The organism is Leucobacter sp. USHLN153, from assembly GCF_037145615.1.
Lineage (GTDB): Bacteria > Actinomycetota > Actinomycetes > Actinomycetales > Microbacteriaceae > Leucobacter.
The window spans coordinates 344,470-402,140 of the sequence record NZ_JBBCXE010000004.1 but is presented as its reverse complement, the minus strand read 5'-3'; the positions used below and the strand labels follow the sequence as shown (position 1 = coordinate 402,140).

At 66.2% G+C, this 57,671-nt stretch carries 49 protein-coding genes, 1 tRNA gene and 1 pseudogene (1 of these 51 running past the window's edge); 27 read left to right on the top strand and 24 right to left on the bottom strand.

Features of this window, described 5'->3' with window-relative positions:
• On the top strand, positions 1-595 hold the 3' portion of the coding sequence (gene trhA / locus WFH00_RS09730; RefSeq protein WP_336660630.1) for a PAQR family membrane homeostasis protein TrhA. 191 nt of this gene lie to the left of the window's left edge; 595 of the gene's 786 nt are visible here — the last part of the coding sequence; its start codon lies beyond the left edge, outside the window; its stop codon occupies positions 593-595.
• A gap of 222 nt (positions 596-817) precedes the next feature.
• Here trhA and recQ read toward each other — a convergent pair whose 3' ends face one another.
• Genes recQ through mca form a run of 3 tightly spaced genes read right to left on the bottom strand, consistent with a single transcriptional unit; the run spans position 818 to position 4,084 of the window.
• Complete coding sequence (gene recQ / locus WFH00_RS09725) at positions 818-2,869, bottom strand: DNA helicase RecQ (protein ID WP_336660629.1); 2,052 nt, start codon at positions 2,867-2,869, stop codon at positions 818-820.
• A gap of 4 nt (positions 2,870-2,873) precedes the next feature.
• A complete protein-coding gene (locus tag WFH00_RS09720; protein WP_336660628.1) occupies positions 2,874-3,221 on the bottom strand; it encodes a hypothetical protein in 348 nt (115 codons plus the stop codon).
• Positions 3,218-4,084, bottom strand: coding sequence for a mycothiol conjugate amidase Mca (gene mca, locus WFH00_RS09715; RefSeq protein ID WP_336660627.1), 867 nt, complete (start codon positions 4,082-4,084; stop codon positions 3,218-3,220). Before mca ends, WFH00_RS09720 begins: the two co-directional genes overlap by 4 nt.
• 85 nt (positions 4,085-4,169) lie before the next feature.
• Here mca and WFH00_RS09710 point away from each other — a divergent pair, with 85 nt between their 5' ends.
• A complete protein-coding gene (locus WFH00_RS09710; RefSeq protein ID WP_336660626.1) occupies positions 4,170-4,697 on the top strand; it encodes a DUF4307 domain-containing protein in 528 nt (175 codons plus the stop codon).
• Positions 4,698-4,801: 104 nt separating this feature from the next.
• Positions 4,802-5,287 (top strand): transcription elongation factor GreA, encoded by a 486-nt coding sequence (greA, locus tag WFH00_RS09705; protein WP_336660625.1) that lies wholly within the window; start codon positions 4,802-4,804, stop codon positions 5,285-5,287.
• A 155-nt stretch (positions 5,288-5,442) separates the two neighbouring features.
• Here greA and WFH00_RS09700 read toward each other — a convergent pair whose 3' ends face one another.
• Together WFH00_RS09700 and WFH00_RS09695 are read right to left on the bottom strand one after the other, a co-directional pair.
• Entirely contained in the window at positions 5,443-6,855 is a 1,413-nt protein-coding gene (locus WFH00_RS09700; protein WP_336660624.1) for an APC family permease, read from the bottom strand.
• A gap of 50 nt (positions 6,856-6,905) precedes the next feature.
• Positions 6,906-8,627: an amidohydrolase gene (locus tag WFH00_RS09695; RefSeq protein ID WP_336660623.1), complete on the bottom strand. Its 1,722-nt coding sequence runs from the start codon at positions 8,625-8,627 to the stop codon at positions 6,906-6,908.
• A 123-nt stretch (positions 8,628-8,750) separates the two neighbouring features.
• On the opposite strand from WFH00_RS09695, the gene WFH00_RS09690 reads away from it, so the two are divergent.
• Positions 8,751-9,344: a TetR/AcrR family transcriptional regulator gene (locus tag WFH00_RS09690; RefSeq protein ID WP_336660622.1), complete on the top strand. Its 594-nt coding sequence runs from the start codon at positions 8,751-8,753 to the stop codon at positions 9,342-9,344.
• Here the strand turns inward: WFH00_RS09690 and ilvA are convergent.
• From ilvA to WFH00_RS09670, 4 genes are read right to left on the bottom strand one after another with little or no spacing between them, the layout of a single operon-like run.
• Positions 9,341-10,585 carry a threonine ammonia-lyase gene (ilvA, locus tag WFH00_RS09685; protein ID WP_336660621.1) on the bottom strand — a complete coding sequence of 415 codons (1,245 nt, stop codon included), beginning with the start codon at positions 10,583-10,585 and terminating at the stop codon, positions 9,341-9,343. The genes WFH00_RS09690 and ilvA overlap by 4 nt on opposite strands.
• Positions 10,582-11,802, bottom strand: a complete 1,221-nt coding sequence (locus WFH00_RS09680) for an AI-2E family transporter (protein WP_336660620.1) — start codon at positions 11,800-11,802, stop codon at positions 10,582-10,584. The genes ilvA and WFH00_RS09680 overlap by 4 nt, the downstream gene beginning before the upstream one ends.
• A gap of 44 nt (positions 11,803-11,846) precedes the next feature.
• On the bottom strand, positions 11,847-12,143 hold the full coding sequence (locus tag WFH00_RS09675; protein ID WP_336660619.1) for a hypothetical protein: 297 nt from the start codon (positions 12,141-12,143) through the stop codon (positions 11,847-11,849).
• Complete coding sequence (locus WFH00_RS09670) at positions 12,140-13,474, bottom strand: inorganic phosphate transporter (protein ID WP_336660618.1); 1,335 nt, start codon at positions 13,472-13,474, stop codon at positions 12,140-12,142. Before WFH00_RS09670 ends, WFH00_RS09675 begins: the two co-directional genes overlap by 4 nt.
• A 226-nt stretch (positions 13,475-13,700) precedes the next feature.
• Here WFH00_RS09670 and WFH00_RS09665 point away from each other — a divergent pair, with 226 nt between their 5' ends.
• A complete protein-coding gene (locus tag WFH00_RS09665; RefSeq protein ID WP_336660617.1) occupies positions 13,701-13,973 on the top strand; it encodes a mycoredoxin in 273 nt (90 codons plus the stop codon).
• A gap of 69 nt (positions 13,974-14,042) precedes the next feature.
• Here the strand turns inward: WFH00_RS09665 and WFH00_RS09660 are convergent, their stop codons facing one another.
• Complete coding sequence (locus WFH00_RS09660) at positions 14,043-15,080, bottom strand: 6-phosphofructokinase (RefSeq protein ID WP_336660616.1); 1,038 nt, start codon at positions 15,078-15,080, stop codon at positions 14,043-14,045.
• A 177-nt stretch (positions 15,081-15,257) separates the two neighbouring features.
• A complete protein-coding gene (locus WFH00_RS09655; protein WP_336660671.1) occupies positions 15,258-15,809 on the bottom strand; it encodes a C-terminal helicase domain-containing protein in 552 nt (183 codons plus the stop codon).
• Between WFH00_RS09655 and WFH00_RS09650 the strand changes: the two genes are divergently transcribed.
• Positions 15,768-15,883: transfer RNA gene (locus WFH00_RS09650), tRNA-OTHER, on the top strand. The two genes, WFH00_RS09655 and WFH00_RS09650, sit on opposite strands and share 42 nt — an antisense overlap.
• Before the next feature lie 181 nt (positions 15,884-16,064).
• Here the strand turns inward: WFH00_RS09650 and WFH00_RS11905 are convergent.
• From WFH00_RS11905 to manA, 4 genes and pseudogenes are all read right to left on the bottom strand, one after another.
• Positions 16,065-16,706, bottom strand: a pseudogene (locus tag WFH00_RS11905) (SNF2-related protein); the annotation flags it as partial.
• 1,044 nt (positions 16,707-17,750) lie between these two features.
• Positions 17,751-18,689: a bifunctional riboflavin kinase/FAD synthetase gene (locus tag WFH00_RS09640; RefSeq protein WP_336660614.1), complete on the bottom strand. Its 939-nt coding sequence runs from the start codon at positions 18,687-18,689 to the stop codon at positions 17,751-17,753.
• Positions 18,689-19,156 carry a hypothetical protein gene (locus WFH00_RS09635; protein WP_336660670.1) on the bottom strand — a complete coding sequence of 156 codons (468 nt, stop codon included), beginning with the start codon at positions 19,154-19,156 and terminating at the stop codon, positions 18,689-18,691. Before WFH00_RS09635 ends, WFH00_RS09640 begins: the two co-directional genes overlap by 1 nt.
• A 134-nt stretch (positions 19,157-19,290) precedes the next feature.
• On the bottom strand, positions 19,291-20,694 hold the full coding sequence (gene manA, locus WFH00_RS09630) for a mannose-6-phosphate isomerase, class I (protein ID WP_336660613.1): 1,404 nt from the start codon (positions 20,692-20,694) through the stop codon (positions 19,291-19,293).
• A 71-nt stretch (positions 20,695-20,765) separates the two neighbouring features.
• Here manA and WFH00_RS09625 point away from each other — a divergent pair, with 71 nt between their 5' ends.
• Positions 20,766-22,142: an O-antigen ligase family protein gene (locus tag WFH00_RS09625; protein ID WP_336660612.1), complete on the top strand. Its 1,377-nt coding sequence runs from the start codon at positions 20,766-20,768 to the stop codon at positions 22,140-22,142.
• A complete protein-coding gene (locus WFH00_RS09620; protein ID WP_336660611.1) occupies positions 22,139-22,504 on the top strand; it encodes a hypothetical protein in 366 nt (121 codons plus the stop codon). Before WFH00_RS09625 ends, WFH00_RS09620 begins: the two co-directional genes overlap by 4 nt.
• Before the next feature lie 26 nt (positions 22,505-22,530).
• Here the strand turns inward: WFH00_RS09620 and deoC are convergent, their stop codons facing one another.
• The gene (gene deoC / locus WFH00_RS09615) at positions 22,531-23,199 is read right to left on the bottom strand and encodes a deoxyribose-phosphate aldolase (RefSeq protein WP_336660669.1); all 669 of its coding nucleotides are present in this window, start codon (positions 23,197-23,199) and stop codon (positions 22,531-22,533) included.
• Between the two features lie 288 nt (positions 23,200-23,487).
• Between deoC and WFH00_RS09610 the strand changes: the two genes are divergently transcribed.
• Positions 23,488-25,389, top strand: coding sequence for a glycosyltransferase (locus WFH00_RS09610; RefSeq protein WP_336660610.1), 1,902 nt, complete (start codon positions 23,488-23,490; stop codon positions 25,387-25,389).
• 49 nt (positions 25,390-25,438) lie between these two features.
• Here the strand turns inward: WFH00_RS09610 and glf are convergent, their stop codons facing one another.
• Entirely contained in the window at positions 25,439-26,584 is a 1,146-nt protein-coding gene (gene glf / locus WFH00_RS09605) for a UDP-galactopyranose mutase (RefSeq protein ID WP_336660609.1), read from the bottom strand.
• Positions 26,585-26,668: 84 nt separating this feature from the next.
• On the opposite strand from glf, the gene WFH00_RS09600 reads away from it, so the two are divergent.
• Positions 26,669-28,342: a class I SAM-dependent methyltransferase gene (locus WFH00_RS09600; protein ID WP_336660608.1), complete on the top strand. Its 1,674-nt coding sequence runs from the start codon at positions 26,669-26,671 to the stop codon at positions 28,340-28,342.
• A complete protein-coding gene (locus WFH00_RS09595) occupies positions 28,339-28,554 on the top strand; it encodes a hypothetical protein (RefSeq protein WP_336660607.1) in 216 nt (71 codons plus the stop codon). Before WFH00_RS09600 ends, WFH00_RS09595 begins: the two co-directional genes overlap by 4 nt.
• A 19-nt stretch (positions 28,555-28,573) precedes the next feature.
• Here the strand turns inward: WFH00_RS09595 and WFH00_RS09590 are convergent, their stop codons facing one another.
• The 4 genes from WFH00_RS09590 to WFH00_RS09575 form a co-directional block, all read right to left on the bottom strand.
• Entirely contained in the window at positions 28,574-29,527 is a 954-nt protein-coding gene (locus WFH00_RS09590) for a Gfo/Idh/MocA family protein (protein ID WP_336660606.1), read from the bottom strand.
• A gap of 79 nt (positions 29,528-29,606) precedes the next feature.
• Positions 29,607-32,159, bottom strand: a complete 2,553-nt coding sequence (locus WFH00_RS09585) for a glycosyltransferase (protein WP_336660605.1) — start codon at positions 32,157-32,159, stop codon at positions 29,607-29,609.
• Positions 32,149-33,456, bottom strand: coding sequence for a hypothetical protein (locus tag WFH00_RS09580; RefSeq protein ID WP_336660604.1), 1,308 nt, complete (start codon positions 33,454-33,456; stop codon positions 32,149-32,151). Before WFH00_RS09580 ends, WFH00_RS09585 begins: the two co-directional genes overlap by 11 nt.
• Positions 33,453-34,829 carry a hypothetical protein gene (locus WFH00_RS09575; protein WP_336660603.1) on the bottom strand — a complete coding sequence of 459 codons (1,377 nt, stop codon included), beginning with the start codon at positions 34,827-34,829 and terminating at the stop codon, positions 33,453-33,455. Before WFH00_RS09575 ends, WFH00_RS09580 begins: the two co-directional genes overlap by 4 nt.
• Before the next feature lie 105 nt (positions 34,830-34,934).
• On the opposite strand from WFH00_RS09575, the gene WFH00_RS09570 reads away from it, so the two are divergent.
• A complete protein-coding gene (locus WFH00_RS09570) occupies positions 34,935-36,038 on the top strand; it encodes a glycosyltransferase (protein ID WP_336660602.1) in 1,104 nt (367 codons plus the stop codon).
• 111 nt (positions 36,039-36,149) lie between these two features.
• Here the strand turns inward: WFH00_RS09570 and map are convergent, their stop codons facing one another.
• The 3 genes from map to WFH00_RS09555 all read right to left on the bottom strand — a co-directional run bounded on the left by map (position 36,150) and on the right by WFH00_RS09555 (position 40,027).
• A complete protein-coding gene (gene map / locus WFH00_RS09565) occupies positions 36,150-36,923 on the bottom strand; it encodes a type I methionyl aminopeptidase (protein ID WP_336660601.1) in 774 nt (257 codons plus the stop codon).
• A gap of 158 nt (positions 36,924-37,081) precedes the next feature.
• Complete coding sequence (locus WFH00_RS09560; RefSeq protein ID WP_336660600.1) at positions 37,082-38,878, bottom strand: ABC transporter ATP-binding protein; 1,797 nt, start codon at positions 38,876-38,878, stop codon at positions 37,082-37,084.
• A 39-nt stretch (positions 38,879-38,917) separates the two neighbouring features.
• The gene (locus tag WFH00_RS09555) at positions 38,918-40,027 is read right to left on the bottom strand and encodes a DegT/DnrJ/EryC1/StrS family aminotransferase (protein WP_336660599.1); all 1,110 of its coding nucleotides are present in this window, start codon (positions 40,025-40,027) and stop codon (positions 38,918-38,920) included.
• 162 nt (positions 40,028-40,189) lie between these two features.
• Here WFH00_RS09555 and WFH00_RS09550 point away from each other — a divergent pair, with 162 nt between their 5' ends.
• The 15 genes from WFH00_RS09550 (at position 40,190) to WFH00_RS09480 (ending at position 57,631) form a co-directional block, all read left to right on the top strand.
• Positions 40,190-40,888, top strand: coding sequence for a glycosyltransferase family 2 protein (locus tag WFH00_RS09550; RefSeq protein ID WP_336660598.1), 699 nt, complete (start codon positions 40,190-40,192; stop codon positions 40,886-40,888).
• 6 nt (positions 40,889-40,894) lie between these two features.
• A complete protein-coding gene (locus WFH00_RS09545; protein WP_336660597.1) occupies positions 40,895-41,302 on the top strand; it encodes a DUF2304 domain-containing protein in 408 nt (135 codons plus the stop codon).
• Complete coding sequence (locus tag WFH00_RS09540) at positions 41,299-43,302, top strand: DUF6541 family protein (RefSeq protein ID WP_336660596.1); 2,004 nt, start codon at positions 41,299-41,301, stop codon at positions 43,300-43,302. The genes WFH00_RS09545 and WFH00_RS09540 overlap by 4 nt, the downstream gene beginning before the upstream one ends.
• A 43-nt stretch (positions 43,303-43,345) precedes the next feature.
• A complete protein-coding gene (locus tag WFH00_RS09535; RefSeq protein ID WP_336660595.1) occupies positions 43,346-44,074 on the top strand; it encodes a DapH/DapD/GlmU-related protein in 729 nt (242 codons plus the stop codon).
• Positions 44,075-44,141: 67 nt separating this feature from the next.
• Positions 44,142-46,418 (top strand): LGFP repeat-containing protein, encoded by a 2,277-nt coding sequence (locus tag WFH00_RS09530; RefSeq protein ID WP_336660594.1) that lies wholly within the window; start codon positions 44,142-44,144, stop codon positions 46,416-46,418.
• A gap of 90 nt (positions 46,419-46,508) precedes the next feature.
• Positions 46,509-47,375 (top strand): ABC transporter permease, encoded by an 867-nt coding sequence (locus tag WFH00_RS09525; RefSeq protein WP_336660593.1) that lies wholly within the window; start codon positions 46,509-46,511, stop codon positions 47,373-47,375.
• Positions 47,376-47,388: 13 nt separating this feature from the next.
• Positions 47,389-48,636 carry an ABC transporter ATP-binding protein gene (locus tag WFH00_RS09520; RefSeq protein WP_336660592.1) on the top strand — a complete coding sequence of 416 codons (1,248 nt, stop codon included), beginning with the start codon at positions 47,389-47,391 and terminating at the stop codon, positions 48,634-48,636.
• Positions 48,633-49,361 carry an IspD/TarI family cytidylyltransferase gene (locus WFH00_RS09515; protein WP_336660591.1) on the top strand — a complete coding sequence of 243 codons (729 nt, stop codon included), beginning with the start codon at positions 48,633-48,635 and terminating at the stop codon, positions 49,359-49,361. The genes WFH00_RS09520 and WFH00_RS09515 overlap by 4 nt, the downstream gene beginning before the upstream one ends.
• A gap of 5 nt (positions 49,362-49,366) precedes the next feature.
• Positions 49,367-50,425, top strand: a complete 1,059-nt coding sequence (locus WFH00_RS09510) for an NAD-dependent epimerase/dehydratase family protein (protein WP_336660590.1) — start codon at positions 49,367-49,369, stop codon at positions 50,423-50,425.
• Positions 50,426-50,431: 6 nt separating this feature from the next.
• Complete coding sequence (locus WFH00_RS09505) at positions 50,432-52,132, top strand: CDP-glycerol glycerophosphotransferase family protein (protein WP_336660589.1); 1,701 nt, start codon at positions 50,432-50,434, stop codon at positions 52,130-52,132.
• Between the two features lie 110 nt (positions 52,133-52,242).
• Positions 52,243-53,214, top strand: coding sequence for a LicD family protein (locus WFH00_RS09500; protein ID WP_336660588.1), 972 nt, complete (start codon positions 52,243-52,245; stop codon positions 53,212-53,214).
• Between the two features lie 30 nt (positions 53,215-53,244).
• The gene (locus WFH00_RS09495; protein WP_336660587.1) at positions 53,245-54,546 is read left to right on the top strand and encodes a polysaccharide pyruvyl transferase family protein; all 1,302 of its coding nucleotides are present in this window, start codon (positions 53,245-53,247) and stop codon (positions 54,544-54,546) included.
• Entirely contained in the window at positions 54,543-55,253 is a 711-nt protein-coding gene (locus tag WFH00_RS09490) for an IspD/TarI family cytidylyltransferase (protein WP_336660586.1), read from the top strand. Before WFH00_RS09495 ends, WFH00_RS09490 begins: the two co-directional genes overlap by 4 nt.
• Entirely contained in the window at positions 55,231-56,322 is a 1,092-nt protein-coding gene (locus WFH00_RS09485) for an NAD-dependent epimerase/dehydratase family protein (protein ID WP_336660585.1), read from the top strand. Before WFH00_RS09490 ends, WFH00_RS09485 begins: the two co-directional genes overlap by 23 nt.
• 130 nt (positions 56,323-56,452) lie before the next feature.
• A complete protein-coding gene (locus tag WFH00_RS09480; protein ID WP_336660584.1) occupies positions 56,453-57,631 on the top strand; it encodes an acyltransferase family protein in 1,179 nt (392 codons plus the stop codon).
• The last annotated feature ends 40 nt before the right edge of the window (positions 57,632-57,671 follow it).

Genomic DNA, 57,671 nt, shown 5'->3' with positions numbered 1-57,671 from the left:
CATCACCATTGCGGCGGGCATCGTGCTCATCACCCTGGCTCACGGCGCGGTCGCAAAGTGGGCTGCGGCGGTCTACATGCTCTCCAGCATGCTGCTCTTCGGCGTCTCGGCGCTCTACCACCGCTTCAACTGGAAGCCGACGACGAAGCAGGTGTTCCGCCGGCTCGATCACGCGAACATCTTCATCCTCATCGCGGGTACGTACACGCCGATCGCGCTGCTCGGGCTCCCGCCGTCGAAGGGCGTACTGCTGCTCGTGCTCGTGTGGGCTGGGGCGCTGCTCGGCATCGGCTTCCGCGTCTTCTGGACCGGTGCGCCGCGCTGGCTGTATGTGCCGCTCTACGTGCTGCTCGGCTGGGCGGCGGTCGCGTACCTCGCAGACATCGCGCGCGCGAGCTTCCCCGCGATGGTGCTCGTCGTGGTGGGCGGGCTCATGTACACCGTCGGCTCAGTGGTCTACGCGCTGAAGCGCCCGAACCCCGTGCCCGGCGTCTTCGGCTTCCACGAGATCTTCCACGCGCTCACCGTGCTCGCGTTCCTCTGCCACTGGACGGCGGCGCTGCTCCTCGCGCTCGATCCGGTGCTCCTGCGGTAGGCCCGCGGCCCGCGCTGAGCCGGCCTTCACGTGGAAGCTGCGCCCGTGGGAGCCGCGCCCGCGGAAGCGGCGTCCGTGGGAGTCGCGCCCGTCAGACAGTGGATCACCCGCCCTGCGGGCCCATGCCCGGCGTGTCGGCCCGCCTGACCAGCTATCCACTGTCTGACGGGCGAGCGCACGCGGTCAGCACGGACACGCGCACACCCGGTCAAATCCCCGGGCCTACACAGCGCTTCTGGAGCCCGCGAGCACCTCGAGCACCGCAGCGCCGTAGCGCTCGAGCTTGACCTGGCCGATGCCCGAGATCGCGAGCAGATCCTCGTCGCTCGAGGGTCGGTGCACCGCGAGCGCGGCGAGCGTGGCGTCGCCGAAGACGACATACCCTGGCACCCCCTGCTTGCGGGCCTCTCCCGCGCGCCACTCCCGCAGACGCTCGAAGACCTCCGCCTGCTCGGGAGCGAGGTCCGCGGCTGCGGCCGAGCGCTTCGCGGTTCCGGATCCCGAGTCGCCGCGCGTGCCGCGCCCGGAGCGGGCCGCCCGCGCAAAGACCTCTTCCCGCATCAGCACGGTCTCCTCGCCGCGCAGCACGGGCTTCGCAGCCTCCGTCGGGGCCAGCACGCCCCACTCGCCCCGCGCCTCCACAAGACCGGCGGCGAGGAGGTGCCGCACGACGCCCCGCCACTGCGCGACCGACCACTCCTTGCCGATGCCCCAGGTCGAGAGCTCGTCGAGCCGCATCTGCGTCGCTCGCTCAGACGCGACGCCCCGGAGCACGTCGATGTGCTGGCCTGCTGCGTAGGTGCGCCGGCGCTCCTTCTCGGTGCGGATCACGGTCGACAGCAGCATCTGGGCGGGGACCGTCGCGTCCCAGGTCTTCGGCGGGTTCAGGCAGACATCGCAGTTGCCGCAGGCGGCTCCCTCTTCCACGGGTTGTCCGAAATACCGCAGCAGAAACGCACGTCGGCATTCCACGCCCTCGCAGAGCGCGAGCATCGCGTTGAGGTGCCGGGTCTGGCTCGCGCGCGTCACGGCGTCGCCGTCGCCCGACTCGATCATCTGCCGCTGCTGCACGACGTCCTGCAGCCCGTATACGAGCCATGCCTCCGACGGGAGCCCGTCGCGCCCGGCGCGGCCCGTCTCCTGGTAGTAGCCCTCGACCGACTTCGGGAGGTCGATGTGCGCGACGAAGCGCACGTCTGGTTTGTCGATGCCCATGCCGAAGGCGATCGTCGCGACCACGACGACGCCGTCCTCGCGGAGGAACCGCGTCTGCGCCTCGAGCCGCTCGTGTGCCGGAAGGCCGGCGTGATACGCGACCGCGTCGACGCCCGCGTCCCGCAGTGCCGCGGCCGTCTGCTCCACTCGCTTTCGACTCAGGGCGTAGACGATGCCCGCCTCCCCCGCGTGCTCCCCACGCACGAACTGCGTCAGCTGCGCGCGAGCGTTCTGCTTCGACTCGATGCGGTAGCGAATGTTCGGGCGATCGAAGCTCGACACGAAGTGCCGCGCGCGGTCGAGGTGGAGGCGCTCGGTGATCTCGCGGTGCGTCTCGGGGGTGGCGGTCGCCGTGAGCGCGATGCGCGGCACGTCAGGCCAGCGCTCGGCGAGGGCGCCGAGGCGGAGGTAGTCGGGGCGGAAGTCGTGCCCCCACTGAGAAACACAGTGCGCCTCATCGATCGCGAACAGCGCGATGCGGCCCTGTGCCAGCAGCTCCACGGTGCCGTGCGCAGACAGGCGCTCGGGCGCGAGGTACAGCACGTCGAGCTGCCCACTGCGGTACGCCTGTTCGACGGCCCGGCGATCCTCGATCGACATCGCCGAGTTCAGCGCGGCCGCACGCACTCCGACGAGCTGCAGCGCCGCAACCTGATCGTGCATGAGCGCGACGAGCGGCGACAGCACCACGCCCGTTCCCTCGCGCACCAGCGCGGGGATCTGGTAGCAGATCGACTTGCCCCCGCCCGTGGGCATGAGCACGACGGCATCTCCCCCGCCGATCACGTGGCGGATGATCTCCTCTTGCTCGCCGCGGAACGCGTCGTAGCCGAACACCTCGGCGAGCACCTCCCGCGGGTCGCGGCCGACCTGGGGGCCCGCGGCAGGCGCGGCGGCGATGCCGGGCTCGCTCAGTTCAGCGGCGGATCGCCCCGACGCCGACTCGCCGCGCGCATCGGGCGGCGGCGCGCCCCAGGCCTCGCCGGGCCACCGCTCTTCACTGGAGAAGTCGAAGCTCGCCGAAGCCTCGTCGGGCCCGGCCTCCCAGCCGCCGCTCATACGCTCACACCCGCGGAGATCCCGGTGCGTCGTCGCCCGACGCTGCGCCCGGCTCGGGCCGCAGCTCGGAGGGCGCTCCCGGATCCTTCGCCTGCGTGCCCGTCACCCCGTTCTGCTCAGCAATCTCCTGCTCAGCGATTTCCTGCTCGATCTGCTCCCGCACCTCGGCGCGGTACGCGCTGCGACGCAGCCGCGAGACCAGCAGGAAGCCGAGCACGATGATGCCGGCCGCGAGAATCCCGGTGAAGATGAAGCCCTCGAAACCGGGCGTGACGATCGACGGATCGAACTCCGTGTCCTCTTCGGCCACACGCCATACGGCGGCGAGCGCCGCCCCGCTCACGACGCTCATGCGCTCTCCTCGATTCCCTCGAACAGGTCGGCCTCGAACTCAGCGGTCTCGACGCGCGACGCCGCGAGCCGGTAGTCCTCGAACGGCCACGCCTCGCGCTGCAGCTCGTTCGGCCAGAAGAAGAAGCTGCTGTCGGGCGACACCTGGCTCGCGTGCGCGCGCAGGGCGTCGTCGCGCTTGTCGAAGAAGCGGCCGACGTTGACGCTCGCGGTACCCGAGTAGGGGCGTCGGGTCATCCACTCGCGGATTTCGAGGAACTGCTCGATGATCGGCGAATTCGGGTCATTGTCCATGAGCCACTGATAGATCGTGTTGACGCGCTTCGCGTTGAAGATCTCTTCGTAGTACAGCTTCGAAATTTCCCAGGGTTCGCCCGCATCGGGGTAAGCCTCGGGGTCGCCCGAGAGCTCCCAGGCGCGGCGGCTGATCTCGTGGCAGCGGATGTGGTCGGGGTGCGGGTAGCCGCCCTGCTCGTTATACGTGATCATCACGTGCGGACGGAACTCGCGGACGACGCGCACGAGCACCTCGGCGGAGACGTCGACGGGGACGTTCGCGAACGACGTCTCGGTGACGCTCTCGCCCTCATCCGGAAGACCCGAATCCTGGTAGCCGAGCCAGGTGTGACGGAAGCCAACGATGTCGCGCGCGCGCTCCATCTCGTTGCGCCGGAGCCCCGCGAGATCGCGGCGGCTCATCGGATCGCGCCCCACGAGCTCGTTGAGTAGATCACCCCGCTCGCCACCCGTGCAGCTCACGATCAGCACCTCCGCGCCCGCGTCCACGTAGTGCGCATACGTCGCCGCGCCCTTGCTGGACTCGTCGTCGGGGTGCGCGTGCACCGCGATCAACCTGAGCGTCATGAGGGTCCTCCCACGTGCTTCCCGGGAGCCTCCCGGTACTCTGGCACCAGGTATCAAGTTTACCCAGCGCAGATCGGAGGTTGCCGTGCCGCAGCCCGTTTCGGGGTCCGCCGAGCAGCCCGCCGCGCAGTCCGCCGAGCAGCCCACGGCCCACGCCCCCGGGCAGCCCGCGGCGACGCCAGCTGCGCAGCCAGACGCACAGCCGGCCGCGCAATCGCTCGAAGATCGCTACGGCACCGGTCGCAAGCGCTCGATCGATCGCCGCTTCGCCTGGGGAGCCGCCATCACGCTCGTCGCCGCCGGCGTCGCGTTCCTGCTCTTCAGCGGCTGGCACCAAACCGGCCAGGTGTCGGCGCAAGACATCGGCTACACGAAGGTCGGCGCCTCCGCCGTCGACGCGAAGTTCATGGTGACCGCGCCCGCGAACACCCCCGTCGCCTGCGCAGTCGAGGCGCTCAACACCTCGAAGGCGACCGTCGGCTGGAAAGTCGTCGAGGTTCCCGTGACGGAGGCGACGTCGCACACCATCACCACCCGCATCGTCATCACCAACCCGGTCACTGCCGTCTCCGTCCGCGAGTGCTGGGTCATCGAGCCCTCCGCCGCAGCCTGACGCGGGGCCGCTGCTCCTGCTAACCTGGTCGTTGCGCCCTGAAGAGTCAGGGCGTTGCGTGTACCCAGGCGCGTTTGCGCACTCATTCGAAACGAGGATCGTCCATGGCCGAGCCCACCCAGACCTGGCTGACCCAGGAAGCATACGACCGACTCAAGGCGGAGTTGGACCAGCTGACGGGGCCGGGTCGCAAGGAGATCGCTGCGCGCATCGAGGCAGCGCGTGAAGAGGGCGACCTCAAGGAGAACGGCGGCTACCACGCCGCGAAAGACGAGCAGGGCAAGATGGAGGCCCGCATCCGCGACCTCGAGGAGCTGCTGAAGCACGCCGTCGTTGGGGAGGCACCGCAGGCGAGCGGGGTGGTCGAGATCGGCACGGTCGTGACCGCGGAGATCTTCGGCGACGAAGAGCACTTCCTGCTCGGCAACCGCGAGCTCGCCAACGGATCGGATCTCGACGTTTACAGCGCGGAGAGCCCCCTCGGCGCGGCGATCCTCGGGCGCAAGGTCGGCGAAGAAGTTTCCTACGCCGCACCGAACGGCAATCAGATCGCGGTAAAGATCATCGCTGTCGACACCTACGCCGGCTAGCTCGGGTCGCTTCTCAGCTGCACAGAACAGGGCTCCGGATCGCGCTGCGTGATCCGGAGCCCTGTTTCTATGCGGTTGCCAGCCGAGCCGCCTGGGGCAACCGCGACCCGCTGGGGCTCGCCCGCAGTGCCGCGTGGCGGAGGTTGCCCTGCCGCCTAACGATCCTCCGCGCCGATATTGATCGGCCCCGTCAGGTCGGGGGCCGGACGGCGGAAGCCGCGCGTTTTCACGACGAGGTAGACGAGACCGATCGCGATCCAGATCGCGCCGATGGTCATGGAGACCGGGTCAAGGCTGAACCACAACCACACGTTGATCGCGACACCGACCGCTGGCACCGCGACGAACCCGAGCCAGGCACCCGCACCGCGCCGTTTGAGGAAGCGGAAGAATACGAAGATCACCGAGAGATTCACAAAGGCGAAGGCGATGAACGCACCAAAGTTAATCATCGACGCTGCCTGATCGAGGTCGACGAAGAGCGCGGTGAGCGCGACGGCCGCAACGAGCAGCACGTTGCCCACCGGAATCCCTCCGCGGCTCACTCGGCCGAACAATCGCTTCGGGAGCGCTCCGTCCCGACCCATCGCGTAGAGCAGGCGCGCGGCACTCATCTGCTGTGTGATGCCGCAGCCGAGCACGGCCATCATGTAGCCGCCGACGAAAATCGCTTGGAAGGCGGCGCCGCCCACGTACTTCGCAATCTCAGGGGATGCCCCGACGACGTCCTCGAGCAGCGACACGTCGGGAATGAGCACCTGCATCAGGTAGGTCACCGTGATGAAGAAGGCGCCCGCAACGGCGACGATGATGAAGATCGCTCGCGGAATATCGCGCGTTGGCTGCTCTGCCTCCTCCGCGAGCGTCGAGACCGCGTCGAAGCCGAGGAATGAGAGGGCGAGGATCGCTGCGCCGGCTGCGATCGCCGCCATTTGCACATCACTCGAAATGAATGGCCGGATGGAGAACTCTGCTCCATTCGCTCCGTTCACGATATTCACCACCGTGAGCACCACAAACACGACAGCGACGACCAGCTGGATCGACACGAGAATGACGTTCATACTCGCGGCCAGCTTCACGCCGACCAGGTTGAGCGCCGTGCAGATGCCGACCGTGAGCAGCACCCACACCCAGAACGGCACGTCGGGAAACACGGCTCCCATGTAGATGCCCGAGAGGATCGCATTGATCATTGGGAGCAGCAGGTAGTCGAGGGTGGCCGCCCAGCCGACAAGGAACCCGAGGTGCGCGTTGATCGCCTCCTTCACGTACGTGTAGGCGGATCCGGCGATCGGGAAGAATCGCACCATACGCGAGTAGCTGAACGCGGTGAAGAGCACGGCCACCATGACCACGAGGTACGCGAGTGGCACGTGCCCGTCGGTTTCGTCTGCGACGATCCCGAACATGTCGAACACAGCCATCGGGGCCATGTAGGCGAGGCCGATGAACACCAAGTGGCGTAGCTTCAAGCTCCGCTTCAGCTGGCCCGGTTCGTGAGTGACGACGTGGGCCAGCTGGTCATCGTCTGGCGCGATGCTTGAGCGGGAGGAGAGTGTTGACATGAGTTCCCTCACTTCGTTGTGGTGGGTCGGGGTTGCACCCGAGTGGTTGATCAGTGGGCGTGCGCGTGACAGTGGTGGCTATCGTCGGGCTCGCTGCAGCTCTGGCCCGCGCCCGCGGGATCCTGGACCGACGCGGCCGCGGCCTTGCCATCCAGCTCTCCGTGGACGTCGTGGATCGGCGCACCGCCGACCACCGTGAGGTCTGCGCGCTGCTCGAGGATCTCGGCGGGGTCCATGCTGTAGAGGTCGCCCGACCAGACGACGAGGTCGGCGAGATACCCCTCGCGGAGCATGCCGAGCGCGTTCTCGCGGTGGAAGGCTTCCGCGCCGCCGCGAGTGTAGGCCTGCAGAGTCGCGTCGAGCCCGACGCGCTCCCCCGGGGTCCACGCATGCGAGCCGTCGAGACCCGCGCGCGTCATGGCGCTGTAGACGCCGACGAGCGGATCCATTTCGCCGACCTGCCAGTCGCTCGAGAAGGTCACGCGAGCGCCCGATTCGATCATCGAGCGGAACCGCCAGGCGCGATCCCACCGCGGCTCCCCGACGTTCTCCATCCAGGTGCCGGCGACGAGGTCGGGCGACGCGTGGCGCGGCTGCATCGCGGCGACGACGCCGAGATCCTTGAAGCGCGGCAGGTCCGCGGGGTCGAGGCACTCGACGTGCACGATGCCGTGTCGGGTGTCGGTGCGGCCGTTCGCGCGCTGGGCGGCCTCAATCGAATCGAGCGTGAGGCGGATCCCCCAGTCGCCGGTAGCGTGCGTGTGCACCTGATATCCGAGGCGGTCGAGCTCGGTGAAGAGCTTCGTAAATTCGGTGGGCTCGAGGCTCGTGTGCCCGCGGTGACCGGGCCTGTTGGCGTAGTCCTGCAGCATTGCGGCTGTGTGGGGCTCGATCACGTCGTCGGCGTACAACTTCACGGGGCCGAGCGAGAACCGCTCGTGCTGGGGTGTCTCGCGGATCGCTTCGGTGATGCGCACGCGGAAGTCGCCATCCGCGCCGACCGGGTGGTAGATCGCGGCGATGGTGCGGCTCGTGAGGCGGCCCTCGTGCTCGGCGCGGGCGAAGAGGTCGAGCTCCGCGAGCGGCACCTGCGGTTCGACGACTGTCGTGATGCCGAAGCGTGCGGCCATGTCGAGGCTGTTCGTGATCTTCGCGTAGCGGCGGTCGGGCGAGTACATCGGGATATCGCGCTGCAGCTCGGCGAGGCCATCGATGGTCATCGCGCTCGTGTAGAAGTCGGTGATCCAGCCGGTGGGCTCCCCCGTCGTCGCATCAATCTCAGGGTTGCCCCAGGCGATGTCGGCGCCGTTCAGGATGCCCAGCTTCGCGAGGGCCGGGCGATTGAGCCACACGGAGTGCTGGTCATAGGTGGTGATGAAGACCGGCTTGTCGGTGACCCCCACGAGGTCGTCGGCTCGCGGGCGACGGCCCTCGACGACGGAGTAGAGCGCGTTCTCGGCGCAGATCCACTCGAGGTCGGGATGCGTCTCGGCGAACTCGGCGATGCGAGAGCGCACGACGTCGAGGCTCGTCACCTGATCGAGGCTCACGGCGAGGTCATCGAAGCCCAGCAGCAGATGGTTGTGCGTGTCGGCGACGCCCGGGGTCAGGAGTCGACCCTCGAGCTGCACGACCCGGCGGGCCTGCGGAGCATCGGCGGCGGAGCCGACGTACGAGATACGGTCACCGGTCACGCCGAGCGCCTCAGCCCAGGGCTGCGCGGGATCGAAGGTGCGGATCTTGCCGCCGGTGTACAGCGTGTCGACGGACATGAGGTCTCCTGTGTCTGGTTCGCGCAGCTCGGTTCTCCGAGTTCTTTCACTCAAGAGTAAATTAATTTACTCCGATGTCAAGAAACGGATCTCCGTGGTGCCTCGCCTGGCATACTGACATGCATGGCACGTCCCAGCACCCAGAAGCAGCGGCGCCGCGAAGTCATCGACGCGGCGCTCGTTGCGGCGGCCGCTCATGGCCTCCGCAACCTCTCCCTCACCGACGTCGCCAACGAGGCGGGCGTCACCCGCGGGGCGCTGCTCTACTACTACGACGACCTCGAGGAGATTCTGGTCGAGGCGCACGCGGCCGGCATGGAGCGTGTCGGATCCGAGCGCGCGGCGCTCGTCGCACAGCAGGAGGACGCAGCAGCGAAGCTTGCGACGGCAATCGACGCGGGACTCCCAGACGGGCCGGATGACGCGCTCATGCGCCTGCTGTACGAGTTCGACGTGCTCGCCGGCAAATCACCGCTGCACGACGAACTCGTGCAGCGTCTCTACCGCGAGCAGCTGGAACTGTACCGGGGCATTCTCTCCGAGGGTGAGACGTCAGGTCAGTTTTCGCTCACGGGGCCCCTCGACGACGTGGCGATGAACTTCGTCGCGCTCGAAGACGCCTACGGGCTCCACATCGTCGCCGGTGGCAGCATCACCCGTGACGACGCCCTGCGCGGGATCCGCCTCTTCGCCGCGCAAGCGGGCGCGACGCTCTAATACCTTTCGCCAACCCTCACCACGTAACCGGCGTCACGGAGCGCTTGCGCGACGACCTCACCGTGCGCATGGCCGCGGGTCTCGATATGGAGCTCGAGCTCCACCTCGCTGATCGGCAGTTCCGTCGCGTGGCGGGTGTGGATCACCTCGACCACGTTCGCGTTGTGCTCGGCCACGATCGACGCGGTCCGCACCAACTGGCCGGGTACGTCGGGCAGCAGGATCCGCAGCTTCAGATAGCGCGCGGCGGCAGCGAGGCCATGCCCGATCACGCGCTGCAGCAGCAGCGGATCGATATTGCCGCCGGACAGGATCACTGCGGTCGGCCCGCTGAAGTGAGCCTTGCCGGCGATCATCGCAGCAACCCCGGCCGCACCCGCGGGCTCGACGACCATCTTCGCGCGCTCGAGCAGCATGACGATCGCCCGGGCGATGTCGTCATCCGTTACGGTGACGATCTCGTCGACGAAGTCGCGCACGTACTCGAAGTTGCGGTCGCCGGGTCGGGCGACCGCAATGCCGTCTGCGATGGTCGGTCGCGTCGCGATCGTGACCGGCTCCCCCGCCTCGAGCGAGGCGACGAACGGCGAAGCGTTCTCGGACTGCACCCCGACGATACGCATAGGGCGCCCCTCTCGCGCCGCGCGAAGCTTCGCGGCCGCAGCGACACCCGACACGAGCCCACCGCCCCCGATCGGCACCACGATGGTCTCGACCTCGGGCGCCTCGTCGAGAATCTCGAGAGCGACCGTGCCCTGCCCCTGGATCACCGCTTCGTGATCGAACGGCGGAATGAACACCGCGCCGGTCTCGGCCACGAAGCGCTGCGCCGCCGCATTGGTCTCGTGGAAGGTGGCACCCTCGAGGACGACTTCCGCACCGTACCCGCGAGTCGCCTGCAGCTTCGGGAGCGCAACGCCGAGCGGGGTGAAAATGGTTGCTTTGATGCCGAGCTCTCGCGCCGCGAAGGCGACGCCCTGCGCGTGGTTGCCTGCCGAGGCAGCAACGACGCCGCGCGCCCGCTCCTCCTCGCTCAGCTGCGTCAGCCGGTAATAGGCGCCACGCAACTTGTACGCACCCGTTCGCTGCAGGTTCTCGCACTTCATGTAGACCTTCGGCACATCGATGATCTCCGCGAGATACCGCGAGGTCTCGAGCGGCGTGCGCTGCGTCACGCGGTGCACGACCTCCAGCGCACGTCCGAAGTCTTCGAGTACGGGTGCCGTGGCCTGCTCGGTCATGAACGTCCTTCCTTGCGTCGCAGCTTGGCGACGATCCTCGCACGGTGCCGGGCACGGTGCTGCAGTTGATCAGTGCGGTGGTAGTCGGCGACCGGATCGGTGCCGACCTCCCATTGGCGTTTCACGAGCGTGTTGACCACCGAGTTCGCGGCGGCCGCAAGCGGAACGGCGAAGAGCGCGCCGGGAATGCCGGCGAGCAGTGCGCCCGTCGACACGGCGAGCACGACACCCAGCGGGTGCACGCGAACCGCGCTTCCCATCACCAGCGGCTGCAGCACGTGGCCCTCGATCTGGTTGACGAGGATCACAACTCCCAGCATGATGAGTGCGTTCACGGGCCCGTTGTAGACGAGCGCGATGAAGGCGGCCAGCGCTCCGGTCGCGATCGCGCCGAGGAACGGGATGAATGAGCCGAGGAAGACGAGGATGGCGACGGGGATCGCGAGGGGCACGCCGAGCACTGCGGCACCGACGCCGATCCCGACCGCGTCGACGAACGCCACGAAGATCTGCACGCGCACGTACTGCCCGACCGAGATCCAGCCGGCGCGACCAGCGGCATCCACGGGCGCATGCGCGCGTGCGGGGAGGAAGCCGAGCACCCAGTTCCAGATGCGCTTGCCGTCGATCAGCAGGAAGATGAGCGAGAACAGGGTCAGCAGGAGGCCGGTGACGAACTGGCCCGCGGACGTCGCGATACCGAGCGCCCCGCTCCAGAGCTCAGTCTGATGCCCCTGAACGGTGCTCCACACCTGGTCGACGAATCCGCCGACCTCGCGCGCCGAGATGCCGAACGTCGATTCGGCCCAGCGCAGCATCTGCCACCAGGATTCCTGCGAGCGCTCGGCGACGTCACCGAGCCCATCGCGCAGCTGCGTCACGATGAGCGTCACCAGTACCCACACGAGCGCGAGGAAGAGCGCGAGCGCGAATACGACGCCGAGCCACCGCGGCAACCGCTGCCGCTCGAACCAGTGCACGATCGGGGCGAGGAGCGCGTTGAGCAGAATTGCGACGAGCAGCGGGATCACGATGATCCGCACCTGGACGATCAACCAGAGGAAGCCGGCGAGCGCTGCGCCGATCAGCAGCAGACGCCACGACCAGGCCGCAGCAACGCGCACCCCGAGGGGAACCTCCTGCGCCGCATTGGCGCCTTCGGATTCCACGTTGCTCGGTCGGCTCTCGCCGCCGGGCGTGCTGCTGCGCTGTTCCACAGCACAATCCTAGCGATCGGCCCTCGCGGAACAGCGATATGGGTTTACCAGAAATGGAGCGCCGGAATGATCAGGAAGATCCCGACGAGCACGGCGAGCCCCGAGAGCCCGAAGCACACGTACGCCGCGATGGAGGCGGCCCGAGGGCGACCCAGACCTTCGACGTCGTCATCCTCGTCATCGCGCGAGGGACCGTCGGGCTCGAGCGACCCGTCGGCTCGACGAGCGCGCGGAGCGGGAGTGGCCAGGAATCGGAGCCCGAGCGAGTACAGCGATACGACGAACACGGCCGAGAGCATCGCAGCGCCGAAGACGATAAGGAAAGCTGTCCAGTCGATCATCGGTCGCCCTCCTGCTCGCCGCGAGCGGCTCTTCGCGCCTCGCGCTCAGCCGCGCGCGCAGCACGCTCCGCCTCACGTGCGGCCTGTCGCGCGGCGAGGTCATCACGGACCGCGGTCTGCGCCACCGACGACAGCGGCGGCACGGTCCCGGTCTTCGTCTTGACCGACTTGACCTTGCCCTTGCGAATGCGCACGGCGTAGCCGGACTCGGCGACATCGGGCACCGGAATCGCGTTGGCGTGATCCACCTTGTTGCGGCTCGAGCGCCAGAAGATGAAGATGATGAAGGCCACACCGAGCACGGCGTCGATCACGACACCCGCGACACCGATGTGCGCGATCGCCGCGGCGATGGCCCCGACGACGCCTGAGGCCGGCAGCGTGAAGAGCCAGCCTGAGGCGATGCGGCCGACGGTGCGCCAGCGCACGCTCGAGCCGCGACGCCCGAGGCCCGAGCCGATCACAGAGCCCGACGCGACCTGCGTCGTCGACAGCGCGAAGCCGAGGTGGCTCGACGCGAGAATGGTCGCCGCGGTGCTCGTCTCCGCCGCGAAGCCCTGCGCGGGCTTCACCTGAGTGAGTCCGGCGCCGAGCGTGCGGATGATCCGCCACCCACCGGAGTAGGTGCCGATCGCGATGGCGAGCGCACAGGCCACAACGACCCAGATGTGCGGGCCGGTGCCGGGCTCCTGCAGATTGGCCGCGACGAGGGTGAGCGTGATGACGCCCATGGTCTTCTGGGCATCGTTCGTGCCGTGCGCAAGCGCGATGAGCGACGAGGAGGCGATCTGCGCGTAGCGGAAGCGGCCCCGCCCGTCCTTCCTGCCGTCGTGACGGCGCGTGATCGCATACGCGACCTTCGTGGCCGTGAACGCGACGATGCCGGCCGTCAACGGAGCCGCGACCATCGGGATGAGGATCTTCGAGAGGAAGACCCCGCCGTTGATCGCCGCGACGCCCGCGCCCACGATCGCGGCACCGATGAGGCCGCCGAAGAGTGCGTGCGACGAGCTCGAGGGGAGCCCGTAGAGCCAGGTGACGAGGTTCCAGACGATCGCACCGATGAGGCCGGCGAAGATCAGCTCAGGGGTGATGAGCACCCCGTCGCCGCCCTCGTTGATGAGGCCGCCGGAGATGGTCTTCGCCACCTCCGTCGAGAGGAAGGCACCTACAAGGTTGAGAATGGCGGCAAGCAGCACCGCGGTCTTCGGCTTCAGCGCACCGGTCGCGATGGGCGTAGCCATCGCATTCGCGGTGTCGTGAAACCCGTTGGTGAAATCGAAGAAGAGGGCCAGTGCGATGACCAGCAGCACGATGAGGGTGATTTCCACCGGCGTCTTTCGTTCGTGAGCGGAGCCCTAAGGCCGTGCAGACACCGACGAAATCACCCGCAGTTCACATTGCTGCGAACCTGGGAAGCGACCGCGCAAGCGCCGTACATCATGCTGACACCTGGTCACCTGCAGGTCAAGCCGGGGACACCGCGTTCACCTGCCGTTTACCTGACCGCGGCGTCAGGCGCGAAGAGTACGCTGAGACCGTCGATACGGAGGATTTATGAGCACTGCATCACTGACCGAATTCACGCCCGAGGCGGGCGCAGTCACCATGTTTTCAACCACGTGGTGCGGCTACTGCAAGCGACTCAAGCTCATGCTCGACAAGACGGGTATCGCATACACGGTCGTCGACATCGAGCAGACTCCGGGGACCGAGGAGCTGGTGAAGTCGGTCAACGGTGGCAACGCTGTGGTGCCGACCCTGGTGTTCCCGGATGGGTCGACGGCGACGAATCCGTCGCTGAAAGACGTGCAGGATCGCCTGGCCTGATCCTCCCGCCCGCCCAAGGCAGCGGTGCGAGCGTGAGAGGTGGTCTGCGCGACCACCTCTCAATTTCACCTACCCGAAGTTGAGCCGAGCCTCTTCATAGCGCGCGGCGGGCACCGTCTTCAAGTGGCCCACCGCCTCCGCGAGCGGCACCATCTCGATGCGGTCGCCGCGAAGACCGGCCATCGTGCCCCACTGCCCCGCATGCGCGGCATCTGCGGCGGCGATGCCGGTTCGCGTCGCCAGCACGCGATCGAACGCGGTGGGCGATCCGCCCCGCTGCACGTGGCCGAGCACCGTCGCTCGCGTCTCGATGCCAGTTCGCTCCTCGATGAGCGGAGCCAGTACCTCTGCGACACCGCCGAGCCGCGGTCGGCCGAAGCCGTCGAGTCCCGCGCGCGTCGTCTGCGCCGCAGCGCCCGCGAGCCTGAAGCCCTCCGCGACGACGACGAGTGACGAGCGGCCGCGATCGCGCACGCTCAGCACCCACTCGCTGATCTGCTCGATCGACTCCGGAAACTCCGGTACGAGCGTGACCTGCGCGCCGCCGGCCATGCCGGCGTGCAGCGCGATCCACCCCGCATCTCGACCCATGACCTCGAGCACCATGCATCGCCGGTGCGATTCTCCCGTGGTGCGCAGGCGGTCGATGGCCTCCGCCGCGATCGACACCGCGGTGTCGAAGCCGAACGTATAGTCGGTGCCGTCGAGATCGTTGTCGATCGTTTTCGGCAGCCCGATTGCGGGGATGCCGTGGTTGCTGAGCTGCTGCGCGACGGACTGCGTGCCGTTGCCGCCGATGAGCAGGAAAGCATCGATACCGAAGTCGTGCGCGCGATCTCGAATCGCTTGGATGTCGGCATCGTCGCCGCGTCCGGATGGGAACGGCTGCACCCGGCTCGTGCCGAGGATGACGCCACCGAGTGGCGAGATGCCGCGAACGGCGCGGCGGTCGAGCGTCACGATGTCGCCCTCGTGGAAGCCGCGCCAGCCGTCCATGAACCCGATCATCTCGAAGCCGTGCACCTCGACGCCGCGGAGCACCGCCCCGCGGATCGCCGCGTTCATGCCCGGGCTATCTCCCCCAGAGCACAGCACTCCGATGCGCATTCGACTCCTCAATCTTCGGCGGACGAGTCACGGATCGACATGACTCGAAACCAACCCTAGCTTTGGCGAGATCTACTCGGACACTAGGATTCTTGCCAAAATTGGACACGGAATCGGCCAATGACGGTGCGCGACCCGGGCGCGGGCGAGTTGCTCGCTCGCGCCCGGTCGTCGGCGTTACGCGCCCGCCTGCTCCACGGCGCGCGTGAGCACACCGATCAGCGCGAGCATCTGCACGGGATCCGCTTCCTCGTCGGGGGCCGCAGCGCCGTCGAGGGCGCGCGCCGCGAGGCCAGCCTTGCCGTCAATCAGCTCGGCGATCTTCGCGTCGATCGTCTGGGCCGCGACGATGCGCCACGCGGTGACGGGCTCGTCCTGGCCGATGCGGTGCACGCGGTCGATCGCCTGCGTCTGCTCGGCATCGGTCCAGCTGAGCTCCGCGAGCACGACGTTCGAGGAGGCCTGCAGGTTCACACCAACGCCGGCTGCGGTCAGCGAGCAGACCGCGACCGAAACCTCGGGATCCTGGTTGAATGCGTCGATCTGCTCCTGGCGGTAGGCGGCCGTCTGGTCGCCGCGGATCGACACGGTCTTGAGCCCCGCCTCGGCGAGCTGCCGCTCCACCCGGTCCATGACGTCGACGTGCTTCGCGAAGAACACGACCTTGCCGACCGAGCGCGCGAGCTGCGCGGCGTAGTCCGCGGCGAGGGCGGCCTTCGCCTGGCCGATCTGCCGCACCATCGTGAATACGTTGACGCCGTCGGCCGAGGAGTTCGATTCCTCGAGCTCCTGCGCCGCGACCATGCGGATGATGGCGGTGTCGTCGAGCTTCGCACCGAGCTTGCCGTTCTTGACCGCGCGGAAGCGCTCGAGCAGCTTCTTCTCGAGCTTCGCCTCGGCGTCGCGGATGCCGCGGCCGAGTTCGTCGTCGAGTTCGACCGGAAGGTCGACCACGCGCTTGGCGGGCAGGTCAGCGGCGACGTCGACCTTGCGGCGGCGCACGATACCCATGTCGATGACGCTCTGGCGAGCCTCGCGATAGAACGCCGAGTCGGCCGGCGTCCAACCGTTGCTCTCGAGCTGAGCCATGAGCTCCGGGCCAGGCTTCTCGCCGTCGGTCCAGCCGAGGAAGCGCCAGATCGCGCGGAAGTCGTCGATGTCGTTGATGAGCGGGGTGCCCGTCAGCGCGATCAGCAGCGGAGACGTGCCCGGCGTGCGCTCACGGATGCGCTCGGAGATCGCAAGCACGTTGCGCGAGCGCTGAGACTGCACGTTCTTGATCATCTGCGCCTCGTCGACGACCATGCCCTTGAAGCCGAAGTCCGAGATCCAGCTCAGGTGGCGATCGAGGATCTCGTAGTTGACGACGAACACGTCGGCGAACGCGTCGATGTCTTGCCCGTCGCCGTGGATCACAGTGACGCGACGCTGCGGCGTCCACCGCTCGACCTCGCGCGCCCAGTTCATCTTCACCACGTTCGGCACGACCACGAGCAGCGGGTAGGCGTCCGCGACCGAAGCCGCGAGCACCGACTGCGCGGTCTTGCCGAGGCCCGGCTCGTCAGCGAGCAGGAAGCTGCGGTGCCCATCGCGCACACTGGCGAGGAATCGGGCCTGGTGCGGCATGAGCTCTCGGCCCGCAGGGGCGAGACGATCCGGAACCGGGGGCTCCGGAAGCGACATGCACGCCGAACCTCCGCCGCCCTGCTCGAACGCCTTCAGCAGCGGCCCGAGCAGCTCCCAGTTCGCGAGGCGCACGACGGGGGTCGGCTGCTGCGGCGGGGTCAGGTCGGGTGCGAGGAACGGGTTCGCGAGCATGCGCGCCTCGATGCTTGGCGGCTCCACCTGGCGCTCGGCGAGCTCCGGGGGAACGATCTTGCGAACGGCCTCGGGGGCGGCCTTCTCCTCTTCCGGCAGCTCGATGCCCGCCTGGGTGAGCATCTTTCGCTTGAGCAGGCGCGTCGCTTCGGTGATCGGAGCGTTTGGCTCGAGCAGCGTGATGAGGCTCGTGTCGCGCGCCGCGGTTTTCGCGAGGATCGAGGCGACGCCGTCGAGTCGCTTCAGCGTTTCGGCGCGGCTGGCGTCGCTGATCTCCTCGTCGCTCTTCACACGGGCGCGCTCTTCGCGCATAAGCAGCGCGATGACGTGGAACTTCGTGCGGTTCGCGGGCGTCGCTTTGCCGCGCTGTGCTGAGGCCTCGACCTCGCGCACCGCGCGAGCGAGCAGCGGAATGATGCCCTCGTTGTGCGTGTGCTTGCGGCGTCCGTTCGAGCGCGACTGACCGCGCTGCGCGCCGCTTTTGTGCTGGGGCTGACGCGTGGCAGTGGTGGTTGCCAATGGATCTCCTGATCGGCGATGTGCAGTCTCGGAACGCGTACCGAGTCGCAGGCCGTTCGCGGGTTCGGAGCCTGACCTCATGCGTGGCATGGGGCTCCCGATTCGCGGAATGCGCGGCCGTACCGGCGATTCTAGCATTCGCGGCTGAGTGCACGGCCAGGGCTTGTGGAATCGACGACGGGACGGCCAGACCCAGACCCCCTCGCCCACCCACGCGGTCCCCCAAAACCCTAGCCCGGTCAGTAGTTGCGGTTATCCACCCGAATAATCACAACAAGTGACCGGCCCAGATCCCCGCGGCCGCCCGAAGCGCTCGCCGACGAGATCGCGGCTTTAGCGCGCGAGCACCTGCCGCGTGCGCGCCACATCGGCGCGCATCTGCTCGACGAGCGCCTCGAGCGAACCGAATCGCTCCGTGCCGCGCAGGCGCTCAGCGAACTGCAGCTCCATCGAACGGCCGTAGAGGTCGCCCGAGAAGTCGAGAAGGAAGGCCTCCACGCGCGAAATCTCGTCGGGCGTGAAGGTCGGGTTGTTGCCGATCGAGATCGCGGCCTCGTGGCGCGTTCCGTCGATCAGTGCCCAGCCGGCGTAGACGCCATCGGCGGGCACGAGCCCCTCGACGGTGCGGCCCAGGTTGGCAGTCGGGAAGCCGAGCTCACGGCCGCGCGCATCACCGTGCACGACCTCGCCGCGCACCGAAACGGGGCGGCCCATCATGCGCCGCGCGGTCTGCACATCGCCCGAGCCGATCGCCTCACGAATGCGTGAGGAGGAGACCTGCCCCACCTCATCGTCCATCACCGCGTCGACCACCTCGGCGACGAAGCCGATCTGCGTGCCGAGCTCGCGCAGCAAATCCCCGTCACCGGCCCCGCGGTGGCCGAAGCGGAAGTCGCCGCCCATGATGATGTGCCGGGCGTTCAGTCGCCCCACGAGCACGTCGGTCACGAACTCCCGCGCAGGGATCGCGGCGAATGCGGCGTCGAAGTCGACCATCACGCAGACGTCGAGCCCGATACTCTCGATTGCTTCAAGCCGCTGCAGGCGACTCATCAGCGGGCGCGGGCAATGCTCCGGGCTCAGAAGCGAGAGCGGATGGTTCGAGAAGGTGAAGGCGACGCTTCGCGCCCCCTCTGCGACAGCCGCGGTGTGAATGCGCTCGAGGATCGCTCGGTGGCCCAGGTGCAGGCCATCGAACTTGCCGATCGCGACGCAGCTGCCGTCGGGGAAATCAGCGGGATCGATGGCCTCGAGCGATTCGATGATCTGCATCAGGCGGATCCTGCACGCTCAGCACCTGCAGGTGCCGCGGCCGCGCGATCCGCCCGACCGGTGCCCCGCAACCAGATGAGCCCGAGCACCGGAAGCACGAGCGGGATGAAGATGTAACCGATGCCGAAGTACGACCACACGGAGGGGTGACCGAAGAGCTGCGGTTCGATGACGCTCAGGAGGCCCACGACGAGCACTCCGGTGAGCTCGAAGATGAGCGTGCCCCAGGCGATCGGCCGCCAGATTCCGCGGCGCTTGATCAGGGCGATCGTCGCGAGGATGTAGACGACACCCGAAACCGCGGAGAGCGAGTACGCAAGCGGCGCTTCGTCGAACTTTGCGATGATCTGGTAAATCGAACGGAACGTCGCAGCGATCGCGAGCACGATGTAGACCGTGATGAGCACCCGCCCGAGGCCCCCGAGTCGATCGGCGCCGCGATCCGCCTCGACGCCTGAACCGCGCACGGCCTTCGGGTCGACAGGACCGTGAGTGGGCGCTTCGGAGGCTCGGAATTCGGCGTTTGACACGCCGATCAGTGTACCCGCGTTCAGCAGAGCGTCGGCGCTGAAGTCATCGCTTGCGGATTCCCGCCGCGTCGTCACTTCTGCACGACATCGCGGGCGACGCGATCGGTGATCTCGGCTCCGACGCTCGCGAGGAAGACCTCGCCCTGTCCGCTGAGGCGGATCGGCTCGCCCGCGGACACGTAGAGCGACTGCCCACGGCGAACGCTCGCCACCTCCGAGGGCTGGGCGTCGGGCCGCTCGACGCGCACGCGGCCGGCGGTGACCACGAGCACGACCGGGCAGTGCACCGGCAGCGTGACCTCCTCGGTAGCCTCCGCGGCCGAGAAGCCGGCCTCAGCGGAGTGCGCAGAGCCGCCCACCTCGGTGTCGCGCTCGCACAGCCGCACGCGCGCAAGCTGGAACTCGGGAACGGCAGGGCGCCACGCGAGCAGCCCCGGCCTGGATCGCTCTGCCGGGAAGCGAGGGTCGACGAGCTCTTCGGTGTCGACAATGCGGCAGAGCTCAGCGATGTCGATGTGCTTCTGCGTAAGCCCGGCACGGAGCACGTTATCCGAGGAGGCCATCACCTCGACCGCGATGCCGCTTAGGTAGGCGTGCAGTTGCCCCGCGGCGAGGAAGATCGCCTCCCCCGGCTCGAGACGCACGAGGTGCAGGAGCAGCGAGACCAGCACGCCGGGGTCGCCCGGGTGTTCGGTGGCCAGGGCGCGCAGGGAAGCGAGGCGGGCAGGATCGACACTGCCGTCTTCAAGGGCCCGCGCCCAGAAGTCCGACCCGCCGCCCGGAGCGTCGCCGCCCGGAGCTTCGCGGCCCTGAGCTTCACCGACCGGAGCTGTACCGACGACTTCCGCGAGGCCGTCGAGCGCATCGGCGATGCTCGGGTCTCCGCTGAACGCCCACGTGAGGAACTCGCGACGGAGCGCCCCGGGGTCGCGGCCTACGAGTCGGCAGGCGGCACGCTCGAGCCCGTGGGAGGCTGCGGCGCGCCCAAGCTCACGCGCGGCGGCGGCGAGGAGCAGCAGATCCTCTCGCGCCGCGCCGAGGGGTCGGAAGCCGCTGAGCGCGGTGACGTCGCTCAGCGCGACGAGCAACTCGGGCTTGTGCGTCGGGTCGCAGTAGTTGCGGTGCGGCGCATCACGCGGTACGCCGGCGGCTTCTTCCGCGGCGAATCCGGCGGCGGCCTGCTCCTGGTTCGGGTGCACCTGCAGCGAGAGCGGCCTGCCGATAGCGAGCACCTTCAGCAGGAACGGCAGCGGCCCGCCGTCGACGCCGTAGTGCTCGGGATCGCTCTCCACGAGGTCGATGAGCGTGTGCTCGACAGGCGTCGCCTTCGCCACATGCGCGGGGCTTCCCGGGTGCGTGCCGAGCCACAGCTCAGCCTGCGGCTCGCCCGTGGGCGCGACTCCGAGCATTTCGGGGAGCGCGTCTTTCGAGCCCCAGGCGTAGGCCTTCGGGGTGTTCTCGATAAAGATCAGCACGTGGTTCCTCCGCTTCCGACCGGCGTTCGCCGCACATCGTCAGCCGTGAAGCATGAACTACCATACCGACTATGTCGGAGAGCAAGACCAGACTCGGCGTGAGCGCCTACGCGATCTGCGTATTCATCCTCGCGCTGGGAAGCAACGGCCTCCGGAATATCGTCGGGTGGCCCGGTTTTCTGGGGCTCGCGGCCGCGCTGGTCGTGTGGGGCACCATCATCTTCGTGCGGGAGCGCCCCGAGCGCTTCCGCTGGTATCGCCTCCCCTCGCCGCTGTATTGGTTCCTCGGGCTCGCCGTGCTGTCGATCGCGTGGTCGCAGTATCGCGTTGAGACCGTGCTCGGCGTGATCGCGCAGCTCGTCACGACGCTGCTCGCCGTGGTCATCGCCTTCGTGCTGTCGTGGCACGAGGTGCTGCGCACCCTCGGCACGGCCCTCCGATACCTCCTCGGCCTCTCACTCGTCTTCGAGCTGTTCGTGTCGGTCTTCGTGCGGCATCCGGTGCTGCAGAACTTCATCGAGGTGCCGGAGAGCGGCAAGATTCCGAAGCTCCTCTACTGGAGCCGCGACCTGCTCTTCTCGGGCGGCCCGATTCAGGGGCTGCTCGCGAACTCCGTGCTGCTCGGCTTCCTGGCTCTCCTCGGACTCATCATCTTCACCATCCAGCTCCGCGCCGGGCTCGTGCGCCCGTCTGCGGGCTGGTTCTGGGTGATCCTGTCGCTCGGCACCATTCTGCTGACCCGCGCGGCGACCGTGTGGGTCGCGCTCGTCGCGGTGGTGGTCGGGCTCGCGCTCGCGCTGTGGGCTCGCCGCCTCGGCCCGGAGCGCCGGGTGCCCCTCTATCTGACCGGCGGCGTGCTGCTGGCCGCGGCGATCGGCGCGGCACTCTTCGCGCGCGACTTCGTCTTCGGGCTCCTCGGCAAGAGCGGCGACCTGACGGGGCGCGTCGAGACGTGGCAGAAGGTCACCGAGCTCGCGGAGCAGCGCCCCTGGTTCGGGTGGGGGTGGATCAGCTACTGGGCACCCTGGACCGAGCCGTTCGCGTCACTCGACGTGAAGGCCGGGGTGACCGTCATGAGTGCGCACAACGCGTGGCTGGATGTGTGGCTGCAGCTCGGCATAGTGGGTGTGCTCGTGTTCGCTCCGCTGATCCTGCTCACGACCTGGCGCGTGTGGTTCCGCGCCGTCGATCCTCCGCGACGCGGCTACGGCCCGCCGCTCTCCTACGCGACGAGCGCGCTCTGGCCGTTCCTCGTGATCATCGCGCTGCTCGTGCAGTCGCTCACCGAGAGCCGGCTGCTCATCGAGGGGAACTGGGTGTTGCTCATCACGCTCGCCGTGAAGTCGCGGTTCGACTTCGCACTGCCCTCGCGCGAGGCGGAGCCGACGAAGCTTCCCTGGCGGCGGGTGCCGATCACTCGCGACAGCGCGGTGGAGGCCCGGCGATGAGCGGGCTGCACCTCACGACGGAGCGGCTCGTGCAGCTGCGCTCCGACGCGCGCCTCGAGCGGCAGACGATCCTGGAGCATCGGGTACGCGACGGTGAGGATCCCGCGACGGCGTACGCGGAGGTGCCCGAAGTCGACGACTTCGTCGTGCTGACGCTTCGCGACGAGATGCTCGAGGAGCGGGGCCTCCTCGCCGAGTTCGGGCTCGCGCGACTCGCAGCGCGCGCGGGTGGCGCTGACGCCGACATTCATCGTCGCAATGCGGATCGCGTGGAGTTCGAGCTGCTCCGCGAGATCGCGGCGAGTGCTCCCCCGCTCACGGTCGCCGTGTGGCGAGCCGGCCGGGAGCTCCAGGTCCACTAGGCGTGCACTCCCGCGGCGAGCGCCGCTCAGTACCCGCCCGACTCCGGCGCGGAGACCGCGCTCGCGTCTGCATCGCTCAGCACCTCGCGACTCCGGGAGACGCCGAGACGCGTCGCACCCGCTCGAACCATCGCCAGGGCATCGGCGCGGCTGCGAATGCCACCCGAAGCCTTGATGCCCAGGCGATCCGCCACCGCTCGCTTCATGATCTCGACCGAGCGCACCGTTGCGCCGCCCGCCGAATGAAACCCCGTCGAGGTCTTCACGAAGTCGGCGCCCGCCGCTTCTGCCGCCTCGCACGCGGCCGTGATCGCGTCGTCGTCGAGCGCGGCCGATTCGATGATGACCTTGAGCACTGTCGGCGCCGGCACCGCATCCCGCACCGCGCGGATGTCGGCCTCGACCGCGTCGAAACGGCCGTCGAGCGCCGCGCCGATGTCGATGACCATGTCGATCTCGTCGGCGCCCCGCGACACCGCGAGCGCCGCCTCGGCCGCCTTGACCGAGGAGTCGTGCTTGCCGCTCGGGAACCCGCAGACCGCCGTGACGCGCACGCCGCTCCCCTCGGGCAGCTCGAGCGGCAGCTCGTTCGGCGACACGCAGACACTGTACGTGCCGAGCTCGACCGCCTCGGCGACCGCGCCCTCGACATCCTCGCGGCGACCCTCGGGCTTCAGGAACGTGTGATCGATCAGCCGCGCGAGATCCGGTGTCGCCGGTTCGGAGCCCGCGGGCGCGGAGCCAGAGCGGGGCGTATCAGCAGAATCGGATGAGCGGGAGACGGTCACGGGTAGCTCCTTTTCGCGATGCGGATCGGCGGCGCACGAGGCGCCGCTCCCCAGCCAGACTATGACGAAGGCCGCACGGGGGCCGAGTCGCGGCAAGATCCGCCCCTCAGCCAGCACCCCAGCATGCGCGCTGAGTGCCGCCGGTAGACTGACTCGGTATTCTGCTCAACGCATGCGAAGAGAGGCTCGCTCCCGATGCCGACCATCCTTCAGAACGTCGTCTTCCCCGTCGCGAACGACCCCGACGTGCTTCCGCTCTATGCCGATGCCGAGACGTGGACCACGGTGCGCAAGCAGCCGGTGCGGCTGAGCGAGAACGCGCACATCGACAACGTGCTCTCGCGAGAGAGCCTGCGCGTCCGATCGGGGCAGCGCGTGTCGTTCGGGAGCTACTTCAACGCATTCCCGGCCTCCTACTGGCAGCGCTGGACGGTCGTGGATCAGGTGCAGCTCGAGTTGCGCACGAGCGGGCCCGGCACGGTCATCGTCTACCGCTCGAATCCGTCGGGCGTCTCGCAGCGAGTCGATTCGCGCGCGGTTTTGGGTGAGGCGACGACGACCTTCGACCTTCCCCTGCGCTCCTTCAGCGACGGTGGCTGGTATTGGTTCGACCTCAGCGCGAGCACGGAGGATCTCGTGCTGCAGCGGGGCAGCTGGGCGACCGAGGCGGTTCCGGTCGAGACCGGCAAGCTCAGCCTGGGCATGACGACGTACAACAAGCCCGACTACTGCGTCTCGACACTTCGCACGGTGGCCGAGAACGCGGGGCTGCGCGACGGGATCGACCGCATCTTCCTGGTCGACCAGGGCACGCAGCGGGTGCGCGATGAGGCGGGTTTCGACGAGGTCGCGGCGGCTCTCGGCGACCAACTGCGCGTGATCGAACAGGGCAACCTCGGCGGCTCCGGCGGGTTCGCGCGCTCCATGGCGGAGACACTCGAGCGCGAGGAGACCGACTTCCTGCTGCTGCTCGATGACGATGTCGAGTTCGAGGCGGAGAGTGCGCTGCGCGCCCTGCAGTTCGGCCGCTTCAGCCGCACCCCCGTGATTGTCGGCGGCCACATGTTTGACCTGCTCGACAAGCCGGTGCTGCACGCGTGGGCGGAGGTCGTGCGGCCCGATCCCTTCATGTGGGGCCCGTCGTTCGAGGAGCAGCACCGTCACAATTTCCGTGACCGCAACCTGCGCCAGACGCCGTGGATGCACGCGCGACTCGATGCCGACTACAACGGCTGGTGGATGTGCATGATCCCGAAGAAGATCATCGCCGAGATCGGCCTCTCGCTTCCCGTGTTCATCAAGTGGGACGACGCGGAGTACGGCCTACGCGCGCGGAACGCGGGATACCGCACCGTGTCGCTGCCGGGTGTCGCGCTCTGGCACGTCTCCTGGCTCGACAAAGACGATACGCAGGACTGGCAGGCGTACTTCCACACCCGCAATCGCATCATCGCGGGCCTGCTGCACTCCGAGCGCCCGCGCGGCGGCCAGCTGCTGCAGAACAGCGGCCGGCAAGACATCAAGAAGCTCTTGAATATGCAGTACTACGCCACGCAGCTCGCCGTCGACGGGATGCGAGCGGTGCTTCGCGGGCCCGGTCGTCTCCATGAGGATCTCGCGCGCGTCATGCCCGCGGCGCGTGCGCGAGCATCGGAGTTCCCCGAGACGCGCGTGTATCGGCCGGGCGACCCCGACACGCCCCTCGCGCGCGGCGGCCGCGCACTGCCGCTGCTCGAGGAGCCGGAGAGCCCGAAGGGCGCGCGCCTCGCCGCCTTCACCGCGCGGATGCTGCCGCGGCACTGGCGCCGAACCGTCAGCGAGGCGGACCAGCAGACGCCCGAGCTCGAGTTCGCGAAGGCCGACGCGATGTGGTGGCGGATCCCGCACTACTCCAGCGTGATCGTCGGCGCCGCAGACGGCAGCGGCAAGATGTGGTACCGCCACGATCGCGCGAAGTTCCGTCGGCTCCTGAAGGAGTCGCGCGAGCTCACGCGCGAGATCGAGAAGAACTGGGATCGCCTCGCTGCGGAGTACCGCGCGGCACTGCCCCAGGTGACCTCGGTCGAGGAGTGGAAGCGCACCTTCGAGGGGCGGTAGCGCGGGGGCGGGCGCTGAACGATCGAGCCGTACGCCGCTCCGCCCCGGTTCAGACCTCGAGTAACTCCGACAGCTTGTTGTTGAACATGGAGAGCGCCGAGCCGATCGCCATGTGCATGTCGAGGTACTGGTAGGTCCCGAGCCGGCCACCGAAGAGTACCTGATCCTCCCCCTCAGTGAGCTCGCGGTACTTGAGGAGTCGCGCGCGATCTTCGGGCGTGTTGACCGGGTAGTACGGCTCGTCGTCGCGGTTCGCGAAGCGGGAGAACTCGCGCATGATGACGGTCTTGTCGTTCGGGTACTCGCGCTCCGGGTGGAAGTGCCGGAACTCGTGGATGCGCGTGTACGGCACGTCGGCACCCGCGTAGTTCATGACGCTCGTGCCCTGATAGTCGCCGACCGGCAGCACCTCCTGCTCGAAGTCGAGCGTGCGCCACCCGAGCTCGCCCTCCGCGTAGTCGAAGTAGCGGTCCACGGGCCCGGTGTACACCACCGGCACCTTCCCGACGACGGCCCGCTTGTTCAACGGCTGGCTCTCGTCGAAGAAGTCGGTGTCGAGGCGCACCTCGATGTTCGGGTGGTCGGCCATGCGCTCGAGCCACGCGGTGTAGCCGTCGGTCGGCAGGCCCTCGTGGGTGTCGTTGAAGTAGCGATTGTCGTAGGTGTAGCGAACCGGGAGGCGGCTGATGATCTCGGCCGGCAGCTCGGTCGTCGGCGTCTGCCACTGCTTCGCGGTGTAGTCGCGGATGAAGGCCTCGTAGAGCGGGCGCCCGATCAACGAGATACCCCGCTCCTCCAGGTTCTGCGCTGACTTCGAGTCGAACTCTCCCGCCTGCTCGGCGATGAGTTCGCGCGCCTCCTGCGGCCCGTAGGCCGCGCGGAAGAACTGATTGATCGTCCCGAGGTTGATCGGGAGGGGGTACACCTCGCCCTTGAAGTTCGAGTAGACCTTGTGCACGTAGTTCGTGAAGGTCGTGAAGCGATTCACGTACTCCCACACCGTCTCGTTCGAGGTGTGGAACAGGTGCGCGCCGTAGCGGTGCACCTCGATGCCCGACTCGGGTTCCGCCTCTGAATACGCGTTGCCGCCGATGTGCGAGCGGCGATCGAGCACCACGACGCGCTTCCCGGCCGACGCGGCGCGTTCCGCGATAGTCAGCCCGAAGAAACCTGATCCAACGACAAGAAGATCCATGGCGTCTAGCTTACGGGCATGCTGAGGCCCGGGCGGTGGCAGGCCCGCCGCCGCTAGACTGGGATGAACCGCGTACGGCACCCTATGAACATACGATCCTCTTCACGGCACCTCGCCCTCGAAGCGCTTCCCGAGCGCACGGCGTCCGTCGATGTCTCCTTCGATGATGCTCGTGTCTGGTCGATCGACGTTCGGCAGTTCGGCGCCTCGGTCGAGCTCGACTGGCCAGAAACGCTGCAGCCGTACCTCGTCGGGAGCACGAGGATTTCGGTGCGGGACTCTACCGATGGCACGCTTCTGGGCGAGCGCGAGGTGTCCTTTTCCGCGGATCCGCAACGCACGAGCGTGACGAACACCGACGGCACTCCCCTCGTGCTCAACAAGTGGGGTCGACTCGGCGTCGCGCTCGACGCGATGAGCGTCGACGTGCAGTCACTCATCGTCGAGCGCAGTTCGACGCTCGTCGCGCAGCTGCGTGAACTCGGCCTCCGCCCGTTCGTAGTCGGTGGAACGCTTCTCGGCGCGGTTCGCGATGGGAAGCTTCTCCCCCACGACGACGACGCCGATATCGCATACCTCTCAGTGCATACGAACCCGGCGGACGTTGCGCTCGAAGCCTTCCGAGTCGGCCGGGCGCTCGCCGACCTCGGATACGAGCTGCAACGGCACAGCGCGACGCACATGCAGCTCCTCTTCCGAGGAAGCAACGGGCGCATCATCCATTACATCGACGTGTTCGCCGCGTTCTTTTCGGCCGACGGCCTCATCAACCAGCCGTTTCACGTGCGCGGTGCAATGCGCCAGGAGCAAATGCTCCCGTTCGGTGAGGTGCACATCGGGTCCGCGGTCTTCCCGGCACCCGCCGACGTCGATCGCTGGCTCACGATCAATTACGACGCGAACTGGCGCACGCCGATCCCCGGGTTCGTGCTCGATACGCCCCCGGAGACGAGTCGACGGTTCGACGGCTGGTTCGGATCCTTCAATTTTCAGCGGGAGTTCTGGGACGCGTTCTACGGAACGGCCGCGACACGAGGGGCGAGCGGGGCTTCGCCCGAAGAGGATCGCGAAGACGCCGAGCAGGAGTGGGCCGCGGGGCGGGAATGGCTCCGCAGCACCGCCGACGCCTTCGAGGCGCCGACGCTCGTGGATCTCGGATGCGGAAGCGGGATCCTCTCGCGCCAGCTCGCGCGCGACCGTGCGGAGCGACGCGTGCTGGGGATGGATTACTCAGTAGAGGCCCTGGAACGCGCCCGCGAGTCGTCGCAGGATGAGCGCACCGACTACGAGCACGTCAACCTGTACCGCGCACGATCCCTCGCCTTTGCAGCCGAGTACGGAGTCGAAGCGCCGTTCGACGTTGTAGCGAATCACCTGCTCGAACAGATCGGCCATCACGGGCGCTCATACGCGTGGCGGATCATGCGGATGGCGCTGCATTCCGGGGGTCGAGCCGCGTTCGCGTTCCATGCCCGTCCCTCAACGAACGTCACCTTCACCGACCCCACGGGCTGGCACCTCGAAACGGCGCAGCTCGTCGCTGAAGCGAGTCAATTCGGTCTCGAGGTGGAGTTCCAAGAGCTCGCCCAGCCGGTCGCTCCGGAGACCGGTCCCATCAAGCTCGCGGTGGTCAATGGAACTCGCCCCGTCTCCCGGGCGCTCCGGGCAGGCCGGATGCCGATCGGTGCTCTCGTAAGACTTGCGCCGCGCACGCGCGCGGCGACCCCAGCTGTTCACTCTCCAGGAGGCCGCTCATGACCATCCCGAACCTGATGCGCCGGGCAGCCGGACGCGCCCGCCGCACGCTGCAATCGCGCCCGACGCCTGTCGCCCGGCTCGAGTCGGACCTGCGCGCGCAGCAGGATCGCATTGACGAACTCCAGCTCGAGATCGACGAGCTGCGCCGCGACAGCCTGCGCGTCGCCGAGCTCATCGATCTGGCCGAGCAGGCGTTCACGCCGAAGCCGTAGGGCTCGGTCGCGCCGGGATTCAGCCCTGCGAGAGCGCCGACGCGATGATGCGGTGCGCGGGCAGAATGCTGCGGCGTTCCTCCTCAGCGTCGACGCGCCCCTCGACGAGGTCGACGAAGTGGTCGAACTGCGCGGCGAGCGGCTCGGGGCCCGACACCTCGGGCACCTCCATCTCCGTCATCTGTCGGAACCCGGCGCGGCCGTCAGTGCTCTCGATGTTCGCGTGGCGGTACTTCGTCACGCTGCGGAGCAACAGGTCGACCTCGACCATCGAGTCGAGCGACTGGATGGTGAGGCGCCGCACCTTGCGCTGACCGATGCGGCTTGCCGAAGCCGAGGCGATCCCGTTCCCCGGGAAGCGCAGCGTCAAGTCGATCACGTCTTCCGCGCCCTCGAGCGACTCGGGGTGGAAGTAGCCGAGCTCGGCGTTCACGCGCTCGGGAGTCTGCGAGCCGAACATCCGCGAGATGAGGTCGGCGTCGTGCACGAGCACGTCCCACGCGACGCCGGTCTTGATGCGCGACCAGTAGGGCGAGTGGCGCTCGGCGCGCACATACACCGGGTCCTCGATGAGCGACTGGGCGGCGATCACGCCGGCGTTGTAGCGCTCGAGGAAGCCGCACTGCACGGGAACATCGCGCCGCTCAGCGGCCGCCAGGATCTCCTCGGTCTGCTCCAGCGAGGGGCAGATCGGCTTCTCGATGAGCACGGGAAGCCCCGCATCGAGGACCTGACGCGCGATGTCGTAGTGGTACTCGGTCGATGCTGCGACGACGACCGCGTGCGCGTTCTTCAGCGCTTCCTCGGCCTCCGGGAACCACTCGCCGCCGTACTGATCGGTTGCAGCGCGCCCGTTCTGCTCGAACGGATCAACGATGCCGACCAGGTTCGCGCGCGCCGACGAAGCGATGATGCGCGCGTGATTGCGGCCCATCGATCCCGCTCCGAAAAGAACGACGTTCGGGTTTGCCACAGTAGTCCTCCGCAGTGTGCTCCACGTGTCGCGAGATTGCCCCGCGAAGCGGCAGCCCGGGGCCGCCGCGCACTCTAGTCTAAAGGGACGATTTCGGGCGGGGTTCGCCCGCTCGATCGATCCACTCGCTGAGGAGCACCCGAGCGCTGAACGGGCCGGAGTGCACGCGGTCCACGAAACCCGGCCCGCGGCGCGCACGCTCGCGTGCCGCCGCGCGATCCGCCACCAGCTCGCGGATCACGGTCTCAAGCGAATTAGGCGTCGCTTCGAGGATCGGCAGCGACTCGTGCGCCGCGGCATTCACGGCCTCGCGCACCTGAGGCAGCACGTGGCCGACGACGACGCGACCTGCGGCGAGCGCTTCGCACGCGGCGACCCCGTACGAGCCGAGGCGGAACTGATCGAGCACGATGTCGGCCTCCGCGATGCGGGCGGGCATCTCGGCGGAGTCGACACCCGACACCCGCCGGTAGTCGACGATCCCCTCGCTCTGCAGCCGCTGCATCACGGGTTCAATGAGGTGCGTGCCCTTGGTGCTCGCGGAGCTCGGCACGTGGAGCACCACGGGTCGCTCGCGCTCGAACGCGGGCTGCGGTGCGGCCCAGCGCGCCGGGTCGATGACGACGGGGCACCAGCTCGCGCCGGGTGCGTCGAGCAGCAGGTCGGGGGTCGAGACGAATAGCGGCAGCCCGAGGCGCTCGATGAGAGCGGCATTGCGATCCGCATCCCGCTGCAGCTCGGCGTCGAGGCGCGCGTCGTCTCCGTAGGGCGACCACGGCGTCAGCTCGCGATGCCGCCGCGGCGAGCGCAGATCGGTGCCGTGCGAGAGCAGCGCGACCGAGACGCCCGCGAGCTGCAGCGCACGCACCTCACGCTCGACGTCCCAGTGCAGCAGGCCGCCGAAGAGCGACCGCTCGGCCTCGATGAGCACGTGCGTGAAGCGCCTCGCGGCCGCGAGTTCGGCGGCCTGCCACGAGTGCGACAGATTCTGCACGGGCAGCGGCACGTCGCGGTCTGCGGGGAAGCCGAAACCGCCCGGGAGCTGCACCGCGAGGTTGCGGGCGCCGAGGTTCGCACGCTCGGCTTCGAGCGCACGCGCCCAGAGGTAGCCCTGGCCCGAGTAGTTGGTCGGGCCGATGTAAACGCGCACGTCACGCTCGGGCACGGTGGTCGGCGCGGGGCGGTTCGCGGCGCGCGTGCCACCGAGCGCGAGCGCGATGAGCCGCGAGATCGGCTGCCCGGGGCGCTTCGCGACGCCCTCCATGAGGTGCACGACCCAGCGGGGCAGGCGCGATCGCTGCGCCATGAGCCGCTCAGTTGCGGCTCCAAGCAGGCGCTGCGGGAGCGACGGCCCGGTCTGGGGTGCCGGGTGCGAAGCGGGTTGGGGCTCGGGTGCGCCGGCGCTCGGCTCACTGGTGGCCCCAGCGGATCGGCCCCGCGCCGACCGCGAATCGTCGAGCGCGGCTTCCGCGCAGTCCGCGACGTGCTCAGCGACTCGTGCGAGCGAAAAGGCGTCGCTCGCCCAGGTGCTGAGTTCTGCGCGCTTGCCCTCCCCGAGGGGTGCGCGGGCGGCAGCGAGCATGAGCTCGGCGGCGGCCGCGGCGTCGTAGCCGGTCGCCGCGCCCACCGGTCGCTCGCCTGCGTGCTGCTCGATGAAACCGACCGTCGGGCCCTCGCCCGCGAACACCACCGGGCAGCCGGAGGCGAGCGACGAGTAGACCTTCGTCGTGAACGCGTAGTCGTACCCCTGGCGCGGCTTGAGGCTCGCGAGTGATGCGACGGCGCCGGAGAGCACGTGCGAGAGCTCCTCGCCGCCGACGGGCGGGTGGAACTCGACACCCTCGACACCGAGCTCCGCGATCCGCTGATCGAGCGCCTCCCGCTGCGAGCCGTTGCCGTAGAAGAGCAGCCGGAACCCCGGTCGCTGCTCGGAGAACCGGGCGAACGCATCGATGAAGATGTCGGCGCCGTGCCACTCGGAGTACGAACCGGCGTAGACGAAGTACGGGCGCTCGTCGCGTGCGCGCGGGCCCCGGTACGCGAAGGCCACGGTGTCGACGCCGAAGCCGACGGGGGTCGCGGGCGTGTTGATGCCGATCTCGCGCATACGTGCCACGAGACCGGGCGAGATCGCGAACGCCGCGGCCGCGCCGCGCATCGCGAAGCGCTCGACCTCCCGCAGGGCGCGCAGCACGAAGCGGGAGGACGTTGCCTGGCTCGCCGCGTCGGACCACAGGTCGGCCGCGTCATACACGTAGGGGCGGCGGAGCAGCGTGGTCGCGAGGCGCACGACGGCGCCCGTCGTGGGCGGCGGCTCCACAATGTACAGATCAGCGCGGCGCCCGAAGAGGAGCCGGAAGAGCAGCGGCACGTCGAAACTCAGATACTGCACGTAGCCACGCACGTAGCCCGCGGCGTCGCGCAGCACGGGGAACCGCCGCACGCGCACCCCCGGCGCATCGCGCACGGTGTGCTCGCGCGGCACCCGGGTCGTGAGTACCTCGACGTCGGCGCCGCGGCGCGCGAACTCGCGGGCGATCGCCTCGAGCATGAAAGATGCCGCGGCCGGTTCGGGCGCGAAGATGCGGCTGGCGATGGTGACGCGGAGCGCTCGGGCCTGCTTACGCCCCATCGCCGGCCTCCGCGCTTTCCGCGGCGGCCGTACCTTGTGGGGCTACAGCACCTTCCGCACCTTCCGGGTTTTCCGCGTCTTCCGCCCGGGGCAACGACGACGCGGGATCCGCGGCGGCCGGTTCGAGTCCGAGCAGTTCGCGTTCGAGCACCGCTCTCGACGCTGCGCCGTCGTGCACCCGGTCCACGAACGACGGGCCCTGGGCGGCGATGTCGTGGTACCTCCCGCGATCCTGCACGACCTCACGGAGCACCGACTCGAGCGTGTCGAGATTCGCTTCGACGATCGGGAGGTCTCGGCCGGTCCCCTCGCGCACGGCGGCCCGCGCCGTGTCGGAGATGTGGGAGATGACGAGGCGGCCGGCGGCCATCGCCTCGCACGCCGCGACGCCGTAGTCGCCCAGGCGGAACTGGTCGAGCACGATGTCGCCCGACGCGAACATGCCGGGCATCTCGTCTTGGGTCAGTCCGGTCACGGTCACGTACTCGATCACGCCCTCGTCGTGCAGACGCCGCAGCACCGGCTCGATCTCCGCCGTGCCCTTCACGAGCGGGTTCGAAGGGATGTGCAGCACGCGCGGACGCTCACGCTCGAGCACCGGAGCGGCCGTGCGCCACGGCTCGGGGTCGATCACGACGGGCAGGAGGTGCGCGTACGGCACGTCGAGCATCAGCCCCGGGGTCGACACGAACGTCGGCCCGTCGATGTCGTCGAGCAGCTGCCGGTTGTCGGCGACCACGCGCTCCAGCCGATCGACCGGCACCCAGTCGTCGTTGACGAACGGCGACCAGGCTTCGTGCTGCCGGTGCCGACTCGGGAGCCGAATATCGTTGCCGTGGCAGACCGCGCCCACGACGAGGCCCCGCGCACGGAGCTCCCGCACCTGCCGCCGCACATCGCCGTTCCACATGCCGCCGAGGGGCGGAAACTCTGCCTCGATGAGCACGTGCGTGAACTCGCGCGAGAGAGCGTCAAGCAATCGCCGCTGCCACACCCGGTCGTGCGTAACGGTGCGCCACGGCACCGAGTAGTCGGCCGGGTAGCCGAAGGGGTTGATCTCGGCGTACACAAGATTCTTCGCGTCCACGCGGCGGTCGCGCATCGCGGCGCGGCCCCACCGGTACCCCTGCCCGGCGTAGTTCGCGGGCGAGATGAAGACGCGGGCCTCGCGGCTCGTGTCCGCGCTCGGTACGAGCGGCATCGGGGCGCGGCGAGCACGGTCGACCGTCATCGCGATGCCGTCCTGCACGATCTTCGGAACAAGGTTCCAAGCCTTTTCGAGCGCCGGGTGCATCACTCGCCTTCCTGGTCGGTTTCGCGGGCGCGAGCGGTCGGGCTCGCGGTGCTCTGGTGCGTGGCGGCCTGCTCGGGTGCGATCCAGTGGCGGATCAGCACGGCCGCGCTCTCTCCACCGCTGTGCCACCGCTTCACGAATGCCGTGCCCTCGGCGCGGGCTCGGTCGAGCGCCGCGCGATCCCGCGCAATCTCGCGGAGCACCCCCTCGAGCGACTCCGGCGTGGCCTCCACGATCGGGAGCTCGAGTCCGGAATCTTCGCGAACCCGTTGGCGAACCTGCTCGGAGATGTGCCCGATCACGAGCTTGCCCGCCGCCATCGCCTCGCACGCGGCAACTCCGTATGAGCCGAGGCGGAACTGATCGAGCACGATGTCAGCCTCGGCATACGCCGCGGGCATCTCGGCCGCCGGCACCCCGCGGATCGCGCGGTACGAAATGATGCCCTCGGCCTCGAGTCGGTGCAGCACCGGTTCGACGAGCTGTGTCCCCTTTACGAGCGACACGCTCGGCGCGTGGAGCACGCGGAGGGGCGCGGCGGCGTCGGGCGCTTCGCTTGCCGGCCGGGCGTCAGCTTCTCGAACAGCTTCTCGTCCGGTGCCGCCGACCGCGTCGCGCGCCGTGGTGTCCGCAGCCGCCCAGCGATCAGGGTCGACGACCACCGGGCACCACACGGCCTCGGGCAGGTCGAGCAGCAGGTCGGGCGTCGAGACGAAGAGCGGCCGACCGCTCTCGCGCAGCATCGTGATGTTCTGTCGCGTCACGCGCTCGAGCCGCTGCGAGTAGAGGTCGCTATCGCGATACGGCGACAGTTCCTCCCGCTCGGCGTGCGCGCTCGGCACCCGGATGTCGGTGCCGTGGGCGATGCAAGCGACGTCGATTCCGGACGCGCGCATCCACGCGATCTCGCGGGCGGATTCGCGACGCATCAGACGGCCGAAGAGAGGCTCCTCGGCCTCGACGAGCACGTGCGTGAAGCCGCGCACGGCGTCGCGCTGCGCGCCCTGCCAGACGCGGTCGTTGTGGTAGGTCGGCACGGGTACGACGAGGTCGGAGGGGAACGAGAAACCGCCCGCCACGTCGATCGCCATCGTCGCGGTCGACGCCCCCGGCAGCGCTTCACGCACCGCGCGCGCCCACTGCGTCGACTGATCGGAGTAGTTGACGGGGGCGATCAGCAGGCGCGGATCGCCCTCCCCCGGATCCGAAACACCCGGACGCGCGGCAGCGCGCGGGATGCCGAGACGCAGGGCAGCGATCCGCCCCGGAAGACTCATGGGGTGGTCGGCGACGAAGTCGATCAGCGCGTTCAGCCAGCCCGGGTAATCGTTGCGGCGTCGCGGCAGGAGACGGGTCAGCAGTGCGGGTCGCGACATGCGTGCACGCGCTCCCTTCACTCGCTCGCGGGCGGTCGTCTGGTGGGCTCGAAGTCGTGGTCCAGTGTAACGGAGGGCACCTGACAGCCCCGGTAGCATCGAGGTATGACCGAGCCGCTCGTCGACCTCACCATCGCCGTCCACTCCGCGACTCGGCCCATAGCCCGCGCGGTGGGCTCCGTGCTCGATCACACCGACGCCGAAGTGCGCGTGAACGTCGTCGCGCACAATATCGATCCGGCGATCATCCGAGAGAACCTCGGGTCGTTTGCGGATCACCCCCGTGTGCGTCTTCTCGAACTGCGCGACGGGATCCCCTCGCCCGCTGGGCCCATGAACTACGGCTTCGCGAATTCGACGGCACCGTACATTTCCGTGATGGGGTCGGACGATGAACTCGCGCCGGGAGCGATCGACTCGTGGTTGGCGATGGCCGAGCGCACGGGCGCGGATGCGGTACTCGCGCGCATCCGCCTGGACTCCGGGCGCACTGACCCGTACCCGCCCGTGCGGGGCGGCCGGCGCACCGAGCGACTCCATCCCCGAAAGGACCGGCTCGCGTATCGCAGCGCGCCGCTCGGCCTCATCAGCCGGGCACGCTTCGGCGACCTGCGCCTCACCGAGGGGCTCGCCTCGGGCGAAGACCTCACCTACTCGCTGACCGTCTGGTACACCGCACGGTCGCTGGCGTATGACCTCGAAGGGCCACCTTACGTCATCAATGCGGATGCGGGCGACCGTGTCACCTTCGCGCCGCGCCCCGTCGCGCGAGACTTCGCGTTTCTCGATGAGCTCGAGTCGCTCCCCTGGTTCGCGTGCGCTGGCCGGCACGATCGACTCGCGATCGTCGTGAAGCTCATTCGGATTCACGTCTTCGACGCCATTCTCGCGCGCGCCCGCACTCAGGAGGATCTGGACGCGAATCGCGGGGAGCTCCTCGCGCTGCTCGAGCGATTCGAACGCCTCGCGCCCGGCGTGCACCGACTGCTCGCGCGCACCGATCGCGCGGTCTTCGACGAGCTGGCGTCGGCGGCGAGCACGCCGGAGAGCATCGCGCTCGCGCTCGACCGGCGGCACGTGTATCGGTCGATTCCGACGCTTCTGCCGCGCAATCCGTTCCGGGTGCTGCAGCGTCAGGCGCCGTTCCGCACCCTGTTCGCCGGGTTCCGCATCATGAACGGCGTTGAACCCGAGCCGCAGCGCTCCTAGGCTGCGGCTGATCCTCACCGAGATCGATCCCCGCCAGCCAGATCGACTCCCCCAGCGCGCGATTTGCGGTCGAAGTCGCGGACGGGAGTCGATCTCAGCGCGAGCGGCGCGCTAGCGCGGCGGCAGCGTCAGGATCTCGGCGCCGGTCTCGGTGATCGCGACCGTGTGCTCGGTGTGCGCGGTGCGGCTGCCGGTGGCGCTCCGCAGCGTCCACCCGTCATCGTCGAACACGAGCTTGTCGGTGTCGGCCATGACCCACGGCTCGATCGCGAGCAGCAAGCCCGGGCGCAGGCGATACCCGCGGCCCGCGCGGCCGTTGTTCGCCACGTGCGGCTCCTGGTGCATGGTCGAACCGATGCCGTGCCCGCCGAACTCCATGTTCACGGAATAGCCGGCGCCCTTCAGTACCTTGCCGATAGCGTTCGAAATGTCGCCGATGCGGGCGTCGGGCTTCGCGGCCGCGATGCCCGCGCGCAGAGCCTCCTGCGTCGCCTCGATCAGGGCGACGTCCTCGGGGTCGCGGGTCTCACCCACGGTGAAGCTGATGGCCGCGTCTGCTGCGATGCCGTCGACCGTGACCGCGAGGTCGAGGGTGAGGAGGTCACCGTCCTGCAGCGCATAGTCGTGCGGCAGACCGTGCAGCACGGCGTCGTTGACCGCAGTGCAGACGTAGTGCCCGAACGGCCCGTTCCCGAACGAGGGCGCGTAGTCGATGTAGCACGACTCCCCGCCGCCCTCGCGGATCATCTCGCCCGTCCACTGGTCGAGCTCGAGCAGATTCGTACCCACCTTCGCGCGCTCCCGGAGCGTCTGGAGGATGTGGCCGACGAGCGCTCCGGCCCGTCGTGCGCGGCTCAACTGGTCGTCGTTCAGGATCTCAATCATCGGGGTCCATCGTACCCGCCGTCGCCGCGCGCCCGCGCCTTGCGAGGAAGGAACGATTGCGCCCGACCGGCACCATCACGGCCGCGTTCGGCGCACGCCCTGCGTTCACGCCCCACGAACTTCGCGGCGGATCGGCATGGCGCCGCGCTCGCTCCGCTTCAGCGCAGCAACCCGCCGAGCCCCGCGAGCGCGACCTGCTCACCGAACGCCGGGTGCGCCCGCGCTACCTCCGCGAAGGATCCCTGTGCCACGATGACGCCGTCATCCAAGTAGCAGACGCGGTCGTAGTCCTTGATCGTCGAGAGTCGGTGCGCGACCGAGATGAGCGTCACCTCGCCCTGCAGGCTGCGGATCGACTTCGTCACCTCGTCCTCGGTCTTGGTGTCGAGCGAGCTCGTGGCCTCGTCGAGCACGAGCACGAGGGGGTCGGTGTAGAGCGCTCGTGCGATCCCGAGCCGCTGCTGCTGCCCACCGGAGAGCGACATGCCGCGCTCGCCGATACGCTCGTCGATACCGCCGGCCCGATCCGCGATCAGCGAACCGAGCTGCGCCCGCTCGAGGGCGTGGATCACCCGATCGCGGTCGATGTCCTCGCCCCACGTGAGCGCGACGTTCTGAGCGATCGTGCCGTCGAAGAGCGCGACGCGCTGCGGCACGTAGCCGACGCGCCCCCGCCACTGCCGCAGGACGGCCTGCATGGCGTCGCCGTCGATTTCGATCGCGCCGGCGGAGGGCTGGCTGAGCCCGAGCAGCAGGTCGATGAGCGTCGACTTGCCTGCTCCCGAGGGGCCGACGATGCCGACCGAACTCCCGAGCGGAACGTCGAGCGACATGCCACGGATCACGTCAGCCTCGGCACCGGGGTAGCGGAAACGCACGTCGTCGAGCCGCAGCAGCCGCGGATTCTCGGCGAGCTCCGCGGTGTCGCTGGGGGTTTGCGAGGTCCGCATGTCGCGTTCGGAGGCGATGAGATCTCCGACGACGTCGCGCGCGCCGGGCAGGCTCGCGGTCGCCTGCACGATTCCGCCCTGCAGCGCGGTGAGCGCCGGAATGAGGCGGAAGCCGGTCGTCGCGAACAGCGCAACCGATGACAGCGCGCCCTGCACCCCGCCCTGGAAGAAGTACGCGCTGACGCCGATGAGCGCGATTCCCCCGAGCAGCGCCATCTCGAACGCGAAGCCCGGCAGCACGCCGAGGAAAGATCCGTTCGCCCGAGCGCGGGTACCGTGCCGGCGATTGTCCGTCACGAGATCCGCGACCTCGCTCAGTCGCCCACGCAGGCTCAGCTCCTTCAGCGCGTCGATCATCTCGGTCATCAGGTTCGCCACGCGATAGCTGTAGTCGCGGTTCACCTGGCCGGCCTCGAGCGCGCGGTTCGTCACGACGAAGTGCACGAGCAGCATGACCAGCGAGAGGTAGACGAACGCGATCACAGAAGTCGCGGGGTCGGAGACCACGAGCACACCGAGAACGAGTACGAACGTGAAGAACGCACTCGGTACCCGCATGAGCGGCAGCACGAAGCCGGCCATCGCATTGGCGATCCCGGCGTCCGCGATGCGGGTGATCTCGGCGACGGTGCGCTTCGAGCGCTCCTCCCAGCTCGCCCCGATGTAGGCGCGGAAGAGCCGGTCACCGACCTCGAGCTCGTACTTCGCGAAGCGCCGCGTCGCGAACCACTGGAGGATGACGTTGAGCAGCGACTTCAGCATCATCAGCGCGAGCGCGATCAGCACGAGGAGCGGCGCGGCTTCATCGCCGATCTTGCCGATGATCGGCACGGTGATCTCACTGCCCGCGAGCATCGGGCCGATGGAGACCGCGAGGATCGCCATGCCGATCGCGTCGAGCGCCGTGATGAGGCTCGTAGCGACGATGTACGTGACGAAGTAGCGCTGTGCGCCCGCCGGGAGCAGCGGGAGGAGTTCGCGGAGCGTGACCCAGATCTGTTTCATAGTGCTGTCGACTGACCCGCGAGCGCGGGTGCTCGCGGCCTACGCTCCGGCCCGGAGCACGGCGGTGACGCCGGCGATGATCCGCTCGAGGTCTCCCTCGGACAGCGACGGGTGCACCGGCAGCGAGAGCACCTCGGTCGCGGCGCGCTCGGTCTCGGGCAGATGCAGATCCGGGGCGAAGCGCGCGAGCGAGGGCAGGCGATGGTTCGGGATCGGGTAGTACACACCCGAGCCGACCTGATGCTCATCCTTCAATGCGTCGCGCAGACGGTCGCGCTCGTCGGCATCGACGCGGATCGTGTACTGGTGGTACACGTGCACCGCACCGTCCACGACCACGGGCGTCTTCACACCCTCGAGGCCCGCAAGACCCGTGTTCAGCGCGGCCGCGTTCGCCTGCCGCTGCTCGGTCCACGCGTCGACCTTGGTGAGCTGCACCCGACCGATCGCAGCGTGCACGTCGGTCATGCGCGCGTTGAAGCCGATGACCTCATTGGCGTACTGCGTCTCCATACCCTGGTTGCGCAGCAAGCGCACCCCGCGAGCGAGTTCCTCGGTCGCGCACGTCACCATGCCGCCCTCACCCGAGGTCATGTTCTTCGTCGGGTACAGGCTGAACATCGCGAAGTCGCCGATCGTGCCGACCGGCCGGCCCTTCCAAGACGCACCGTGCGCCTGCGCCGCGTCCTCGAAGATCGCGAGACCGTGCTCGCGAGCGATCGCCTCGATCTGATCGACGAGGAACGGGTGCCCGTACAGGTGCACGGGCATGATGCCCTTCGTGCGGGGCGTGATCGCGGCCCGCACCGACTCGGGGTCGAGGGTGAACGTGTCAGGATCGATGTCCGCGAACACCGGCGTCGCACCCGTGAGCGCGACCGAGTTGCCCGTGGCTGCGAACGTGAACGAGGGCACGATGACCTCGTCGCCCGCACCGACGCCAGCAGCGAGGAGACCCAGGTGCTGCCCGCTCGTGCCCGAGTTCACGGCCACCGTCGGGCGCCCTTCAGCGAAGTGCGCTCCGAACTCCTGCTCGAAGGTCGCGACCTCGGGGCCCTGCGCGATCATGCCCGAGCGCAGCACTCGATCGACCGCCTCGCGCTCCTCGTCACCAATGAGCGGCCTAGCGGCGGGAATGAACTCAGACATATGGAAACACCTTTCACGCACGGACATGCGGATCGTCACGTGCAAGGATACCGGCACCCTCCCCCACGGACGCTGACGCCGGCATCCGCCTGATACGGTCGCCTTCCGCGCCGCGCGCTCCAGTCCGGGATTCGCAGGGTGGCCGTCTGTCAGAATGGACGCATGACGCCCGCCCCCGCGCTCTCCGGAGCGACATCCAACACCGATACGTGGGTCGTCATCCCCCTCTTCAACGAAGCGACGGTCATCGGGGGTGTCATCTCCGAGCTGCTACCCGTGTTCCCGAACGTCGTCTGCATCGACGATGGATCTCACGATGGATCGAGCGCGGTCGCCATCGAGGCGGGTGCGAGTGTCGTCACGCACCCGATCAACCTCGGCCAGGGCGCGGCGCTGCAGACCGGATTCAACTACGCCCTGGAGCGCGGCGCGCAGTACATCGTGACGTTCGACGCCGATGGCCAGCACCGTGTGATCGACGCATCGGCGATGCTGCAACTCGCCCGCGACGAGAATTTCGCGATCGTCTTCGGCTCGCGATTCCTCGACGACCGAACCAACCCCGGCCTCCTCAAGAAGATCGTGCTGAAGACGGCCGTGTGGGTGACGAACCTTACGACGCGCACGCGCTTGACGGATGCGCACAACGGCCTCCGCGTGATCCGCGCCGATGCTGCCGCTCGCGTGCGACTTCGACAAGATCGCATGGCCCACGGCACCGAGATCGTCGCTCAGCTCAGCCGCACCGGTCTCCCCTACGCCGAGTTCCCGGTGGAAGTCATCTACACCGACTACTCGAAGGCCAAGGGTCAGTCCCTCCTCAACTCCGTGAACATCCTCGTGGACCTCATCATTCGTTAGGCGCCCATGACTCTCTTCCAGGTCCTCCTCGTCGCGGTGGTGATCGCCGCGGCCTCGATCGCGGTGCGCTTCCTGCCGGGTGAACGCTCCCTCGCGCTGAAGCGCATCTTCGCGATCATCTTCGTGCTGGCCGCCGTGGTCGCGATCGTCTTCCCCGGGCTCCTCACGTCCGTCGCGAATTTCTTCGGCATCGGCCGCGGCACCGACCTCTTGCTCTACCTCTTCATCGTCGCAATGCTCGTGTTCGCGGTCGCGGTGGTTCGGGCGAAGGCCCGCAGTGACGCTCGAGTGACTGAGTTGGCCCGGGCCGTGGCCCTCATGGAGGCGCGCATTCACGAGGAGCAGGCGGCGAGGGATCGCGAGAGCCACAATCAGGCTCCCCGATCTGACGCGGACGGGACGCCGAGCGCGTGACCGCCTGGATCGCCTTCGGCCTCCCCGTCGTCGCGGCGCTCGCGATCATCGCGGTGCTCGGCGTGCCAGCGGCGATCGCACTCCGCCTGCGCGGGTTCGCGCTCGCCGTGGTCGCGGTCCCGGCTGCATTCGCGGTGATGGCGCTCGCGAGTATCGCGGCCCCCTTCGTGGGCATCGGCTGGTCTCTGCTGCCGCCATTCGCGCTCGCGATCGTACTTGCGGCTGTGCTCTTCCTGCTCAGGCGGTGGATCGGCGCAGCCCCGGTGCACCGCTCGACCGAAGCCGCACCCGCTCGTCGCCCGCAGCGTCGAGACCTGTGGGTTTCGCTTGCGGCCGCCGCGATCGGCGGGCTCGTCATCGCCATCTCGCTCGTCGCGTCGATGAAGCAGCCCGGAGCGATCTCGCAGACCTTCGACGCGAACTTCCACCTCAACGCGGTGCGCTACATCCTCGACGGCGGATCCGCCTCGCCGCTCACGATGGATCTCACGTCGCCGGGCACGCCCGTGTTCTACCCGACGCTCTGGCACGCGTTCGTCGCGCTGGTCGTGCAGCTCACCGGCGTCGGCATTCCGATCGCGACGAACACGGTGCTGTTCGTCGTCTCATGCGTCGTCTGGCCCATCGGGGCCGTTGCATTCGGCCGCGCGGTCGCGGGGCCGAATGTTGCAGTCACGCTCATCTCCGGCGCGGCGGCCGCCGCGTTCCCGAACTTCCCGCTCTTTCTCGCCGGCTACGGCGTGATCTACCCGAACATCCTCGCGCTCACGCTGATGCCGTTCGTGCTCGTCGCAGGGCTGCAACTCATGAATCTGGGCCCGTCGCGTCGAGCGATGCCGTTGAGCGTCGGCACGCGGTGGCTGCTCTTCATCGGCGCACTCGGGGGTGCAGTACTCGCGCACCCCAACGTCATCCACGCGATCCTCGTCTGGTCCGCTGCGCCGGTGCTCTTCGTCGCGATCCGCGCCCTCCGTGGGAGACCCGTGCCGAGCCCAACGGGCCTCCTCGCCCAGCCACAACATACTCGCGCCCTGCGCAGCGGCTTCGCCGTCGTGGGGATCGCACTTTTCGTGATCGCCGTGATTGCTGCGTGGCTCGGCGGGCGCACGACCGACAATGCGTGGCAGGGATTCTTCCGGCCGCGAGATGCCGTGCTTCAGCTTCTTGGCGGCACTCCCCACATCGCCGGGCACGCCTGGGCGGTGTCGCTCATCGTGCTCCTCGGCGCGATCGTGGCTTGGCGCTTTCGGTCGATGCGTTGGCTCATCGGAAGCGCAGCGACGCTCGCAGTGATCTACGTTGTGGCAGACGGCTTTCCAACATCGGGCTGGCGCACACTCATCGTCGGGCCCTGGTACAACGATCCGCGACGTCTCGCCGCGCTTGTGCCGTTCGGCGCAATGCCGCTTCTCGTGATCGGCGCACGAGCCGCATGGGCTTTTCTGCGACCCACGACGCTCCGCGTCTCGCGCGCCTTCACCCGCTCGCCGCGCCGCACGTTCCGCTCGCTCGCGGCACTCGTACTGCTCGTCTTCGTTGCGTTGGGGCAGTCGGGCAGCTACCGCTTTCTCCAGATCGTGGAAGAAAGTTACGACCGTCGACAGGGCGCGCTGCTGAGCGAAGACGAACGGACGTTGATCGAGCGACTCGACGACGAGGTGCCCGCTGACGCGATACTCGCGAACAATCCGCTGAACGGAAGTTCTCTCAGCTACGCGCTTGCCGACCGGCAGGTGCTCTTCCCGCACTCAGGCGGAATCTACGATTCGCGGGGGTACGAGCTCGTTCAGACGCTCGTCGACGATTCCGCGAAGGCGTGTGAGATCTCGAGCGAGCTCGGCGTCGGATTCGTACTCGACTTCGGCACCGAGTACGTGTTCGAGGACCCGGCGGAGCGCGGCATCCCCTTCAAGAAGATGCGCCACCTCGATCGCTCCCCCATCCTCACGGAGGTTGATAGCGAGGGGGACGCGGTACTGTACCGGATCTCCGGCTGCTGACGCACGCGGGCTCCTCGTTCCCGCAGCACTACACTGAGATCCCATGACAGACATCAGTCCCTCCGCTTATATCGGCGACGGCGTGACCCTCGGGAGTGACGTGAAGATCGGGCCGGGCGCGGTTCTGCTCGGTCCGTGCACGGTTGAAGATGGGGTGTGGATCGGACCAGGCGCACAAATCGGCGCTCCCCCCGAGATGTCGAGCCTGCCCCAGAACGCGGCGTGGAACGGCGATCTGCAGCATGCGGGGGTGCGGATCGGCGCGAACGCCGTGATTCGTGAGGGTGCAGTCGTGCATCAGGGCTCGTATCGCGAGACCACCGTCGGGGCGAGAAGCTGGGTGCTGACCCGCGCCTACCTCGCCCATGACGTGCTGCTCGGCGAAGATTCGACGGTGTCGGCCGGAGTTTCGGTCGGCGGTCACTGCGTCATCGGGGAGCGCGTGAATATCGGCATGAACGCCGTCGTGCATCAGCGGCGCGTGATCGCGCCGGGAGCGATGATCGGCATGGGCACCCCGGTCACCCGTGACGTGCCGCCATTCGCAAAGGTATTCGGCACTCCGCCCCGCCTGACCGGCGTGAACGCGGTGGGTTTGGAGCGCGCAGGACACGATGCCGCGCTCTCCGACGTGCTGCTGAAGCACTACGAGGCAGGCGAGCTCTTCGTCGGGAGCGATTGGCTCCCGGAGAACCTGGGCTCACTGGGCAGCGCTGTCTCGTGGTGGCGCGCGCAGGGCGAACTTCGCCCGGTTGCCCTGTCGCTGGGGTGACGCCTGTGCAGAGCGAACCCCTCCGGGTACTCTGATACGGGCGGTAGGCCCGACTGCACTCCGGAAGATGAGGATTCTTGTGAAGGACATGCCCCGACAGCGCTGGTTGACGCCCCTTCGTAAGGTGCTCGTGATCTTTGCCGCGGCGGCAGTTGCGCTCACCGTCGTTGCCGCTCCCCACGTCGAGGAGGCCGCCGCCGTGAGCGCTTCCGACTTCAATGCGGGAAACATCATTTCCGATTCGCTCTTCTATGACGGTACCGCGATGACGAGCACTCAGATCAATAGCTTCCTGAAGCAGCAGGTTCCTCGATGCACCATCGGTGATTCGGGCCGCGTTGCCGGCTCGGAGTACGGAAACACGCAAATCGCTCAGACCTGCCTCCTGGGTCACAGATCGACCACCAAGACGAAGCCGGCGAATGCGTACTGCAAGTCCTATACGGGCGCGTCGCGGGAGACGGCCGCGAAGATCATTTCGAAAGTCGGGCGCGCATGCGGGATCAGCCAGAAGGTGCTCCTGATCATGCTCGAAAAGGAGCAGAGCCTCGTCACTGATACCTGGCCAACGTCACGGCAGTTCAACGTCGCGATGGGATACGGCTGCCCGGACACCGGCCCCAACTGGTCAGCGAACTGCGATCCCGGCTACTACGGGTTCTTCAACCAGGTGTATCACGCTGCCTGGCAACTAAAGGTGTACAAGGCGAACCCAAGTAACTACAACTACAAGGCCTTTCAGGCCAATCGAATCCAATGGCATCCCAACACGGGCTGCGGCACCTCGACCGTGAATATCGCGAACTACGCGACCGCAGCGCTGTATATCTATACCCCTTACCGCCCGAACGCTGCGGCACTCAACGCTGGTTGGGGTACGGGAGATGACTGTTCCAGCTATGGGAACCGGAACTTCTTCCTGTTCTACAAGTCCTGGTTCGGATCCACACAGGTTCACGCTGTGAACGGCGAAATCAAGAGCTTTGTCGACGCTCATGGCGGAGTGAAGGCGTTCGGTAATGCAATCGCAGCTCGGGTCTCCCATTCCGGGAATAATGGCGGGGTGAGCCAGCGATTCGAGAAGGGTCTCATCGCCTATTCGAACCAATTGAAGAAAGCCGTCTTCGTGCCGAACGGCCGTATTCTTACCGCATATCTCAAGGCCAAGGGGCCTGACGGGTCCTGGGGATGGCCCTATGCCGCGCAGACGTATCCCGCGCAAGAGAAGACCAAGTACCAGAGGTTCAAGAGCGGCATGGCTGTCGCTAACGCCGCCCGTGCCGTGAAGTTCGTGCCGAACCAGACGTTGAACGTGTGGAACGCGGAAGGTGCCGCCCTCGGCTGGCTCGGGTACCCGCTCGACACCGGAACGGTTCTCAGCAGCACAACCGCATATCAGCGGTTCGAGAACGGCACCGTGATTCGGGGTTCGGTCACAAAGCTAGCGTTGACGCGAGCTGAAGCGGCGCGCTGGCGGAACGCGGGTGGCCAACCGAAGCTGGGTCTTCCCACCTCCCATCAGGTGGCCGTGCCGGGCGAGGGCTGGCACCAGCGGACGCAGAAGGGCCGACTATTCACGCTTAAAAGCACGGGTGCCTCGGTGTTCGTGGATAAGGGCACGCTTCTCGACTTCTATATGGAGAAGGGGGGCCCGGCGAAGCACAGTTGGCCGAAGACCCCCCTCAATTGCAGCCTCCCTGAAGCATGCAAACTCCCTCTCCAGGAGACAGACGTTTTGTCGGGTCCGCACGGGACGTTCTTCATGGACAAGGCCCAGTCCAAGTTCTGGAAGAGCCAGCCCGATCGTCTCACCAAGCTTGGATATCCTGACTCGAACTCGCACCAGCTTGAGGCAGGATCGCTACAGCGCTACAAGAACGGGTTCGTCTCGATCCCGAAGGCGACAAATTCCGGTGTGCGACTCGACTCGGGTCCCATCTTCGACGCGTATCAGAAGTCGGGCTGGTACAAGAGCCCCTGGGGCCTGTTGCTGCAGGTTGGCACCAACGGGCAGTCAGCCACATTCAGCAATGGCACAGCGAGCATCAACAACGGCTCGGTCGTATTTACATATTCGAGCAAGAAGACGCAGTCTACGCCGAACGCGACGGACACTGAGTCGCAAGGCGTCCTCCCCGACGATACAAGTCACGAGTCCGGTACGGACGACGGGCCGACACCCGACGATCTTATGAATCCCGAATCCCCCGAGCCTGACTCGAATGTTCAGATCCCGGGCGACGACGAACTCGTGGAGGGCGACCTCGGAACGGAACTCGAGGCCGAGAACTCTGCATCGGAGCGCGGAGAGAGCGACTCGGGCGGGCTGCTCCCCGCCCCATGAGACGGCGTTGCGGTACTGGACGAGACGCGGGCAAGCTACTCCGTAACACCCTTTCAGACTCGAAAAGAAGCAGGCGGGTAAGATCGGCACGTGACCGAACACCCCGCTCTGACTGATCCTGAGTACGCGACTCCCGGCCGAAGTCGCGGCCTGCTCAGCGCGTTCCAGTATCGCTATGTGCTCTCGTTGCTCATGAAAAAGGGCGTCGCCACTCGTTACTACGGTTCGGCACTCGGTTGGGCGTGGTCGTACATACGCCCCATCGCGCAGTTCTTGATGTACTACGTGGTGATCGGAATTCTCCTCGGCGTGAACCGTGGCGTTGAGTACTTCCCGGTCTATCTCTTCTCGGGTCTCATCATGATCAACTTGTTCAGCGAGGTATTCCGCACCACCACCGATGCCGTGGTGAGCAATAAGGCGCTCGTTCGCAAGGTCTATCTCCCACGTGAGCTCTTTCCGCTCGCTTCAGCCGGCGGCGCCATCATTCATTTTCTTCCGCAGGCAACAGTGCTTCTGATCGTCGCGATCTTCCTGGGATGGACGATCACCTGGATGCAGGTCGTCGCGTTGCTCGCTGCGGTGGTCATAGTTTCTGTCTTCGGACTCGGCATGGGACTGGCCTTCGGCGCCCTGAATGTCGCATACCGAGACGCACACAACATCGTCGATCTGATTCTGATGTTCACGACCTGGGCGTCGCCCGTCATCTACGTATTCACGACTGTTCAGGCGCGCGCGCCGGAATGGCTCTTCCATATATATATGTCGAATCCGGTCACGAGCGCGGTGGAACTCTCGCACACGGTCTTCTGGGACCCCATTGCGAACGATCCGCACCGGCCCGAGCACCTTTGGACTTACGTGCTGATTGGTCTCGGACTCGCGCTCATCTCCATCGTCGTTGGGCAGCTCGTTTTCCGCCGGATGGAGGGTCGCTTTGCCCAGGATCTCTGAGACGGAAGCAGTTATGACACTCGAAAAGCCGGTGATCGTCGCGCATGAGATAGTCAAGACGTTCAAACTGAAGCACAACCACACCTTCAAGGAGACCTTTCTTTCGCTGTTCCGGAAGAAGGTGCCCGGGGTTGGAGAATTCCGGGCGGTGGACGGCGTGAGCTTCGAGGTTTCTCCTGGAGAATCCGTCGCGCTGCTCGGCAAGAACGGCTCGGGAAAGTCGACGACCCTGAAGGTCATCTCCGGAGTGTTGCAACCTGATTCGGGATGGGTGCGCACGCACGGCAGAGTTGGTGGGCTCCTTGAAGTCGGCGCCGGCTTTCACCCCGACCTCACCGGAAGAGACAATGTCTTTTTGAACGCTGCAATTCTCGGCATGTCGAAGAAAGAGACTGAAGCGCTCTTCGCTGACATCGTCGATTTCGCAGGCATCAGCGAGGAGTTTCTCGACACGGAGGTAAAGCGCTACAGCTCTGGCATGAAATCTCGACTCGGTTTCGCTGTCGCGATTCACACGCACGTGGATGTGCTCTTGGTTGACGAAGTGCTGTCGGTCGGAGACGCAGAGTTCCGAGCGAAATGCAATGAGCGCTTGCTGCAAATGCGAGAGCAGAACAAGTCGATGTTCATCGTCAGTCACAACATCGGCACGATAAAGAAGCTGTGCGACCGCGGAATCGTCTTGCAGAAGGGTCGCGTCATCTTCGACGGTCCGATCGAAGAGGCTGCAACCTATGTGACTCCGCCGAAGCGCCGCAAGAAGCGTGTTCAAAACTTCACGGAGTTCTCCGTCGCGCCTCAATTTCATCGACTCTTCGCCAATCCTGAGCGAAAACTCGGTCAGCCGGTCGAGAACGCGGTGGAGATCACTGAAAACGGCGGCGGATTGTCGCAGCGGTTCACGAGAAGCCTTGCGACGTATTCGGTGTCTCACGACAAGATCAGCTTCATCAGTTCAGGGAAGTTCTTGCAGAGCTACCTGGAGAACGGCGGGCCCTCCGGGCCATGGGGCTTCCCGCTCGGTCGCGCCCAGGGATCATTCGTCGATGGGGGAACTCGGAGTATTCAGTTCCAGCACGGTGTCGCATCGAGCACAGCAGCGAGCGAGGTGCTCTTCACCCCGCATGAGCGCCCGTCGGAACAGGAGCTCTCTCACGCGGGCGCGCTGAAGACCGCTGAGGCCCCGAGCAGCGCAGTCTCCGGCAAGACCCCCGCGAACAGGGACCAGAATTCCCCTCATCCGATGAAGGACCGCCGATGAACGTCGCGGTACTTTTTGCGGGCGGCATCGGCTCCCGGATGAATGCGGGATCCGTGCCCAAGCAATTTCTCGAAATCCACGGAAAGCCGATTATCGTTCACACCCTGGAGGTGTTCGAGAGCCATCCCGAAATCGATGCGATAGCCATCGCGATCCTTCCGCAAGGACGAGCCGAGCTCGAGAGGCTCGTGAAGCGTTTCGAAGTTTCCAAGGTGCGATGGATCGTCGACGGCGGTTCCACGGGGCAGGAATCGCGTCACCGAGCGCTTCAAGCGGTCGCAGCTGATTGCCCGCCCGACACGTTGGTGCTCGTTCACGACGGCGTGCGTCCATTGGTCGACCACGACTTGATCTCCGAGAACATTCGTGTCGCGTCCGAACGCGGCAACGCCATTACATGCACGAAGATCAGCGAGACGATCGTGGTCTCCGAATCCGACGAGATCGACGACGTGATCCCCCGAGACCACCTCTACGCCGCACGAGCACCCCAGACGTTCCACCTCGGCGAGATTCTCGACCTGTACAACCAGACTGCTGCATCTGGGGAACATGACACCATCGACTCGTGCACTGTGATGCGTCTAGCTGGCCGATCCCTTTATCGAGTTGTCGGACCGACGACGAACATCAAGGTCACGACCGGCGATGATCTCGTCGTTGCCCGCGCATTCTTCGCGCTCACCGAGCACGAGACGCTGTTCGGGCGGGAGGCCTCACGCTGATGAGCATGCGTACCCAGGTTGTGAATGACGATATTGCACGCGTGGTGGCCGAGGATCTTCCCTGGTTTGAGCTGCAAGACGCCCGGGTGCTCGTCACCGGCGCGAATGGCATGATTCCGTCGGTGGCGGTGCTCGCTCTCCTCGAGGCAAATCGAACGTTCGGACTGAATCTCACGGTTTACGCGTTAGTGCGAAACGCTCAGCGCACACGCGAGATTTTCGATGACCTGTTCGAGAGCCCGGCTCTCGTCGTTTGGGAGCAAGACGTGACCGCGCCGCTTCCGACGACAGTGGCGATGACGCACATCATCCACGGAGCGAGCGCGGCACAGCCGAAGAAGCACGCAACCGATCCCGTTGGTACATTGAACGCCAATCTGAGGGGTACGCAGAATCTTCTTGATGCGGCGGTCTCTTGGGGCTCTCGGTCATTCGTCCTCATGTCATCCGCAGAAATATACGGCGACACCTCGGGCATCTCGGGAATGATCTCCGAAGACGACTACGGGACGATTGACATTCTGAGCCCTCGCGCCTGTTACTCCGAAGGCAAGCGGGCGAGCGAGACGATCGCGGCCGTGTATAGCCACCAGTACGGCATCAGCTATACCGCTGCGCGCTTCGGCCACGTCTACGGCCCCGGACTCCGTGCAGACGACGGGCGAGTACAGGCAGACTTCGCCGGTGATGTCCTCGCAGGTCGTGACATCGTTCTGCAGAGTGCCGGACTCGCGCAGCGAACGTACACATACGTTTCCGATGCGGTGACCGGCCTCTTTACAGCGATGCTTCGGGGAAGCAATGGCGCTTTCAATGTGGCTGATGCGTCCGGACTCGTAACGATTCGAGGCTTAGCAGAAACCTTTGTGTCCGCGCGTGCCGAAAAGCACTTGCAACTCCAGTTCGACCAGGGGGTCGAATCTGCGGGGACGAGCCCGATTCAGTTCCTCGGCCTCGACAGTGCGAAGCTTCGCGCACTGGGGTGGAATCCTCGAGTGCCGCTCGACGAGGGAGTCGATCGATTCCTGACCCACTTGGAACAGCAGTCTGAGCCGGCTGCTTAACTCCTGATGCTGATGATGAAGCGCGCCGTTCCCCTTGCGCAGCAACTGATCGTGATGCTGCTCGCGGGCGCCGCGTTGATCCTTGCACAAGCTGGTTTCACCACCCCCGGAATCGCCACCTGGGGAGTCGGCTACTTGTGGTGCATCTTGCTCGCTCTGCCGGACCGTCGGGCGCGAGCACGGGCAGTAGGTCTCGTGACTCGAGCTCTCCTGGTCGTTGCGACGCTACTTCTCGCATCTCGGTTCGCACCGAGCGACCCGCTGTTCCTCTATTGCGCGGTGCTCTTGGCGCTGCTCTTGTTCGCGGCCGAACAGATGCTTGCGAGGCTTCCGACAACGCTCCTTGCTCGGTCGTCGCACCTCAACGGCACCGACGCTCCAGCGGCTCTCCCCCGACTCAAGAAGGCGTCCGCTGTCGCATGCGACTTGTTGCCTCCGTCGTTACTGATCCCCTCACTGCTGCATGCATCGAGCTCCTACAGCCTTCTCTTCTGCCTTGCGGTGGGAATCGTACTCGGCCTCGCCTGGTTGCAGCATATCCTCAGCATCCGCAATGACCGACGGGACTTTTCCTCCCTCCCCGCCCGCATGGAAGCGGCTGGCCCCGTATTTCTCATGCATTGGGACGCGCCCGGGGAGTCGAGATACCAGCTCGACATGTGGCTCCCGCACCTCGCGGACCTACAAATCCCCTTCGTTGTTCTCGTCCGAAATCCAGAGGCCTTCCGAAGCGCCGTAATGGCGGCAGGGCCGACTCCGGTAGTGCTCGCCCCTCGTCACACCGACGTCGAGCGACTGCTGGTCCCGTCCGTGCGAGCAGTCCTCTACGTCAATAACGCAGATCAAAACAACCAGATCCTCCGCTTCGAGGGACTGACCCACATCATGCTCAGTCACGGGGACAGCCAGAAAACGACGAGCTCCACGCGTATCTTCCGGCTGTTCGATCGCATCTACCTGGCGGGCCAAGCCGGGATCGATCGTTTCAAGCAGAGCGGTGTCGATATCCCGTCTGAGCGGTTTGCGATCGTGGGGCGGCCGCAGGTTCGAGGGATCAAGCAGGACCTGACGCCGATCAGCGAGAAGTCGACGCCGACTGTCCTGTACGCTCCGACCTGGATGGGGGACTTCAAGGATTCCTCGTATACGTCGCTCCTGTACGCGCGCGGCCTCATAGAGCTACTGCTCGAACGAAACTGCACGGTGATCTTCCGTCCGCATCCCTTCACCGACCGGCACCATGAGACGGCCCAGGCGGCCGCTGACCTCCGCGAACTTTTACGTCGCGACCAGGAAGATCATGGTCGGGGGCACCTCTACGGCAGCGTCCCTGAAACCGAAATGACGCTGCACGATTGCTTCAATCGCAGCGACGCCATGCTCGCCGACATTTCAGCCGTTGTCGCGGACTATCTCTACTCGGGAAAACCTCTCGGCGTATTCGTTGATGATCCGCAGTTGCGGGACAGCACCGAATCGGAAGGCAGGTACCGGTTCGGAAGAGATCCTTCGGAGTGGACCGAGCAGTTGGATCGCCTTCTGGTCGAGGACCCGTTACGCGACCGTCGACGCGAAGCCACCCGTTACTACCTCGGCAACGCGGATGTCGAGCCGCCTGACACATTGTTCGCCGACGTCGCTCTCGCGGATATCGTGGGGTCCTCGCTCATGTCGGGCCACAACGAGCCAGGAGACGACCTGCGTTAGGATACTGTCTTATCTGACCAATGCGAGCTCGGCCCGCTTTCTGAACACGAGACGAACGCTGGTGAAATTCGTCTCGCACTCTCACGGTATGGGGAAGTTCGTGAGAAGGCATGAGCAAGGAGACCCACCGGAGCATGAGAACCTACGATTTCAGTGATCTCAAGGACATTGCAACAGATGCGGAGCATAAAGCTCAGCTGTTGGAGTTGTTGATCGAATTTGACCGCTTCTGCGAAAAGCACGGACTCACGTACTATCTCTCCGGCGGTACCCTGCTCGGGGCCGTTCGGCATCAAGGCTTCATCCCGTGGGACGATGACGTTGATATTAATATGCCGAGGCCGGACTGCGAAAAGCTCATGGAGCTGAGCGGTGGACGCATTGGCGAGTTCGAGCTGCGTCCGCCAAACACGTCGCCGAGTTACTTCGCGTACCACTGGAAGCTTTACAACGACAAGATCCTTGTGGCGAAGCGCAAGCAGGGCAAGATCGGTAAGAAGGTATATCCGATCTTCCTCGATATCTTTCCGATCGATGGACTGCCCGATACCGACAGCGAGAACGAGCGGCATTACGCTGAAATCCGGCAGCATAAAGACCGTGTCAACCATGCCCGCGGTGTGCGACGGTACCGCGGGAAGAACCCCTACCGCTGGCTACGCAATCGGTTAGCGACACGCATTCTCCGCGCGCAGGGAGTCGAGACGCTCTTCCGCAACGTCATCGATCACGCAACGTCGATCAAGTATGACCGCGCGGACTATGTCGGCGTCATGATGACGAACGTGCACACCACAGAAGAGCGCGTATCCAAAGCCGAGTACACACCCGTCGTGAGGCTGGAATTCGAGGGGCACCTCCTTTCGTGTCCCGCCGGTTACGACACGTACCTCCGTCAGCTCTACGGGCCGAAATACATGGAGTGGCTCCCCCCGCATAAGCGGTTGTCACGTCACGATCTCATCCCCTTCGTCGCTTACGCCGAAGGAGAGAAGCCGAGCCAGGCCGTCATCGATCCCACGGACACGGTCGTGATGCCCGAAGTTGCGGATGACGAAGAAATGCACGATGAGAATGTCTAACGCGGCAAGGTCACGGAGAGGTCGAGTGCTATGAAGATCGCCATGTGCGGGCTCGTGAAGAGCGAGAACCTCGGGGAAATGTTCATCGCCCGCAGCCTCGAGCATCTCATCGTAGACCGAATGCACGCGAGGCAACCCGACATCGACATCGAATATGTGGAGGTCGATCTACTCGGTCGCAACGACACCATCGTCGAGCTCGACGATCCGCGTGAGCGTCGCCTTCGCAATTACTTTGGATACAGCGAGAAGGGGTTACTGACCGAACGGCTGTTCCTTTCCCTGCAACGTCGCGGGCGCCAGGCGAAGAGCCGTGCTGCGCAGAACGCCATCAGCCGCGCGCGTCACTTGATCTGGAAGTTCGGTCGCAACTATCGTCGTCGTCTCGCCTCATACTTCGACATGAAGTTGGAAGGCGTCGACTACATCGTGATCGATGGGGCAGGTCTACTCGAGTACAGCTACAACGAGTATCACTGGTCGCTGCTGCTGATCAGTCAGTACGCTGAGCGCCACGGGCTCAAAGTGGTCTACAACGCCATCGGCAGGGCAGGTGCGTTCGATGAGCGCGACTTCGGCAGCAGAATTCTCAAGCGTGCCATCCGATCGACGGCTGTCGAATACGTTTCCGCCCGGGACAACATCGAGGCCGTGCAGGCCTGCGCTGGTCCACAGCACCAGGTCAAGCTACTGGCGGACTCGGCCTTCTGGATGAAGGAGGCGTACGGCATCGATACCTCCGTCGAGCGCAAGAAAATCGGCATCGGTCTTATCCGCGGAAACTCATTGCAGGGATACGGCGTCGAGTTCGGCGGCAAGGAGTGGACGACGCTTTTCGCGGGCATCGCGAAGACACTGCGCGCACGAGGCTATGAGTTCGAATTCTTCACCAACGGCTTACCGGGCGATATCAAACTCGGGCAGCGCGTATTGAAGCGTCTGAAGCTGGACGATTCATATCTCGTGGAGCGACCCGTTGACGATGAGGTGCTTGTCGACACGATCAATCACTATAAAGCCATCATCACTTGTCGGATGCACTCCTCGATCGCCGCCTTCACTATGGGAGTGCCTTCGGTCATCCTCTCTTGGAATGACAAGGTCGAGCACTTGATGTCCAGTGTCGGCTATCCGGAGCGCGCGATTCAGCAGAAGGACTTCGAGCCCGGGTTCATCGTTGATGCGATGGAACGCGCTGTCCGTGAAGGAATCGACCCCGAGAAGCTCGGAACGATGAAAGCCAAGGCGCAAGAAAGCGTCGACGACTATCTAGAGTTGATCGTGAACGCATCACACCGAACTCATGCAGGACTCCCGGGAGCATCTCGATGATTACAGCACTACTGACCGCGGCGGGCACCGGCTCCCGTATGAACCAGGACATCCCGAAGCAGTTCATTCATGTGAAGAATAAGCCTCTCATTGTCTATACCCTGGAGGCGTTTCAAAACCATCCGTTGATCGACGCGATCGTCATCGTGACGCTTCCGTCTTGGATCGACGTCGTGTCCGCGTACGCGAAGCAGTACGGGATAACGAAGCTGCAGGCGATCGTCCCGGGTGGTGCGACCGGGCAGGAATCCATCTTCAACGGCCTCGCAAAGATTCAGGAGGGCGGCGCCACCGCGGAGGACGTCGTGATGATTCACGACGGCAACCGATGCCTCGTCTCGTCGGAGATCATCTCTGAAAGCGTGGCGGGCTTCAAGGAGAACGGTAGCGCTGTGGCCGCCATCCCGTGCGTCGAGGCAGTGTTCCGAAGCGACGACGGTGGCGTATCTTCGCAGGAGTCCATTCCCCGCGAGCAGCTCTTCCGCACCCAGACGCCTCACACCTATACCCTCGGCAAGCTCCTGTGGGCGCACGAGGAAGGAAAGGAACGGGGAATCGCCGACACGGCTGCTTCTTGCGTCTTGATGCACCAGCTCGGTGAAACTGTTCATTTTTCGGCAGGATCGGAACAGAACCTCAAAATCACCACGATGGATGATCTGTATATTTTTGAGGCGATCCTCGATGAGCGCGCCGCACGTAGTTGATCCAGTGTCGCTGAATGAGCCCTATTGGGAAGATCTCGGCATCGTAGCCGGTCAGATCCCTCAGGTGGAGCAGTTGCGCGGGGCCCGTGTTCTGGTCACCGGCGCGACGGGAATGATATGTTCTGCCGTTGTTGATGTGCTCTTGTTCATGAACCGGGAGCACTCGGCTGGTATCACCGTGTACGTCGCGGGTCGCAACCGCGAGGAAGCCGCGCGACGATTCCGGAGCTTCGACGAATCCGATGGGCTCGTCTTCGTCCCTTACGACGCAACGGCTCGGGCCGCTGTCGACCTCGAGAAGGACGTCGACTTTGTGATACACGGCGCGAGTAATGCGAGCCCCGCTTTGTACGCCGAACGGCCGGTCGAGACGATGCTGGCAAATATCCTCGGGCTCTCGACCATGTTCGAGCTTGCGCGCGACAGAAACGTGCGACGCGTACTCTATATTTCCTCGAGTGAGGTGTACGGCCAGAAATCAGACATGGAACCGTACGGCGAAGACGACTACGGGTACCTCGACATCCTGAACGAACGGGCGAGCTATCCGTCATCGAAACGGGCGGGCGAGTCACTTTGCGTCGCATACGGCATGGAGTACGCGATTGACTCGGTCATCGTTCGGCCGGGCCACATCTACGGGCCTTCGATCCGCGACGCTGACAACCGGGCTTCGGCCGAGTTCACACGCGTCGCGGCACGCGGAGACGATGTCGTCCTGAGGAGTAAGGGACAGCAGCTCCGCTCCTACTGCCATTCGCTGGACTGCGCGTCGGCAATCCTCGCTGTCCTCCTCGTCGGCGAGTCCTCGAACGCCTACAACATCTCGAACCCGAACTCGATATGCACGATGAGCGATATCGCGGAGGCTATTGCGCGGTCGGGCGGAGTGAATCTCGTGTACGACATCCCTGAATCGTCCTCTGAACTCCACAACTTAATGACGAATTCTTCACTGACGTCGGACAAGTTGGAGGCGCTGGGCTGGAAGCCTGTATTCGGGCTCGAGCTTGGCGTGTCACGAACCATGGCAGCGCTCTCGGCACGCCAGGGTGCTTTCGCGCTGTAGGGCGCCTCTTATGTGGGTAAGCGGGTGAACAGCGGAGCCGTGAACCAACTGCAAGAACAACGCGGAACGAGAGTGGCCTCGTCGCTACCAGCGTCAAGAGGGTGAGATGACGGAGCCATCGCAACGATACATGGAACTCGAGGGTCTTCGAGGAGTCGCTGCAGCGATGGTGGTGGTCTACCACTTCGTGGCTTTGTTCTTCCCGGCGATGCGGCGCGGGGACATGACCCTCGCGCACACCCGTTACGAAGAGCACGTCTACGGAACACCGTTCACGCTGATCTTCTCTGGCGGCCTCGGAGTGGCGATATTTTTCGTGCTCAGCGGTTTTGTTCTCTCGATTGGTTTCTTCAAGACCAGAAACGAGAGCATCGTCATCAAACTAGCAACGGGTCGGTACTTCCGATTGATGATCCCGGCGCTCGCTTCAGTTATCCTGGCGTGGATAATCATCCAGTTTGGAGCGCACGATCTAACGAATGCCGCGGGCCAACTCGCAAATTCCAACGAACTCTCCAATAAGTGGAAAGACAATCCGAGCTTCTTCGAAGTGTTGAAGGCTGGGATGTACGACATCTTCGTCGATTACAAAGCGGAGAGTCACGTAATCAATCATCCCCTTTGGACGATGCATGTGGAGTTCGTCGGTTCCTTCATCGTGTTCGGGTTCCTTATGCTGTTCGCCAAGTCATCATATAGATGGATTTGCTACATCGCACTCACTCTCGCATTCGTCGATACCTGGTACCTCGCATTCCTTGTCGGTACGGCGATCGCAGACGCGTACAACCTGGGCTGGTTCGAGCAGTTGAAGCGGTGGTATGTCACGATCCCCGTGTTCGCGCTCGCATTGATCTTTGCCATGTACCCTCGGACGAACCCGGATGAGACCGTATACCGATATCTGGATCTCTCTACCTTCGGAATACCGGAACGTGTCCTCTACCTTACGGTGAGTGCAGCACTGCTCATGCTCGTGGTCTTACTCAGCAGCTGGGTCGGCCGGTTCCTCCGTCTCGGCTTCATGGTCCGTCTCGGACACTTGACCTTCTCGTTGTATTTGACGCACGTCTTCGTCATCTACACCGTCGCCTCGGCGGTCGTCCTCTGGCTGCACGAGACACTCGACTATGGCTGGGCTGTTGGAGTAGCGGCACTCATTTGTGTTCCGGTTTTCTGGCTCGTCGCGTACCTTTTCGAGCGCTTCATTGATGCACCTGCCATCAAATTCGCAAAGTACACCGGATCCATCTTCCGAGGAGAGCGAAAAATCAAAGCGCCGCGTCGTTCGGTGATTTCTTCCCCTTAGCAGGTCACGCTCACGGATGTTCTTCGCTCGAGCGGGAGCG

Coding starts and splice junctions, on each gene's coding strand:
- recQ (WP_336660629.1), bottom strand. CDS start 2,869: ATGAGCGGCGGCTGGGAGGCCGGGCCCGACGAGGCTTCGGCGAGCTTC.
- WFH00_RS09720 (WP_336660628.1), bottom strand. CDS start 3,221: ATGAGCGTCGTGAGCGGGGCGGCGCTCGCCGCCGTATGGCGTGTGGCC.
- mca (WP_336660627.1), bottom strand. CDS start 4,084: ATGACGCTCAGGTTGATCGCGGTGCACGCGCACCCCGACGACGAGTCC.
- greA (WP_336660625.1), top strand. CDS start 4,802: ATGGCCGAGCCCACCCAGACCTGGCTGACCCAGGAAGCATACGACCGA.
- WFH00_RS09700 (WP_336660624.1), bottom strand. CDS start 6,855: ATGTCAACACTCTCCTCCCGCTCAAGCATCGCGCCAGACGATGACCAG.
- WFH00_RS09695 (WP_336660623.1), bottom strand. CDS start 8,627: ATGTCCGTCGACACGCTGTACACCGGCGGCAAGATCCGCACCTTCGAT.
- WFH00_RS09690 (WP_336660622.1), top strand. CDS start 8,751: ATGGCACGTCCCAGCACCCAGAAGCAGCGGCGCCGCGAAGTCATCGAC.
- ilvA (WP_336660621.1), bottom strand. CDS start 10,585: ATGACCGAGCAGGCCACGGCACCCGTACTCGAAGACTTCGGACGTGCG.
- WFH00_RS09675 (WP_336660619.1), bottom strand. CDS start 12,143: ATGATCGACTGGACAGCTTTCCTTATCGTCTTCGGCGCTGCGATGCTC.
- WFH00_RS09665 (WP_336660617.1), top strand. CDS start 13,701: ATGAGCACTGCATCACTGACCGAATTCACGCCCGAGGCGGGCGCAGTC.
- WFH00_RS09660 (WP_336660616.1), bottom strand. CDS start 15,080: ATGCGCATCGGAGTGCTGTGCTCTGGGGGAGATAGCCCGGGCATGAAC.
- WFH00_RS09640 (WP_336660614.1), bottom strand. CDS start 18,689: ATGCAGATCATCGAATCGCTCGAGGCCATCGATCCCGCTGATTTCCCC.
- WFH00_RS09625 (WP_336660612.1), top strand. CDS start 20,766: ATGTCGGAGAGCAAGACCAGACTCGGCGTGAGCGCCTACGCGATCTGC.
- WFH00_RS09620 (WP_336660611.1), top strand. CDS start 22,139: ATGAGCGGGCTGCACCTCACGACGGAGCGGCTCGTGCAGCTGCGCTCC.
- WFH00_RS09610 (WP_336660610.1), top strand. CDS start 23,488: ATGCCGACCATCCTTCAGAACGTCGTCTTCCCCGTCGCGAACGACCCC.
- glf (WP_336660609.1), bottom strand. CDS start 26,584: ATGGATCTTCTTGTCGTTGGATCAGGTTTCTTCGGGCTGACTATCGCG.
- WFH00_RS09600 (WP_336660608.1), top strand. CDS start 26,669: ATGAACATACGATCCTCTTCACGGCACCTCGCCCTCGAAGCGCTTCCC.
- WFH00_RS09595 (WP_336660607.1), top strand. CDS start 28,339: ATGACCATCCCGAACCTGATGCGCCGGGCAGCCGGACGCGCCCGCCGC.
- WFH00_RS09585 (WP_336660605.1), bottom strand. CDS start 32,159: ATGGGGCGTAAGCAGGCCCGAGCGCTCCGCGTCACCATCGCCAGCCGC.
- WFH00_RS09575 (WP_336660603.1), bottom strand. CDS start 34,829: ATGTCGCGACCCGCACTGCTGACCCGTCTCCTGCCGCGACGCCGCAAC.
- WFH00_RS09570 (WP_336660602.1), top strand. CDS start 34,935: ATGACCGAGCCGCTCGTCGACCTCACCATCGCCGTCCACTCCGCGACT.
- map (WP_336660601.1), bottom strand. CDS start 36,923: ATGATTGAGATCCTGAACGACGACCAGTTGAGCCGCGCACGACGGGCC.
- WFH00_RS09560 (WP_336660600.1), bottom strand. CDS start 38,878: ATGAAACAGATCTGGGTCACGCTCCGCGAACTCCTCCCGCTGCTCCCG.
- WFH00_RS09555 (WP_336660599.1), bottom strand. CDS start 40,027: ATGTCTGAGTTCATTCCCGCCGCTAGGCCGCTCATTGGTGACGAGGAG.
- WFH00_RS09550 (WP_336660598.1), top strand. CDS start 40,190: ATGACGCCCGCCCCCGCGCTCTCCGGAGCGACATCCAACACCGATACG.
- WFH00_RS09545 (WP_336660597.1), top strand. CDS start 40,895: ATGACTCTCTTCCAGGTCCTCCTCGTCGCGGTGGTGATCGCCGCGGCC.
- WFH00_RS09535 (WP_336660595.1), top strand. CDS start 43,346: ATGACAGACATCAGTCCCTCCGCTTATATCGGCGACGGCGTGACCCTC.
- WFH00_RS09530 (WP_336660594.1), top strand. CDS start 44,142: ATGAGGATTCTTGTGAAGGACATGCCCCGACAGCGCTGGTTGACGCCC.
- WFH00_RS09520 (WP_336660592.1), top strand. CDS start 47,389: ATGACACTCGAAAAGCCGGTGATCGTCGCGCATGAGATAGTCAAGACG.
- WFH00_RS09515 (WP_336660591.1), top strand. CDS start 48,633: ATGAACGTCGCGGTACTTTTTGCGGGCGGCATCGGCTCCCGGATGAAT.
- WFH00_RS09510 (WP_336660590.1), top strand. CDS start 49,367: ATGCGTACCCAGGTTGTGAATGACGATATTGCACGCGTGGTGGCCGAG.
- WFH00_RS09505 (WP_336660589.1), top strand. CDS start 50,432: ATGCTGATGATGAAGCGCGCCGTTCCCCTTGCGCAGCAACTGATCGTG.
- WFH00_RS09500 (WP_336660588.1), top strand. CDS start 52,243: ATGAGCAAGGAGACCCACCGGAGCATGAGAACCTACGATTTCAGTGAT.
- WFH00_RS09495 (WP_336660587.1), top strand. CDS start 53,245: ATGAAGATCGCCATGTGCGGGCTCGTGAAGAGCGAGAACCTCGGGGAA.
- WFH00_RS09490 (WP_336660586.1), top strand. CDS start 54,543: ATGATTACAGCACTACTGACCGCGGCGGGCACCGGCTCCCGTATGAAC.
- WFH00_RS09485 (WP_336660585.1), top strand. CDS start 55,231: ATGAGCGCGCCGCACGTAGTTGATCCAGTGTCGCTGAATGAGCCCTAT.
- WFH00_RS09480 (WP_336660584.1), top strand. CDS start 56,453: ATGGAACTCGAGGGTCTTCGAGGAGTCGCTGCAGCGATGGTGGTGGTC.